At 61.1% G+C, this 55,214-nt stretch carries 58 protein-coding genes (1 of these 58 only partly in view); 19 read left to right on the forward strand and 39 right to left on the reverse strand.

Annotated elements, in window-relative coordinates; genetic code table 11:
• Both HBO19_RS05320 and HBO19_RS05325 read right to left on the reverse strand, forming a co-directional pair.
• Positions 1–352, reverse strand: partial view of a bifunctional diguanylate cyclase/phosphodiesterase gene (locus HBO19_RS05320; protein ID WP_275942216.1) — the 5' end (the start) only. Its footprint begins 1,406 nt before the window's first position; the window shows 352 of its 1,758 coding nt (coding positions 1–352); it begins with the start codon at positions 350–352; the stop codon falls past the left edge of the window.
• 118 nt (positions 353–470) lie between these two features.
• A complete protein-coding gene (locus HBO19_RS05325) occupies positions 471–2,552 on the reverse strand; it encodes a carboxy terminal-processing peptidase (protein ID WP_170042679.1) in 2,082 nt (693 codons plus the stop codon).
• A 138-nt stretch (positions 2,553–2,690) separates the two neighbouring features.
• On the opposite strand from HBO19_RS05325, the gene HBO19_RS05330 reads away from it, so the two are divergent.
• Positions 2,691–3,653 carry a zinc-binding dehydrogenase gene (locus HBO19_RS05330; RefSeq protein ID WP_170057010.1) on the forward strand — a complete coding sequence of 321 codons (963 nt, stop codon included), beginning with the start codon at positions 2,691–2,693 and terminating at the stop codon, positions 3,651–3,653.
• Positions 3,654–3,815: 162 nt separating this feature from the next.
• Here the strand turns inward: HBO19_RS05330 and HBO19_RS05335 are convergent, their stop codons facing one another.
• The 6 genes from HBO19_RS05335 to HBO19_RS05360 all read right to left on the reverse strand — a co-directional run bounded on the left by HBO19_RS05335 (position 3,816) and on the right by HBO19_RS05360 (position 9,141).
• The gene (locus tag HBO19_RS05335; protein ID WP_169952853.1) at positions 3,816–4,469 is read right to left on the reverse strand and encodes an HAD family hydrolase; all 654 of its coding nucleotides are present in this window, start codon (positions 4,467–4,469) and stop codon (positions 3,816–3,818) included.
• A gap of 31 nt (positions 4,470–4,500) precedes the next feature.
• Positions 4,501–5,490 (reverse strand): ABC transporter ATP-binding protein, encoded by a 990-nt coding sequence (locus HBO19_RS05340; RefSeq protein WP_169952851.1) that lies wholly within the window; start codon positions 5,488–5,490, stop codon positions 4,501–4,503.
• Positions 5,487–6,287, reverse strand: coding sequence for an ABC transporter permease (locus HBO19_RS05345; protein WP_029292823.1), 801 nt, complete (start codon positions 6,285–6,287; stop codon positions 5,487–5,489). The genes HBO19_RS05340 and HBO19_RS05345 overlap by 4 nt, the downstream gene beginning before the upstream one ends.
• Complete coding sequence (locus HBO19_RS05350; RefSeq protein ID WP_170057011.1) at positions 6,274–7,119, reverse strand: ABC transporter permease subunit; 846 nt, start codon at positions 7,117–7,119, stop codon at positions 6,274–6,276. The genes HBO19_RS05345 and HBO19_RS05350 overlap by 14 nt, the downstream gene beginning before the upstream one ends.
• The gene (locus tag HBO19_RS05355; RefSeq protein ID WP_169952847.1) at positions 7,116–7,922 is read right to left on the reverse strand and encodes an alkaline phosphatase family protein; all 807 of its coding nucleotides are present in this window, start codon (positions 7,920–7,922) and stop codon (positions 7,116–7,118) included. The genes HBO19_RS05350 and HBO19_RS05355 overlap by 4 nt, the downstream gene beginning before the upstream one ends.
• Positions 7,923–8,073: 151 nt before the next feature.
• A complete protein-coding gene (locus HBO19_RS05360; protein ID WP_170057012.1) occupies positions 8,074–9,141 on the reverse strand; it encodes an ABC transporter substrate-binding protein in 1,068 nt (355 codons plus the stop codon).
• Between the two features lie 349 nt (positions 9,142–9,490).
• Between HBO19_RS05360 and HBO19_RS05365 the strand changes: the two genes are divergently transcribed.
• Positions 9,491–10,204 carry a UTRA domain-containing protein gene (locus HBO19_RS05365; protein WP_169952843.1) on the forward strand — a complete coding sequence of 238 codons (714 nt, stop codon included), beginning with the start codon at positions 9,491–9,493 and terminating at the stop codon, positions 10,202–10,204.
• On the opposite strand, the gene HBO19_RS05370 is transcribed toward HBO19_RS05365, so the two are convergent.
• The 7 genes from HBO19_RS05370 to minC all read right to left on the reverse strand — a co-directional run bounded on the left by HBO19_RS05370 (position 10,180) and on the right by minC (position 17,102).
• Positions 10,180–12,357: a mechanosensitive ion channel family protein gene (locus HBO19_RS05370; protein WP_170057013.1), complete on the reverse strand. Its 2,178-nt coding sequence runs from the start codon at positions 12,355–12,357 to the stop codon at positions 10,180–10,182. The two genes, HBO19_RS05365 and HBO19_RS05370, sit on opposite strands and share 25 nt — an antisense overlap.
• Before the next feature lie 72 nt (positions 12,358–12,429).
• The gene (locus HBO19_RS05375; protein WP_166647837.1) at positions 12,430–12,606 is read right to left on the reverse strand and encodes a hypothetical protein; all 177 of its coding nucleotides are present in this window, start codon (positions 12,604–12,606) and stop codon (positions 12,430–12,432) included.
• Positions 12,607–12,899: 293 nt separating this feature from the next.
• A complete protein-coding gene (locus HBO19_RS05380; protein ID WP_170057014.1) occupies positions 12,900–14,189 on the reverse strand; it encodes a M18 family aminopeptidase in 1,290 nt (429 codons plus the stop codon).
• Positions 14,190–14,360: 171 nt separating this feature from the next.
• Complete coding sequence (locus HBO19_RS05385; RefSeq protein WP_169952839.1) at positions 14,361–14,996, reverse strand: RluA family pseudouridine synthase; 636 nt, start codon at positions 14,994–14,996, stop codon at positions 14,361–14,363.
• Between the two features lie 96 nt (positions 14,997–15,092).
• Positions 15,093–15,347, reverse strand: a complete 255-nt coding sequence (gene minE, locus HBO19_RS05390; protein ID WP_169952837.1) for a cell division topological specificity factor MinE — start codon at positions 15,345–15,347, stop codon at positions 15,093–15,095.
• A gap of 3 nt (positions 15,348–15,350) precedes the next feature.
• Positions 15,351–16,163, reverse strand: a complete 813-nt coding sequence (minD, locus tag HBO19_RS05395; RefSeq protein WP_169952835.1) for a septum site-determining protein MinD — start codon at positions 16,161–16,163, stop codon at positions 15,351–15,353.
• A gap of 201 nt (positions 16,164–16,364) precedes the next feature.
• The gene (minC, locus tag HBO19_RS05400; protein WP_038447253.1) at positions 16,365–17,102 is read right to left on the reverse strand and encodes a septum site-determining protein MinC; all 738 of its coding nucleotides are present in this window, start codon (positions 17,100–17,102) and stop codon (positions 16,365–16,367) included.
• 117 nt (positions 17,103–17,219) lie between these two features.
• Here minC and HBO19_RS05405 point away from each other — a divergent pair, with 117 nt between their 5' ends.
• Both HBO19_RS05405 and HBO19_RS05410 read left to right on the forward strand, forming a co-directional pair.
• The gene (locus HBO19_RS05405) at positions 17,220–18,152 is read left to right on the forward strand and encodes a lipid A biosynthesis lauroyl acyltransferase (protein ID WP_169952832.1); all 933 of its coding nucleotides are present in this window, start codon (positions 17,220–17,222) and stop codon (positions 18,150–18,152) included.
• Between the two features lie 36 nt (positions 18,153–18,188).
• Positions 18,189–19,343 (forward strand): patatin-like phospholipase family protein, encoded by a 1,155-nt coding sequence (locus HBO19_RS05410; protein ID WP_169952830.1) that lies wholly within the window; start codon positions 18,189–18,191, stop codon positions 19,341–19,343.
• 123 nt (positions 19,344–19,466) lie between these two features.
• Here the strand turns inward: HBO19_RS05410 and HBO19_RS05415 are convergent, their stop codons facing one another.
• The 8 genes from HBO19_RS05415 to puuE all read right to left on the reverse strand — a co-directional run bounded on the left by HBO19_RS05415 (position 19,467) and on the right by puuE (position 26,707).
• On the reverse strand, positions 19,467–20,252 hold the full coding sequence (locus HBO19_RS05415) for an outer membrane protein OmpK (protein WP_169952827.1): 786 nt from the start codon (positions 20,250–20,252) through the stop codon (positions 19,467–19,469).
• 23 nt (positions 20,253–20,275) lie between these two features.
• On the reverse strand, positions 20,276–20,644 hold the full coding sequence (locus HBO19_RS05420; RefSeq protein ID WP_169952826.1) for a hypothetical protein: 369 nt from the start codon (positions 20,642–20,644) through the stop codon (positions 20,276–20,278).
• Between the two features lie 31 nt (positions 20,645–20,675).
• Positions 20,676–22,019, reverse strand: coding sequence for a nucleobase:cation symporter-2 family protein (locus HBO19_RS05425; protein ID WP_170057015.1), 1,344 nt, complete (start codon positions 22,017–22,019; stop codon positions 20,676–20,678).
• A gap of 198 nt (positions 22,020–22,217) precedes the next feature.
• Positions 22,218–23,516: a urate hydroxylase PuuD gene (locus tag HBO19_RS05430; RefSeq protein ID WP_170057016.1), complete on the reverse strand. Its 1,299-nt coding sequence runs from the start codon at positions 23,514–23,516 to the stop codon at positions 22,218–22,220.
• Positions 23,517–23,567: 51 nt separating this feature from the next.
• Positions 23,568–24,071, reverse strand: a complete 504-nt coding sequence (locus tag HBO19_RS05435) for an ureidoglycolate lyase (RefSeq protein WP_099168728.1) — start codon at positions 24,069–24,071, stop codon at positions 23,568–23,570.
• Positions 24,072–24,191: 120 nt separating this feature from the next.
• Entirely contained in the window at positions 24,192–25,187 is a 996-nt protein-coding gene (alc, locus tag HBO19_RS05440) for an allantoicase (protein ID WP_170042683.1), read from the reverse strand.
• Positions 25,188–25,268: 81 nt separating this feature from the next.
• Positions 25,269–25,784, reverse strand: a complete 516-nt coding sequence (gene uraD / locus HBO19_RS05445; RefSeq protein ID WP_169952822.1) for a 2-oxo-4-hydroxy-4-carboxy-5-ureidoimidazoline decarboxylase — start codon at positions 25,782–25,784, stop codon at positions 25,269–25,271.
• Positions 25,781–26,707 carry an allantoinase PuuE gene (gene puuE, locus HBO19_RS05450; RefSeq protein ID WP_169952820.1) on the reverse strand — a complete coding sequence of 309 codons (927 nt, stop codon included), beginning with the start codon at positions 26,705–26,707 and terminating at the stop codon, positions 25,781–25,783. The genes uraD and puuE overlap by 4 nt, the downstream gene beginning before the upstream one ends.
• 407 nt (positions 26,708–27,114) lie before the next feature.
• Between puuE and uraH the strand changes: the two genes are divergently transcribed.
• A complete protein-coding gene (uraH, locus tag HBO19_RS05455) occupies positions 27,115–27,468 on the forward strand; it encodes a hydroxyisourate hydrolase (protein ID WP_057440709.1) in 354 nt (117 codons plus the stop codon).
• A 156-nt stretch (positions 27,469–27,624) separates the two neighbouring features.
• On the opposite strand, the gene HBO19_RS05460 is transcribed toward uraH, so the two are convergent.
• The 3 genes from HBO19_RS05460 to HBO19_RS05470 all read right to left on the reverse strand — a co-directional run bounded on the left by HBO19_RS05460 (position 27,625) and on the right by HBO19_RS05470 (position 30,300).
• Positions 27,625–28,251 (reverse strand): LysE family translocator, encoded by a 627-nt coding sequence (locus tag HBO19_RS05460; protein ID WP_169952818.1) that lies wholly within the window; start codon positions 28,249–28,251, stop codon positions 27,625–27,627.
• 63 nt (positions 28,252–28,314) lie between these two features.
• Positions 28,315–29,646: an NCS2 family permease gene (locus HBO19_RS05465; RefSeq protein WP_178121119.1), complete on the reverse strand. Its 1,332-nt coding sequence runs from the start codon at positions 29,644–29,646 to the stop codon at positions 28,315–28,317.
• A gap of 222 nt (positions 29,647–29,868) precedes the next feature.
• Complete coding sequence (locus HBO19_RS05470; protein WP_169952812.1) at positions 29,869–30,300, reverse strand: MarR family transcriptional regulator; 432 nt, start codon at positions 30,298–30,300, stop codon at positions 29,869–29,871.
• Positions 30,301–30,381: 81 nt separating this feature from the next.
• On the opposite strand from HBO19_RS05470, the gene HBO19_RS05475 reads away from it, so the two are divergent.
• Both HBO19_RS05475 and HBO19_RS05480 read left to right on the forward strand, forming a co-directional pair.
• Positions 30,382–31,548 (forward strand): PLP-dependent aminotransferase family protein, encoded by a 1,167-nt coding sequence (locus HBO19_RS05475; RefSeq protein ID WP_170057018.1) that lies wholly within the window; start codon positions 30,382–30,384, stop codon positions 31,546–31,548.
• Between the two features lie 10 nt (positions 31,549–31,558).
• Entirely contained in the window at positions 31,559–32,161 is a 603-nt protein-coding gene (locus HBO19_RS05480) for a glutathione S-transferase family protein (RefSeq protein WP_038447277.1), read from the forward strand.
• A gap of 122 nt (positions 32,162–32,283) precedes the next feature.
• Here the strand turns inward: HBO19_RS05480 and HBO19_RS05485 are convergent, their stop codons facing one another.
• From HBO19_RS05485 to HBO19_RS05505, 5 genes are all read right to left on the reverse strand, one after another.
• Positions 32,284–32,655 carry a glutathione S-transferase N-terminal domain-containing protein gene (locus tag HBO19_RS05485; protein WP_170057019.1) on the reverse strand — a complete coding sequence of 124 codons (372 nt, stop codon included), beginning with the start codon at positions 32,653–32,655 and terminating at the stop codon, positions 32,284–32,286.
• 102 nt (positions 32,656–32,757) lie between these two features.
• Entirely contained in the window at positions 32,758–33,303 is a 546-nt protein-coding gene (folE, locus tag HBO19_RS05490) for a GTP cyclohydrolase I FolE (protein ID WP_057440723.1), read from the reverse strand.
• A gap of 67 nt (positions 33,304–33,370) precedes the next feature.
• The gene (locus HBO19_RS05495; RefSeq protein WP_169952807.1) at positions 33,371–33,928 is read right to left on the reverse strand and encodes a Smr/MutS family protein; all 558 of its coding nucleotides are present in this window, start codon (positions 33,926–33,928) and stop codon (positions 33,371–33,373) included.
• Between the two features lie 76 nt (positions 33,929–34,004).
• Positions 34,005–34,325: a hypothetical protein gene (locus tag HBO19_RS05500; protein ID WP_169952804.1), complete on the reverse strand. Its 321-nt coding sequence runs from the start codon at positions 34,323–34,325 to the stop codon at positions 34,005–34,007.
• Between the two features lie 142 nt (positions 34,326–34,467).
• Positions 34,468–35,058 carry a cysteine hydrolase family protein gene (locus tag HBO19_RS05505; protein WP_169952802.1) on the reverse strand — a complete coding sequence of 197 codons (591 nt, stop codon included), beginning with the start codon at positions 35,056–35,058 and terminating at the stop codon, positions 34,468–34,470.
• A 239-nt stretch (positions 35,059–35,297) separates the two neighbouring features.
• On the opposite strand from HBO19_RS05505, the gene prmB reads away from it, so the two are divergent.
• Positions 35,298–36,206, forward strand: a complete 909-nt coding sequence (gene prmB / locus HBO19_RS05510; protein WP_169952800.1) for a 50S ribosomal protein L3 N(5)-glutamine methyltransferase — start codon at positions 35,298–35,300, stop codon at positions 36,204–36,206.
• A gap of 123 nt (positions 36,207–36,329) precedes the next feature.
• Here the strand turns inward: prmB and HBO19_RS05515 are convergent, their stop codons facing one another.
• A complete protein-coding gene (locus HBO19_RS05515) occupies positions 36,330–37,133 on the reverse strand; it encodes a hypothetical protein (protein ID WP_170057020.1) in 804 nt (267 codons plus the stop codon).
• Positions 37,134–37,233: 100 nt separating this feature from the next.
• Entirely contained in the window at positions 37,234–38,196 is a 963-nt protein-coding gene (locus HBO19_RS05520; protein ID WP_170057021.1) for an alpha/beta fold hydrolase, read from the reverse strand.
• A gap of 142 nt (positions 38,197–38,338) precedes the next feature.
• Between HBO19_RS05520 and aroC the strand changes: the two genes are divergently transcribed.
• The 4 genes from aroC to HBO19_RS05540 all read left to right on the forward strand — a co-directional run bounded on the left by aroC (position 38,339) and on the right by HBO19_RS05540 (position 41,698).
• Complete coding sequence (gene aroC / locus HBO19_RS05525) at positions 38,339–39,430, forward strand: chorismate synthase (RefSeq protein ID WP_170042763.1); 1,092 nt, start codon at positions 38,339–38,341, stop codon at positions 39,428–39,430.
• Between the two features lie 10 nt (positions 39,431–39,440).
• The gene (locus tag HBO19_RS05530; protein ID WP_169952792.1) at positions 39,441–40,589 is read left to right on the forward strand and encodes an MFS transporter; all 1,149 of its coding nucleotides are present in this window, start codon (positions 39,441–39,443) and stop codon (positions 40,587–40,589) included.
• Positions 40,590–40,635: 46 nt separating this feature from the next.
• Positions 40,636–41,181, forward strand: a complete 546-nt coding sequence (locus HBO19_RS05535) for an acireductone dioxygenase (RefSeq protein ID WP_169952790.1) — start codon at positions 40,636–40,638, stop codon at positions 41,179–41,181.
• 214 nt (positions 41,182–41,395) lie between these two features.
• Positions 41,396–41,698, forward strand: coding sequence for a helix-turn-helix transcriptional regulator (locus HBO19_RS05540; protein WP_169952788.1), 303 nt, complete (start codon positions 41,396–41,398; stop codon positions 41,696–41,698).
• Between the two features lie 52 nt (positions 41,699–41,750).
• On the opposite strand, the gene HBO19_RS05545 is transcribed toward HBO19_RS05540, so the two are convergent.
• Positions 41,751–42,029 carry a DUF3509 domain-containing protein gene (locus HBO19_RS05545; protein WP_038447301.1) on the reverse strand — a complete coding sequence of 93 codons (279 nt, stop codon included), beginning with the start codon at positions 42,027–42,029 and terminating at the stop codon, positions 41,751–41,753.
• A 350-nt stretch (positions 42,030–42,379) separates the two neighbouring features.
• On the opposite strand from HBO19_RS05545, the gene HBO19_RS05550 reads away from it, so the two are divergent.
• The 5 genes from HBO19_RS05550 (at position 42,380) to HBO19_RS05570 (ending at position 48,142) form a co-directional block, all read left to right on the forward strand.
• Complete coding sequence (locus tag HBO19_RS05550) at positions 42,380–44,206, forward strand: long-chain-acyl-CoA synthetase (protein WP_170057022.1); 1,827 nt, start codon at positions 42,380–42,382, stop codon at positions 44,204–44,206.
• 109 nt (positions 44,207–44,315) lie between these two features.
• Positions 44,316–44,831: an ankyrin repeat domain-containing protein gene (locus HBO19_RS05555; protein ID WP_170057023.1), complete on the forward strand. Its 516-nt coding sequence runs from the start codon at positions 44,316–44,318 to the stop codon at positions 44,829–44,831.
• A gap of 41 nt (positions 44,832–44,872) precedes the next feature.
• On the forward strand, positions 44,873–45,403 hold the full coding sequence (locus HBO19_RS05560; protein ID WP_170057024.1) for a hypothetical protein: 531 nt from the start codon (positions 44,873–44,875) through the stop codon (positions 45,401–45,403).
• A 67-nt stretch (positions 45,404–45,470) separates the two neighbouring features.
• The gene (locus HBO19_RS05565; RefSeq protein ID WP_003172956.1) at positions 45,471–45,662 is read left to right on the forward strand and encodes a PLDc N-terminal domain-containing protein; all 192 of its coding nucleotides are present in this window, start codon (positions 45,471–45,473) and stop codon (positions 45,660–45,662) included.
• Between the two features lie 392 nt (positions 45,663–46,054).
• Positions 46,055–48,142 (forward strand): LTA synthase family protein, encoded by a 2,088-nt coding sequence (locus HBO19_RS05570; RefSeq protein ID WP_170057025.1) that lies wholly within the window; start codon positions 46,055–46,057, stop codon positions 48,140–48,142.
• A gap of 69 nt (positions 48,143–48,211) precedes the next feature.
• Here HBO19_RS05570 and HBO19_RS05575 read toward each other — a convergent pair whose 3' ends face one another.
• A complete protein-coding gene (locus HBO19_RS05575; protein ID WP_032863216.1) occupies positions 48,212–48,364 on the reverse strand; it encodes a DUF3309 family protein in 153 nt (50 codons plus the stop codon).
• Positions 48,365–48,693: 329 nt separating this feature from the next.
• Here HBO19_RS05575 and HBO19_RS05580 point away from each other — a divergent pair, with 329 nt between their 5' ends.
• Together HBO19_RS05580 and csrA are read left to right on the forward strand one after the other, a co-directional pair.
• Positions 48,694–49,509 (forward strand): SDR family oxidoreductase, encoded by an 816-nt coding sequence (locus HBO19_RS05580; RefSeq protein WP_170057026.1) that lies wholly within the window; start codon positions 48,694–48,696, stop codon positions 49,507–49,509.
• A 175-nt stretch (positions 49,510–49,684) separates the two neighbouring features.
• Positions 49,685–49,879 carry a carbon storage regulator CsrA gene (csrA, locus tag HBO19_RS05585; RefSeq protein ID WP_170057027.1) on the forward strand — a complete coding sequence of 65 codons (195 nt, stop codon included), beginning with the start codon at positions 49,685–49,687 and terminating at the stop codon, positions 49,877–49,879.
• Here csrA and HBO19_RS05590 read toward each other — a convergent pair.
• From HBO19_RS05590 to HBO19_RS05605, 4 genes are all read right to left on the reverse strand, one after another.
• On the reverse strand, positions 49,876–50,103 hold the full coding sequence (locus HBO19_RS05590) for a YheU family protein (RefSeq protein ID WP_003192759.1): 228 nt from the start codon (positions 50,101–50,103) through the stop codon (positions 49,876–49,878). The genes csrA and HBO19_RS05590 overlap by 4 nt on opposite strands.
• Positions 50,104–50,162: 59 nt before the next feature.
• Positions 50,163–51,347, reverse strand: coding sequence for an osmoprotectant NAGGN system M42 family peptidase (locus tag HBO19_RS05595; protein ID WP_115127811.1), 1,185 nt, complete (start codon positions 51,345–51,347; stop codon positions 50,163–50,165).
• A gap of 170 nt (positions 51,348–51,517) precedes the next feature.
• Positions 51,518–53,263 carry an N-acetylglutaminylglutamine synthetase gene (ngg, locus tag HBO19_RS05600; RefSeq protein ID WP_169952774.1) on the reverse strand — a complete coding sequence of 582 codons (1,746 nt, stop codon included), beginning with the start codon at positions 53,261–53,263 and terminating at the stop codon, positions 51,518–51,520.
• A gap of 3 nt (positions 53,264–53,266) precedes the next feature.
• Positions 53,267–55,039, reverse strand: a complete 1,773-nt coding sequence (locus HBO19_RS05605; RefSeq protein ID WP_169952772.1) for an N-acetylglutaminylglutamine amidotransferase — start codon at positions 55,037–55,039, stop codon at positions 53,267–53,269.
• Between the last annotated feature and the right edge of the window lie 175 nt (positions 55,040–55,214).

Below are 55,214 nucleotides of genomic sequence, written 5' to 3' on the forward strand. Positions count from 1 at the left end.
CGATTCCATACTCGCGCAGCATATGCAGGGTGCGCCCCGGTTGGTGGGTGGTTTCCAGCAGGGACTCGGGCGAGACGTTGAGAAACAGCTTGCCCGGCAGCTTCTGCTCGCTGAAGCGCCTACAGGCACTTTGCCGGCAGGCCATCTCCAGCTCATTCAGGCGCCCGGCCTGGCGCGCCACGCCAAACAAGGCAAGTGGCGAGTGCAGCGGGCTGTTGGAGGGGCCGCGGCTCAGGGCTTCATAGCCGAGGATGCGACGTTCGCAGAGGCTGACGATGGGTTGGAACAGGCTGTGCAAACTGCCCTGGGCCAGGATGGAGGCCAAGGCATTCAGCTGTTCGGTCATGGTCATGATGATCTCGGTCGAAAAAAAAGGGCCGGGTGCCTGGGGCGCCCGGTCCTTCATTTCACGACAGAATGATGTCTGTTTGATGACGCTCAGTGGAGCGGCAACATTAAATTGCCATCATTTACTGCTTGGCCACCGTCTTACTGATTTTCAGGTAGTCCAGCAGAATCCGCCCGGTTTCGCTCAGGTAGGCATCATCTTCCGGCTTGGTCTTTTCAGGTTCGGTCGGCAGTGCATCTTCGTCTTCTTTCTTCAGCTCCTTGAGCGGGTCTTCACCCTTGGCCTTGCGGCGGATGTTTTCCAGGGCAAGTTGCTGGTTCTCGATATCGGTGTGCTGCGCGCGGCGGTCCACTTCATTGAGGCTGACGGTCTTCTCGGCCATCAGCTTCTTGGCCAGGGCCAGCTTGTCGCGGATAAACACGAACTCGGCGTCCTTGGCGGAGCGCAGGTCATGTTCGGTCTTGAGCTGGGCCAGGTAGGGCTTGAACGGGTCCGATGCAGGCTTGATGGCCGGGCGGATGGTGTCCCACGGCATGGCTTCTGGCAGGGCGCTTTCGCCGATTTCCTTGGTGTCGATGAGCGACGGGAAATCGATGTCCGGGAGTACGCCTTGGTGCTGGGTGCTCTGCCCGGAAACCCGGTAGAACTTGGCCAGGGTCAGCTTCAGCTCGCCATGGTTGAGTGGCTGGATCGTCTGCACCGTGCCTTTGCCGAAGGTCTGGCCACCGATGATCAACGCGCGGTGGTAGTCCTGCATCGCACCGGCAAAAATCTCCGAGGCCGAAGCCGAGAGACGGTTGACCAGCAATGCCATCGGGCCTTTGTAGAAGGCGCCCGGGTTTTCGTCTTCCAGCACATCCACACGACCGTCAGCGTTGCGGACCAACACGGTCGGGCCCTTGTCGATAAACAGGCTGGTCAGCTCGGTGGCCTCCTGCAACGAGCCGCCACCGTTGTTGCGCAGGTCGATGACCACGCCGTCGACTTTCTCTTTGGTCAGCTCGGTGAGGATTTTCTTCACGTCGCGGGTGGTGCTCTTGTAGTCCGGATCGCCAGCACGGAAGGCCTTGAAGTCCAGGTAGAACGCCGGGATCTCAATGACGCCCAGCTTGTAGTCCTTGCCATCCTGCTTGAGGTTGAGGACTTTCTTCTGTACGGCCTGGTCTTCGAGCTTCACCGCTTCGCGGGTGATCGACACGATCTTGCTGGTCTGGTCGTTCGGCGCGTTGGTGTGCGGAATCACTTCCAGGCGCACCACGCTGCCCTTGGGCCCACGGATCAGCTTGACCACTTCGTCCAGGCGCCAGCCGACCACGTCGACCATCTCTTTGTCGGCCTGGGCCACGCCAATGATCTTGTCGGCCGGAGCGACCTGCTTGGTCTTGTCCGCAGGCCCCGCTGGCACCAGGCGTACGATCTTGACCTGGTCGTTGTCGCTCTGCAGCACGGCACCGATCCCTTCGAGGGACAGACTCATGTTGATATCAAAATTTTCCGCGTTATCTGGCGACAGATAATTGGTGTGCGGATCGTAGGACATCGCGAAGGTGTTGATGTAGGCCTGGAAGATATCTTCGGCGCGGGTCTGTTCCAGGCGGCTCAATTGGTTCTTGTAGCGCTTGGTCAGCAATTCCTGGATCGCCTTGGGCTCTTTGCCGGCGATCTTCAGGCGCAGGACTTCATCCTTGACACGTTTGCGCCACAGGTCATCCAGGGCGGCGGTGCTGGTCAGCCACGGGGCCTCCTTGCGATCCACCAGCAGGGTTTCCTTCTGGGTGAAGTCGAGCTTGTCGACGCCTTTGTTCAACTCACCGAGGGCGAAGTCCAGACGCGCTTTGACGCGGTCCAGGTAACGCTTGTAGATGGTGAAGCCAGGTTGCAGGTCGCCACTCTTGAGGAAGTCGTCGAACTGGGTCTTCCACTTGTCGAACTCAGCGATATCGCTGGCCAGGAAGTAGCTGCGCGAGGGATCCAGCAGCTTGAGATAGCTGTCATAGATGATCACCGAGCGCGCATCGTCCAGCGGCGGCTTGCTGTAATGGTGGCGCTTGAGCAACTCGACGACGTTAAGGCTGGCAATCACCTCATCGCGATCAGGCTGAAGTTTGTCCCAGCTGTTGGCTGCGAACGTATTGGTCGACAGCGGCAACAGGCCGAGACCAATGAAAAGAGCGAGGGCGGTGCTGGGGAACAAATGCTTCATGCTGATTCGACGCGGGGGCAATTGATAACGCATATTAGGCCGTCTTTGAAGTCGCCGGTTCCATTTGGGCCGGTCGCATAATGCAAAAAGCCCGGCGCTACAGCAACGGGCTCAGTCCAGACTCACTATGGAGGCACTGTGAAAGCATTGCAAGGCGTTGAAGGTCATGTGGAGTGGGTTGAGACCCCAAGTCCTACGTGCGATGTAGGGCAAGTTCGCATTCGGGTGGCAGCAGCCGGCCTCAATCGAGCGGATTTATTACAGCGTGCAGGGCTCTATCCTCCACCGCCCGGGGCCAGCGAAGTGCTGGGCCTGGAGTGTTCCGGGGTGATCAGCGAAGTCGGCGCTGGCTCGTCCTGGCAAGTGGGGGATCGGGTCTGTGCGCTGTTGGCGGGCGGTGGCATGGCGCAGGAAGTGGTGGTGGACGCGCGCCACGTGCTGCCGGTACCAGAAGGTTTGTCCCTGGCCGAAGCCGCTGCGTTGCCCGAGGTGTACAGCACTGCCTGGCTCAACCTGTTCCAACTGGCGGCGCTCAAGCCCGGGGAAAAGGTGCTGTTGCATGCGGGCGCCAGTGGCGTCGGTTCGGCAGCGATCCAGCTGTGTAAAGCCTTTGGCAGCCCGTGCTGGGTCAGCGTCGGCTCGGCGGACCGCCTGGCCTACTGCGAAGACCTCGGCGCCCAGGGCGGTGTGGTACGTACCGACGGCATCGAGAGCCTGGGGGATTTTGGCCCGTTCGACGTGATTCTCGACCCGGTGGGCGGCAACTATGCAGCCATTAACCTCAAGCTGCTGGCCCGCGACGGTCGTTGGGTATTGATCGGCTTGATGGGCGGGCGTGAAGCCCAGTTGGACCTGGCGCAGGTGCTGGCCAAGCGTGTGCAAGTGCTGGGCTCGACCTTGCGCAGCCGCGATGACCAGTTCAAGGCAGACCTGTTGAGCGACCTGGGCCAGCAGGTGTGGCCGTTGTTTGGCGAAGGGCGACTGAGCCCGCAGTTGGCCAAGACCTTCCCGATCACGGACGCGGAAGCGGCGTTTGCGCAGCTTTCGACCAACCAGATTTCCGGGAAGCTGGTGCTGGTGATCGACGAAAGCCTGGCCTGAGGCCAATCCAGGGTTGAAATGCAGCCCAAGGTGGGAGCGGGGCTTGCTTGCGATAGCGGTGTGTCAGTAACAGACCTTAACCTGATACTTCGCTATCGCAGGCAAGCCAGCTCCTACATTAGCTCCCCCATTGGATTGGGTTTCAACGCCAAAAGTGGGCCTTCAGGTCCACTGGTGGATCGGCCAGCCGGCCTGTTCGGCATGGGCGCGCAACACCGGATCGGGGTTTACCACCTGCGGGAAATCGACCTTGCTCAGCAGCGGCAGGTCATTACGCGAATCCGAGTAGAAGTACGCCCCTTCCAGGCTTTCACCTTCCTGCTCAAGCCATTGCATCAAGCGGGTGATCTTGCCTTCGCGGTACGTCAGTACACCCACGGTCTTGCCGCTGTACACCCCGTGGGCCACGTCCAGTTCAATCCCCAGTACTTCATCGATGCCAATGCGCGCCGCAATCGGCGTGACCAGGTGCGTGCCCGAGGCCGAGATCACCAGGATCCGGTCACCGTTCTGGCGGTGGCGGGCGATGGTCTTGGTCGCGTCGCTGTAGATCAGCGGCTCGATAACATCTTCCACCCACGGCTCCACCAGGTGCGCGACTTCTTCCGGAGTGCGCCCGATCATCGGTTCCAGGCTGAAGTCCATGAACTCTTCCATGGCCAACTCGCCGCGGCTGTAGGCGGACATCAGTTCGTGGTTCTTGCCCATGAACGATTCGCGGTCCACCCAGCCCAGGCGGCCCATCTGCTCGCTCCACAAGGTGGCGCAATCGCCGTGGATCAGGGTGTCGTCCAGATCAAAAATTACCAAAGCCATCAGTCATGCTTCCTTAATAAACACTGCATCCTCAGGCTACCTCACACAGCGCACTGGGATCGATGGAAAGTGCCAGGCGTTGCCCGTCTGGGTGCAGATCCTGGGCCGAGCGGTTGAGTACGTCCACCACCAATTCGATGCCCCGGGCTTCGACGCGATAGCGAATCACATTGCCCAACAGGCTGTGGCTGCGTACCAGCGCATCAAGCTCGCCGCTGTGGTTCAGTTCGATGGACTCAGGACGGATCGCGATACGGCTGCTGACCGGACGTTGCAACAGCGTGCTGGCCTGCTCGGCGTCCAGCAGGTTGTAGTTGCCGATAAAACCGGCAGCGAAGGCGTCCACGGGGGCGGTGTAGAGGGTTTCGGCGTCGCCGCTCTGCACGATCTTGCCCTGGTTCATCAGGAAGATGCGGTCGGACATGACCAGGGCTTCCTCCTGGTCATGGGTCACAAAAATCGTGGTCAGGCCCAATTCTCGCTGGATCTGGCGGATCTGTTCGCGCAGGTGTTTGCGAATCCGCGCATCCAGTGCCGACAGCGGCTCATCGAGCAGCAGCAGGCGCGGCCGGGTGACCAGGGAGCGGGCGAGGGCTACGCGCTGGCACTGGCCGCCAGACATCTGGTGCGGATAGCGCCCGGCCAGGTCCTTGAGTTCGACCAGTTGCAGCACCTCCTGGACGCGCTTGTGGCTGTCATCGGCGTTGACCTTCTGCATGCGCAGGCCGAAGGCGACGTTCTGTTCCACAGTCATGTTGGGGAACAGCGCGTAGCTCTGGAACACCATGCCGATGTGACGCTTCTGCGGGCTCAGCGGCACGATATCCTGGCCGTCCAGCAGGATCTGCCCGCTGTCCACCGGCGTCAGGCCGGCGATGCAGCGCAGCAGGGTGGACTTGCCGCAACCGGACGGGCCCAGAAGGGTGACGAATTCGCCCTTGGCGATCTGGCAATTGATATCACTGAACACCGGGGTGGCGGCGTAGCTTTTTTGCAGGTGCTGGACGCTGACGAAGCTCATTGGCTTTTGTCCTTGTTCAAGAGGTTGGCGGCCCAGGTGAGCAGCAGCACGAAAAGGAAATAGGAAATGACCACGGCGCTGGTGAAATGCCCGCTGCTGTTGCGCATGTTGTTGAGGTACACCTGCAAGGTCTCGTAGCGCGTACCGACGAGGATATTGGCGAACACAAACTCGCCGAACAGGAACGAGAACGACAGCAGCAACGCGACCATCAGGCCCTTGCGCAGGTTGGGCAGCACCACCAGGATTGCCGCCTGCCAGGTGCTGGCGCCAAGCAACTGGGCGGCGTCCATCAGGTCACGCAGGTTGATCGCCTGCAGGTTGTTGGTGATCGCGCGGTACATGAACGGCAGCGCCACGGTGAAGTAGCAGCCGATCAGGATCCACGGCGTGCCGACCATCGCCAGCGGCCCCGAGCCATACAATTGCAACAGGCCTACCGATGACACCACTGGCGGCACCGCGAAGGGCAGCAGGATCAGGATGTTCATCAGCGCATCGAGCCTGGGGAAGTGGTAATGCACCACGAACAGCAGCGGCAGGATCAGCACCACCGACAGGATCAGCGCGCCGACGCATACCAGCAGCGATTGGCCAAAGGCATGCAAAAAGCGCGGGTCGCTCCACAACTGCACATACCACTTGAAGGTAAAGCCGGCGGGCAGGATGGTGGCCGACCAACTGCTGGCGAGGGAGTACACCAGGGTGCCAATCAGCGGCAGCACGAGGATCGCGAACAGCAGGTACACCACCACGCGATGATAGAGGGCGACGGGGCTGGCTTCAGCGCGAGACATGGTAGCTCCTCTTGAGCAGCAGTTGATGGACCACGGTGACCACGGTCATCAGCGCCACCAGGATCACGGCCAGGGCGCTGGCCATGTTCGGGTCCAGGGAAATATCACCGGAAACCAGCGCCGCGATGCGGATCGGCAGTACGTTGAAGTTGCCGGTAGTCAACGCATACACCGTGGCATAGGCGCCCAGGGCATTGGCCACCAGGATCACGAAGGTGCCCAGCAGCGCCGGCGTCAGCACCGGCAGGCCGATGTGCCGCCAGTACTGCCAGCCATTGGCCCCCAGCAGTGCTGCGGACTCGCGCCAGTCTTCACGCAGGGCATCGAAGGCCGGGTACAGCAGCAACACGCCCAGGGGGATCTGGAAATAGGTGTACAGGATGATCAGGCCGGTCTTGGAGTACAGGTTGAAGTCCTGAATGATCCCGGCCTGCTTGAGCATGATGGTGATGCTGCCGTTGAACCCCAGCAGGATGATGAAGGCAAAGGCCAGGGGCACACCGGAGAAGTTGCTGGTCATGTTGGCGAAGGCGGTGACGAAGTTGCGCAGCGGCGAATCCACCTTGCGCAACGAGTAGCTGCCCAGCACGGCGATGATGATGCCGAAGACGCTGGAATAGAAACTCAGCTCCAGGCTGTACTGGATTGCCTGCAGGTAGAACTTCGAACTGAAGATCTTGCTGAAGTTGGCCAGGCCCCAGCCGAACTCTTCCGATTGCAGGCTGTTGACCATCACCCAGAACAGCGGCGCGATCTGGAACACGATAAAAAACAGGGCGAAAGGCACCAGGCACAAGGCGGCCAGCCATTTACCACGGATCACTGAACTCACTTCAACAGCTCCTGGCAGACAGGTTTGTCGTGGGCAACGCCAAGCAGGGCGCAGACGGTGCCGCAGATATCGGTTTGCCTGGGCTGGGCCTCGGGCTCGAGGCTGAAGGCATCCCCGAAAACGAACAGCGGTACTTCGCGCTCCTCCGGCAGCAGGCCGTTGTGGGAGCGGTCGTTGTTCATGCCGTGGTCGGCGGTGACCAGCACCTGGTAGCCGGTGTCGAGCCAGCCTTGCAGATAGTCGGCGAGGATAATGTCCGCCGAGCGGGCGCTGTTACGGTATTGCGCGGTGTCGAGGCCGTACTTGTGGCCGGCGTCGTCGATATTCATCGGGTGTACCAGCAAAAAGTTCGGCGCGTGCTTGAGGCGCAGGCTTTCGGCATCGGCAAACAGGTGGGCGTCGGGGTAATGATCGCTCCAGTAGAAGTGCCCGTGCTGGATCGCCAGTGCCGGGTCGTCGGTATGCCGGTCGCGGGCGGCGATGAACGGCGAGCGGTTGTACAGCTCGCTGACCCAATGGTAGGCCGCCGCCGCAGTGGTCAAGCCCGCGTCGGTGGCGTAATGGAAAATGCTGCGCTGGTTGGACAGGCGCGAGACGTGGTTGTGGACGATACCGCTGTCGATCGGCGGCACTCCAGTGAGGATGCATTCGTACAGCGGGCGCGAGAGGGCGGGCAATTCGCATTCCAGCTTGTACAGCGCTGCACGCTCGGCGCCGACGTAGGCCTGCAGGTGCCCCATGGCATGCCGGGCAACCTCGTAGTTGAGGCCGTCGAGCACCACAAGGATGACGTTGTGCTTCATAGGGACAGGGGCTCCTCGGTGGTTCTGCTGGAACCAGATCAACTGTGGGAGCTGGCTTGCCTGCGATAACGGTGTATCAGCCGATGCAAGTGCTGAATGTCATACCGCTATCGCAGGCAAGCCAGCTCCCACCCTGGTCGTATTCCAGGGCTTATTGCATGTTGATGATGACTTCTTCCTGCCACTTCTGCGGCAAGCCCTTGGAGGTCTTCTCCCAGGCATCGGCGTCTTTGATCGGGGTCACGCCTTTGTACTGTTCGTTAGGCAGCAGCTTGGCCTGTACTTCGGCGGGCAGGGTCAGGTGCTCGGCACGAATCGGCCGTGCATTGCCCTTGGCCAGGTTGATCTGCCCGGCATCGCTGAAGATGTACTCGCGGGTCAGCTTGGCGGCGTTGGGGTGCTTGGCGTATTTGTTGATGATGGTGGTGTAGCCGGAAATCACCGAGCCATCCGATGGGATCAGCACCACGTAGTCATCCGGGTTGGCCATCTTGGCCTTGTAGCTCAGGCCGTTGAAGTCCCAGACCACGCCCACTTCCACTTCGCCTTTTTCCATGGTGGCAATGGTCGGGTTGGCCAGGGAGATACGCCCCTGCTTGGCGATCTCGGCAAACATCAGCAACGCCGGCTGGATGTTCTTCTCGTCGCCACCATTGGCCAGGGCTGCCGCCAGCACGCCATTGGCGGCCTGGGCGGCGGTGCTCACGTCACCAATCGAGACCTTGTACTTGCCGGTTTTCAGGTCAGACCACTTGGTCGGGACTTCGGAGCCGTGCAGCAGCTTTTTGTTGACGATAAACGCGATGGTGCCGGTGTAGGCCAGTGCCCAGTTGCCATCCTTGTCCTTGGCCCAATCCGGGATCTGCTCCCAGGTGCTGGGCTTGTAGGGTTGGGTCACACCCTGCTTGACCGCAATCGGCCCAAAGGCGGCGCCCACGTCACCGATATCGGCGCTGGCGTTGTCTTTTTCTGCGGCGAACTTGGCGATTTCCTGGGCCGAGCTCATGTCGGTGTCGATGTGCTTGAGGCCGTACTTGGCCGCCAGGTCTTCCCAGGTGCCTCTCCAGTTGGCCCAGTCATCGGGCATGCCGACGCTGTTCACAGCGCCTTCTGCCTTGGCGGCAGCTTCCAGGGTTTTCAAATCGGTGTCAGCGGCCATGGCGGCGGTGCACATGGCAATGGTCGAGCCTAACAGTGATGCCAGGAAAAGCTGTTTCATCCGAAGCTCCTTTGGGCGTTTTCAACGCTGCGATTTTTTGATGGCGCGGTTGGTTTGGTCTAGGTCAGCAATACACGAGCCAATTTAGGCGCGCTGGATGACAGTTTCATGTCGATGTCGTTTTCAAGGCACCTGGGCAGGCGCCTGCCGGGTAAGCGTAGACTAACGCGTGGCCCCCGTAATACCTGGACTTGGCCGGCGTATTGCAGGGTGTGTGAGGCAGCGGCGCAAGGCGCTGTCATCTGTCGGTCATGTGTGATGCCTAGGCTTGCACGCTATAGCCGCCGCCCATTCCAGGGGCATTTGGCGCACCCAAACAGTGCTGGCCTAGTCCAGATAGGTAACGTTGATGCGTGATGAGGCAACCAAAGCGGTGACAGCCATCGGCCTGGCGCTGCAAGAGCAGATCAGCCACGGTTTACTCAGCCCGGCGAGCAAACTGCCGGCCGAGCGCAAACTCAGTGAGTTGTTTGGTACCACCCGCATTACCGTGCGCGAAGCCTTGCTGCAACTGGAGGCCCAGGGCCAGATCTACCGCGAGGAACGCCGTGGCTGGTTCGTCTCGCCGCCCCGGCTGGCCTACAACCTGATGCAGCGCAGCCACTTCCACGCCATGGTCAGCGCCCAGGGGCGGGTGCCTTCTACCGAGGTGATTTCCGCGCGCCTGCAACCGGCTTCGGCCGCTGTTTGCGCATGGCTACAACTGCCGGCGCTGTCCAGTGTGATCCAGATCTGCCGCCGGCGGCGTATTGATGGGCGGTTGGTGTTGTATGTCGAGCACTACCTCAACCCCCAGTATTTTCCAGGGATCCTGGCGTGTGACCTGAACGAGTCGATGACCGAGTTGTACGCCCGTAAATACGACCTGCATTACGGGCGCGTACGCTTCGAAATTGTGCCGACCTCATTGCAGGTGGAAGCGGCAGCGGCCCTGAAGGTCTCGGCAGGCAGCCCCGGGCTGCGGATCGCCCGGGTCAATTACGATCAGCATCAGCGCCTGATCGATTGCGACCTGGAGTTCTGGCGCCATGATGCGATTCACGTCGGGGTCGATGTGACCTGAGCGTCCTGCGGCCCACTCGCCGCCGTCACCACCTGCACACTCAAGCGCGGCATCGCCAGGTCCATTCCGGCCTCATCCAGGTGGCGCTTGAGCGACAGGTTGAACGCCCGTGACACTTCCCACTGTTTGATCGGCGCAGTCTTGAAGCGCGCGCGCAGGATGGCGTTGCCAGATTCGAAGCTCTCCACACCCTGGAACTCCAGGGGCGACCAGATATTGCGGCGTTGCAGCGGGTCGGCGCGCATCTTTTGACCGACGTCGCGCATCAGCTTGATCGCGGTGTCGATGTCCATGCTGGCGGGCACCGCGACGCGGAAAATCGCATAGCCGAATTCCCGCGAGTAGTTCTTGATGCTCTTGATCTCGCTGAACGGGATGGTGTGCACGATGCCGTCGATATCGCGCAGGCGCACGGTGCGGATGGTCAGGCCTTCGACGGTACCGAGGTGGCCGCCGACGTCCACGTAGTCATCGATGGCCAGGGAGTCTTCGATGATGATGAACAGGCCGGTGATCAAGTCCGCCACCAGCGACTGCGCGCCAAAACCGATAGCCAGGCCGATCACACCGGCACCGGCCAGCAGCGGCGTGACGTTCATGCCCATGTTCGCCAGGGCGACGATGGCGGCGATGATAAAGATCGTCACGAACAGCACGTTGCGGATCAACGGCATCATGGTTTGCGCCCGCGCATTGGCCAGGCCTTTGCGCGAGCGGGTGAGGGCGTGGTGGATCGCGGTATCGCTAAGGATCCAGATCAGCCAGGCGAACAGCAGGGTGCCCGCGAGGCCGAACAGCTTGACGCTGATTTCATGCCCGTCGCCTTCGGTAAAGCGGATCAGCGACCAGCCCCAGACCCGCAGGCCCAGTTCGATGAACACCAGCCACACCACCAGGTGGGCGAGGGTATAGACGAAGCTTTTCAGGCGTTCGGAATACAGCGCATGGCGCTTGTGCCCGCGTTGGGGCTTGAGGGCATGGCGGCGTACCAGGCCGTTGATCACCATGCACAGCACCAGCAACACCGTGCACAGCAGTGACTGGCGCAAGGCGGTACTGGTATCGCCGGCCGACACGAAGGTGGCAAACAGCGAGATACCCACGAGCAGCAGCGCAGGCAGGTACCAGAAGGTGCCGATGATCTCGATGGTGTCGCTCAACGCGCGGCGGGTCAGGCGCCGGGACAGCGGCTGGTTGCGGATCAGATGTGCGATGGGCCGGCGAAAGCGCAGGATAAACACGCCGGTAGACAGCGCAGCCAGCACATTGGCGATGGTCGCGGCGCTGTGCGCCAGGTGGGTGCCCAGGGCTTCGGTCAGGCGCGGATCGCTCAAGGCCTCGCCGAAGGCGGCGAAGCTGCCGATCAGCCACAGCGGCCGAAATGCCTGGTGGCGCAGGATATATAGCGCCCGATGGCGGTGGGGGCCGTCGAGCACGGAAAAGGCAATGACGCAGATCGCCGAAAAGCACGTGCCGACCACCAGCGCGTACGCCAGCACCATCGCCAGGGACTTGCCCAGGGACGAGGGCAGGGCGTAACTGAGGTAGACGGTGATCACCAGGGCGATCAGCCAGGGCCCAAGTTTGCGCAGGGCAAAACGCAGCATGTCCCAGGTCTTGGGGTGTTGCGGCAATTCTTCACTGAGGCCAAAGCGCAGGCGCACCCGGTGGCTGAGCCAGATCAGCGCGGCGGCCAACAGGCTCCAGAGCATCAGCACTACGGCAAAGCCAAAGATGATCGGCAGCCATTCGCTGGCGGGCAGCATCAGTGCGCCCAGCTCGGCCTTGGCCTGGTCGAACTCGATAGACCAGCGGTTGAGCGGGCTGTCGGCGCCGGACAGTTGTTGTTCGAGGCTGGCCAGGGTGCCACCGATCAAGCCCAGCACCCCTTGCTCGGCCGCCGGCTGGGCTTTTTTCGTGGCTTCGCGCAGTTTTTTCAGGTCGGCCAGCAGCTTGGCGCGCTGCTGGTCGTTTTCCAGGTTCTTGATCACCTCGTCCAGGGACTGCCCCAGCGGTACGTCGGCTTGTGGCTGGGCTTTGCTGGTACTGCCCAGGATGCCTGGCAGGCCGACCGCCTGGGCAGGGGCGATGGGCAACAGGATCAGCAGGCAAAGGAGCAGGCAGTGTGGCAGGGCAAACAGACGGGCAAGCACGAGGCGGTCAACCTTGGAAACGACAGATCGACCGAGTGTACGAGGGCGCTATGCCCAATGCGAGTGCATTTGTTATTCGGCCAGTTTCGCGAGGATCCGGTAGACGATGGTGCCGAGGATCAGCAGCATGCCGACCCACATGCCAAACACACCAAGGTTCTTGTCGCGGAAGTTGAAGCCAACGGCCAGCAGGATCATGCCCGTGAGGATGGGGATAAGCATGGCGTGGAAGGCGGACATCGGGATCATGGTGGGGACGGCCTTGTCGTTGAGGGATGATGGTCAGTCTAGGCTGGATTGGCGCGGGGTGCCTTGATGTGTGTCAGATAGCGCCGCAGTGCGCTGGGAATCGCCATCGCGGGCAAGCCCTAATGCCGTTCAGTTAAGCGCAGATCCCCGGTGGGAGCGGGCTTGCTCGCGAAAGCGGTGGGTCAGTCAACATCAATGTTTGCTGGGCGGACGTCTTCGCGAGCAAGCCCGCTCCCACATTTGATCTTCGCTGCTTTGAGAACTGATCGGCATTAGGGCAAGCGCCGCCCCTCTCAGGGCAGGTCGCGGCTCGCATAAAACGCACTCAGCACCTTCACCAGATGCGCCAAATCGTGGCTGCCGCACAGTTCACGAATCGAATGCATGGCGAATGTCGGCAGGCCGATATCTACGGTGCGCACGCCCAGGTGGCTGGCGGTGATCGGGCCGATGGTCGAGCCACAGCCCATGTCACTGCGCACCACGAAGCTCTGTACCGGCACTTCTTCGGCCATGCACAGGTGGCGGAAGAATCCGGCGGTTTCGCTGTTGGTGGCGTAGCGCTGGTTGCTGTTGACCTTGATCACCGGGCCGGCATTGAGTTTCGGGCCATGGTTGGCGTCGTGCTTGTCGGCGTAGTTGGGGTGGATGCCGTGGGCATTGTCGGCAGACACCAGCAGCGACTTCTGAATGGCCCGTACGAACTCGTCACCTTCAGGCAGCAGACGACGCAGGGTCTGCTCCAGCATCGGCCCGTCGGCACCACAGGCCGAGCAGGAGCCGACTTCTTCGTGGTCGGTACACACCAGCACGCAGGTTTCGTCGGTTTCACTGGTGAGCAGGGCTTGCAGGCCGGCGTAGCACGACAGCAGGTTGTCCAGGCGGGCGCCGGCGATAAAGTCGCCATGCAGGCCAATCACCGCTGCGCCTTGGGTGTCGTAGAAACTCAGCTCGTAGTCGAGCACCACATCAGCATTCAACCCATGTTCGCGGGCCAGTTGGTCGGTGAGTACGGCGCGGAAGTCCACGCGCTCATCACCGGCAAACTGCGCAAGGATCGGCGGCAGCTCGGTCTGGGCATTGATCGCCCAGCCCTGATTGGCTTCACGGTTCAGGTGGATGGCCAGGTTGGGGATGATGGCAATCGGCAGCTTGAAATCGATCAACTGGCTTTCGACCTTGCCGTCACGCCGGAACGTCACGCGGCCGGCCAGGGACAGGTCACGGTCGAACCACGGTGCCAGCAGCGCGCCGCCGTAGACTTCCACGCCCAGTTGCCAGAAGCCCTGGCGTTGCAGCTCAGGTTGCGGCTTGACCCGCAGGCACGGGCTGTCGGTATGGGCGCCGACCAGGCGGATGCCGTCGTGCAAGGGCGACTGGCGGCCCATCTTGAAGGCGATGATCGAGGAGTCGTTGCGGGTCACGTAGTAGCGACCGTTGGTCTCGGTGGTCCAGGTCTCACGTTCGTCGAGGCGCTGGAAACCGGCGGCTTCCAGGCGTTGGGCCAGGGCCGCAGTGGCATGAAAGGGGGTGGGAGAGGCCTTGAGGAAGTCGATCAGGCCTTGGTTCAACGCTTCGCGCATAAGTAGCTCCAGACAGCAATGGCGCGAGTTTACCGTCCGATGTGATAAGTGCACAGAACAAATGTGGGAGCGGGCTTGCTCGCGAATGCGGTGTGTCAGTCGCGCAATAAGCTAACTGATCCACCCCATTCGCGAGCAAGCCCGCTCCCACATTTTAATTGCGTTTACCGATTAGAACGGCGCAGGGCACTCGAACCGCAAGCGCTCGCCGCTTTGCGGGTGGGTGAAGCTCAGCATGCTCGCGTGCAGGCACAGCCGTGGCCAGGCGGCCAGGGCCTGTTCGTGGGCATACAGGCCATCACCGAGCAACGGGTGGCCGATGGACAGCATATGCACCCGCAGTTGGTGCGAGCGCCCGGTAATCGGCGTCAGTTCCACCCGGCACCAATCCCCGCAACGCTCCAAGACTTTCCAGAAAGTCAGCGCATGCTTGCCGAACTCGTGGTCCACCACATGCCGCGGCTTGGTCGGTGGGTCATAGCGCAGCGGCAGGTCGATGCTGCCGCTGTCCAGTTCCGGCTGGCCCCAGCACAAGGCGGTGTAGGCCTTTTCGGTTTCGCGGTCGTGAAACTGGCGCGACAGTTCGCGGTGGCTGTCGGCATCCCTGGCCAGCAGGATGATTCCCGACGTTTCCCAGTCCAGGCGATGAACGATACGCGCCTCTGGGTAACCGTTTTCCTGCAGGCGGGTGATCAGGCAGTCCTTGTTGTCGTCGGCGCGACCTGGCACCGACAGCAACAGGGTAGGCTTGTTCACCACCAGGACAGCGTCATCCTGGTGAAGGATATGGATATTGGACAACGGCATTAAACAGCCTCGTAACAAACGCCAACGGCGGCTCGGCCACCCGGTTCCCCAAAGGGGATCAGGGTGACGGAGCCGCCGTGGCGACCGCCTGTTCGATCAACGATCAGGCAGGGTGATATTGAGTTCCAGAATCGAGCAGCTGCCGTCGTTTTCCAGGGCGACATGCACGTCATCGTTGCCGATATTGACGTACTTGCGGATCACCTCCACCAGTTCCTTCTGCAAGGCTGGCAGGTAGTCCGGGGTGCTGCGTTGGCCGCGTTCGTGCGCCACGATGATCTGTAGACGCTCTTTCGCTACCGACGCCGTGCTAGGTTTTTTGGTTGAGCGAAAGAAGTCAAAAATACTCATTGTTCAATTGCCTCCAAACAGGCGTGCCAAGAATCCTTTCTTCTCGACAGCAAGGAACCGATGGGCAACTTCTTTGCCCAGCAAGCGATCGACTGCATCGCTATAGGCTTGGCCGGCATCACTTTGGTCATCAAGAATGACCGGTACGCCTTGGTTTGAAGCTTTCAGTACCGCTTGAGACTCAGGAATCACCCCCAGCAAGCGAATGGCGAGGATTTCCTCGACGTCCTCAACGCCAAGCATTTCGCCGCTCTGGACGCGCTCGGGGTTGTAGCGGGTCAGGAGCAGGTGTTCCTTGATTGCGTCTTCGCCTTTTTCGGCGCGGCGAGACTTGCTCGACAGCAGGCCGATCATGCGGTCGGAGTCGCGTACCGACGACACCTCGGGGTTGGTCACCACAATCGCTTCATCGGCGAAGTGCATGGCCAGTTGGGCGCCTTTCTCGATACCTGCTGGAGAGTCGCAGATAACAAACTCAAATTGCTCTTTGAGGTCCATCAGGACTTTTTCAACGCCTTCCAGGGTCAAGGCGTCCTTGTCCCGGGTTTGGCTAGCGGCGAGAACATAAAGGTTCTCCAGGCGCTTGTCCTTGATCAGTGCTTGTTGCAGGGTTGCTTCGCCGTTGACCACGTTGACGAAGTCGTACACCACGCGGCGTTCGCAGCCCATGATCAGGTCGAGGTTACGCAAACCGACGTCGAAGTCGACGATGACTGTCTTGTGGCCGCGCAGAGCGAGGCCGGTACCGATAGCGGCGCTGGTGGTGGTCTTACCCACACCACCCTTGCCGGATGTAACCACGAGAATCTTGGCCAAGGTGTTTCACCCCTAAGGAAAAAGGACCTCTCAGTCCCTGAAAAACATCTCTTGAAACTCGCTGCAGGCGGACAGCCTTCGTAGGAAAAAGATGTGCTTCCCGTAGGGGAAACGCCAACTTTCAATTATTCCTACGCAAGTCTTGCCGGTTTCGCTGTGCTATCAGAGTCCAGAGATGCTTGGAAAATGCGGCAGTATCCGTTAAAGACGGATGATGTTCAACACATCGCCCGACAGGCTGACTTGTACCCCGGCCCCCCATAGCGGATCACGGCGCAAATCTTCCGAAACCTTGTACTGGCCGGCGATGGATACCAGCTCAGCGCTCAATTGCTGGCAGAAAATCCTTGCCTTGGTATCGCCCTTGACCCCAGCCAGTGCCCGACCGCGCATGGGGCCGTATACATGGATGTTGCCATCGGCGAGAAGTTCCGCGCCGGGACTGACCGGGGCGACCACTACCAGGTCGCCGCCCTGGGCGTAAATCTGCTGCCCGCCGCGTACGGGGGAGGTGATGATCCTTGTAGGCTTGATCGTCGGCTCTGGCGGTTTTTCCGGTTTTTTCTTCACTTCGCCTTCCACCGGGTCGAGCACACGCTCGCGGGCGCCGGACGGTGGCAGTACTGGCAGTTCAATGGCGATGGCTGCCGCAATGTCTTCGATACGGCTGGCGCGAATGGCCAGGGTGCGCAGGCCATGCTGGCGGCAAACACGCATCAGCCCGGGCAGGTCAACCGCGCCCTGGCCGGCCGGCAATTTGTCCAGGGCCAGCACCAGCGGCGCGTTGTTGAAGAAATTCGGGGCCAGGGCAACCTTGGCAGCGAGCTGGCGGTCCAGGGCATCAAGGTCGTTACGGGCCAGTTCCAGCACAGTAATGGCGAGCATGCTGCCTTTGAGCTGGAAGACGGGATCTTGGTCTAGCGATTCGGTTTGGCTCATGGTCGGCAAAGCGGCTTGTCACGAAAAGTGTCGAGACTTATAACGAGAACAACCGCTAGCCGCAAGCCGGGTCGAACCGTTGTAGAATGCGCGGCCCTGTCTTTACCGGAATCTGTAATGGATCGCCCGCGTTTTCGAGCTGTATTTTTTCACCCGCGTTTCTGGCTCCTGTGGCTGGGGCTCGGCCTGCTATGGCTGATCACTCAGTTGCCATACCGGGTGCTGCTGGGAATTGGTCGTGTGCTGGGTGCGTTTATGTACCGGGTGGCCGGTGAGCGCCGGCGCATTGCTGCGCGAAACCTGGAGCTGTGCTTCCCGCACCTGTCTGCCCAGGAGCGTAAACATTTGCTCAAGGAAAACTTTGCGTCCACTGGCATCGCCTTCTTTGAGATGGCCATGAGCTGGTGGTGGTCCAAACAGCGCCTGGCACGCCTGGCCCACGTCGAAGGTCTGGAGCACCTCAAGCAGGCGCAACTGGAAGGCAAGGGCGTGATCCTCATGGCCCTGCATTTCACCACCCTGGAGATCGGCGCGGCCTTGCTGGGCCAAAAGCACACCATCGATGGCATGTACCGTGAGCACGGCAACCCGTTGTTCGACTTTATCCAGCGCCGGGGCCGCGAGCGCCACAACCTTGATTCCCTGGCGGTCGAGCGCGAAGACGTGCGCGGCATGCTCAAGCTGCTGCGCGCCGGCCGGGCGATCTGGTACGCGCCGGACCAGGACTATGGCGCCAAGCAGAGCATTTTCGTGCCGTTGTTCGGCATCCAGGCCGCTACCGTTACCGCCACCAGCAAGTTCGCGCGCCTGGGCAAGGCGTTGGTGGTGCCATTTACCCAGCAGCGCCTGGCCGATGGCAGCGGCTACCGCATGGTGATTCATCCGCCGTTGCGCGACTTCCCCGGCGAATCCGACGAAGTCGATTGCCTGCGCATCAACCAATGGGTGGAAACCGCGGTACGCGAGTGCCCCGAGCAATACCTGTGGGCCCATCGCCGCTTCAAGAGCCGGCCACCGGGCGAACCCAAGTTGTACGAAAAACGCCGCTGAACAAACGGATTTCCCCGCAGCCCATGGAGTTATGCAATGCGCCCAACTGAACCGGTCACAGGCTTGATTCTTTCCGGCGGTGGGGCGCGTGCGGCGTATCAGGTGGGGGTACTGGCGGCGATTGCCGAATTGTTGCCGCCGGGGGCTGCCAATCCTTTTCCGGTGATTGTCGGCACCTCGGCCGGGGCGATCAATGCGGTGAGCCTGGCCAGTGGCGCCATGGATTTTGGCGCCGCCATCGCCCGCCTTACGGCGTTCTGGCAGGGCTTTCGCAGCCACTTGGTGTTGCGCAGCGATTGGCCGGGGGTGATTCACCAGGCCACTCGCTTCCTGGCCCGCAGCCTGCTGGGGCTGGGGGCACCGGTGCCGGTGGCGCTGCTCGACAGTTCGCCTTTGCGCGAATTGCTGCAAGAGAAGCTGCACTTCGAAGGCATCAACGAGGCCATCCGCAACAAACACCTGCATGCCGTCGCGGTAACGGCGTTTGGCTATGAGTCGGGGCAAGCGGTGACGTTCTATCAGGGCGGCGGCACCATCGACGCCTGGCTGCGCCACCGGCGCATTGGCCTGCCCACGCAGTTGACCGTGGAGCACCTGCTGGCCAGCTCGGCGATCCCGTTGCTGTTCGCACCGGTCAAACTCGACCAGGAATATTTTGGCGATGGCGCCGTCCGGCAATCGGCACCCATCAGCCCGGCGTTGCACCTGGGGGCCAGCCGGGTGCTGGTGGTGGGGGTCAGTGGCAACCCGCGCTCCATCGACCCTTCGGCGCCGCAGCAACGCACCTATACCGGCCAGGAGCCGACCCTGGCGCAGATCGGTGGGCATATGCTCAACAGCACGTTCATTGACAGCCTTGAGAGTGATATCGAGTTGCTGGAGCGCCTCAACCAGTTCGCCCATCTGCAACCGGCCGACAGCGCCGCGCGCGGGCTTTCGCCGGTCGAAGTGTTGGTGATTGCACCGAGCCAGCCCATCGACGAGATCGCCGCCCGCCATCGCCAGGAGCTGCCGGCGGCACTGCGTTTGTTTTTGCGTGGGCCAGGGGCGACCAAGACCAGCGGGGCGGGGGTGCTCAGCTATCTGTTGTTCGAGGCGGGGTATTGCAGCGAGTTGATCGAGTTGGGGCGGCGGGATGCGTTGGCCAAGCGCGAGGAGTTGCAACGGTTCCTGGGCCTGACCCCGAACTGAATCTGGGAGCAGGCTTGTGTGGGAGCGGGCTTGCCCGCGATGGCGGTGATTGAGCCGATAATTAGGCTGGCTGACACTCCGCTATCGCGGGCAAGCCCGCTCCCACAGGGGGCGTGTTGGGCCTTAGAAGTGGTACTTGACCAACAGGCTGGCCGTATCCTGGTTGGTCTCGAACGCGCCGCTGTCCTGGATCCCGTACTTGTTCTTCCAGTAGTCGTATTCAAAACCGACATACAACTGCTTGGCGCCCCAGTTCATGGCCTTGCCCAAGTCATATTTGACCTGCGGGTTGAAGTGCAAGTTGGCGTGATAAGTGCCACGGGCGTTTTTGTCGTTATCCACCACCCAGTCCATGAAGCCGTCGATCAGCACGTCGGAGTTGCCCACGGGAATGGTGTACGACCATACCGGCGTGATCTGCCATACACCGTCACCGGGGCGATTGCCTTCGGTCTGGCGCTGGTAGAAGTTCAACTGGAAGTAGTCGAAGCCCGGGATGTTCAGGTCGAATGCCGGGCCTACCAGGTAGGACTCGTTGTCGCCTTCGCCGAACTCGTAGGTGAACGCCAGTAATACATCTTTGATCGGTCCGAAGGACAAGTCTTTATCGAAGATCTTGCCAAACGACAGCCGTGGGCTGAACTCGCCGTAGTAAGTATTAGGGCCGACATTGCCGTCTTCCTTGCCGTTGTAAAAGATACGGTCGAGGAAGAAGAAGTTGTCGCCGTACTTCCACGCATCGGCATGTTCAAAGGTGACGGTTTGCTGGATCTCTGGGTTGACTTTGAAGTTCTTGCCCCACAGGTAAGTCAGGCTGTTGTTCTGCCACTGCAGCAGGTCACCCGCCATTGCCTGGCCCCCGGCCAGCAGGGATCCGGCCAACATCAGGCTGTTCACGGTACGTTTCATTCGGTTGCTCCCGAGCTAAAGTTTTATGGTTTTTCTTCTACGCAGGCGCTCTGGTGTGGCGCCTTTTGGTTCGCTGCAAAAATCGTCTGTTCGGTCAGCTTTAATGCTTTTAGCAAGAGCTGCGCCAAAGTGTTTGAAAAGCCAAAAAATCCCCGTCGGCTACATGGTATGCAGTCGGGTTCAGAGGACTTTTGCGCACTTTGGCAGCAGACATAAGGCCGGGATAAGTTGGCCTTTAAGTCAGCTTTTACATTCGCTGTTTTTTTTTGAGTCGATTCGAGCGGGCGCGGAGAATACTGGCTCCAGAGCCTGTGCTCAAGTGCGCTGTAAAAGAGCGCAGGGGGCGAGAATGGGGCACAGCGTGTGGCCGGCCCCAAGTCTGTGGTGTGCATGTTGATATTCCCTGTTCGAGTAACGAAGGAATCAATGCGTATGGGCGACTGCGGGGCGTTCTGAGCCGCCCAGAATGTTGAACAACACATTCAGCGACAACGCACTAAGCGTGGCCATGGCGATGCCGCTATGGGTAATCGGGCTCATCCACAGGGGCAACTGGGCGAAGAACTCCGGGCGTACCACCGGGATCAGGCCCATGCCGATGCTGACCGCCACCAGCAACTGGTTACGACGGTCGGCAATGTCGGCTTCCTGCAGGATCTTGATCCCGGTCGCTGCCACCATGCCGAACATCGCGATGGCCGCGCCGCCCAGCACCGCAGGAGGAATCGATGCCACCAGAAACGCCGCCTTGGGCAGCAAGCTCAGGACAACCAAAAAGGCCCCGGCCATGATCGTCACCGAACGGCAGCGCACACCGGTCATTTGCACCAGGCCGATGTTCTGGGCGAACGAGGAGTGGGTGAAGGTATTGAAGAACCCGGCAAAGAACGACGCGCCGGCATCGCACAGCAGGCCGCGACGCAGCATCTTCGGGGTGACTTCCTGGCCGGTGATCTTGCCCAGCGCGAGGAACATGCCGGTGGACTCGACAAAGATAATCACCACCACCAGGCACATCGACAGGATTGGCGCCAATTCGAACGTGGGCATGCCGAAGTGCAAAGGCGTGACCACTTGCAGCCACGGCGCCTGTTCCAGGCCGCCGAGGTCGACCATGCCGAGCAATCCACACAAGGCGTAGCCCAGGGCCATGCCGATCAATACCGAGATATTGACCCAGAAGCCGCGCATGAACCGGTTGATCAGCAAGATGGTGGCGAGTACCAGGCCGGCGATGGCCAGGTAGATCGGCGAGCCGAACTGCACGGCAGTGGCGCCGCCGCCTGCCCAGTTCACGGCTACTGGAAACAACGAAAGACCGATGGCCGTGATCACGGTACCGGTCACCAACGGTGGGAAGAAGCGCACCACCTTGGACATGAAGGGCGCGATGAGCATGCCAAAGAACCCGGCGGCGATGGTCGCGCCGAAGATCCCTTGCAGGCCGATACCCGGCATGCCCGCCATGGCGACCATGCTGCCGACGGCGGCAAAACTGGCGCCCATCATCACCGGCATGCGGATGCCCAGCGGGCCGATGCCAAAGGACTGGACCATGGTGGCGATCCCCGCCACCAGCAGGTCGGCGTTGATCAGAAAGGCGATTTCTTCACGGCTCAAGCCTGCGGCTTGCCCGATGATCAGAGGCACGGCCACGGCGCCGCCGTACATCAGTAGTACATGTTGCAGGCCTACCAGGATCAGTTGCAAAAGGGGCAGCCGCACCATGGCGGGTACGGCAGGAGTCTGCGGTTCTAACTGGGACATGCAACACCTCGGATCTTTTTTATTTTTGTGTTGTTTGGCAGTCAATTGCCAGGTGAAACCCAATCTTCAAAACACTGCACATTGCAAATGTGGGAGCTGGCTTGCCTGCGATAGCGGTGGTTCATTCACCCCTTCCGGTGCGTGATACACCGCTATCGCAGGCAAGCCAGCTCCTACAGTTTGATCTGCGCTAATCAGTTAATTGGTACGGGCTCCTTGATTGATCCAACTACCAATCAACTCCCGCTCCTGCTGGGTCATCTGGGTGATGTTGCCCAGCGGCATGATCTGGCTGGCAACCGCCTGCGCCTGGATGCGCGCCGCCTGCTGCTGGATCTGCGCCGGGGTATCGAACATCACCCCGGCCGGCGCGGCACTGAACAGCGGGCTGGTGGGCTTGGCCGAATGGCATACGGTGCAACGTTGTTCAATCACGCTGTGGACCTTGCCGAAATCCGTCGAGGCCTGGGCCGGCGCCGCTTCTGCCGCCGGTGCTGGCGCGGCGGGGGCTGCTGGCTTGAGGCCGCCACCCAGCGCCGTTTCCGGCAATGGCTGGTACTCGATGGCCGCTGGCGCCTTGGCCACGTCCGGTGCGGTAGCCACGGGTTTTGGACCTGTGACATAGGCCAGGCAGATCATCGCCAGGGCGCCGACCGGCAGGGTCCACGCGTATTTCTGGCTGTCGTGACGGGTGTTGAAGTAGTGCCGCACCAACACCGCCGCCACCGCGATCCCGGCCAGGATCAACCAGTTGTACTGGCTGCCGTAGGTGCTGGGGAAGTGGTTGCTGATCATGATGAACAGCACGGGCAGGGTGAAGTAGTTGTTGTGTCGTGAACGCAGCAGGCCCTTGGCCGGCAGTGCCGGGTCTGGCGTGCGGTTTTCTGCAATCGCTGCCACCAGCGCGCGCTGGGCCGGCATGATGATGCGGAACACGTTACCGACCATGATGGTGCCGATGATCGCCCCCACATGCAGGTACGCACCGCGCCCGCTGAACACCTTGCTGAAGCCGTAGGCCGCGCCGATCAACAGGATGAACAGGATAAAACCGAGCAGGGCAGGGCGTTTGCCCAGGGCCGAGTCGCAGAGAAAGGAGTAGATGAACCAGCCAGCGAACAGTGAGCCAATGCCCAGCAACACGCCTTCGGTGCCGCTCAGGCTGCTGCCGGGAGCCAGCAGGTAGAGCGTCGGGTTGAGATAGAACACCACGCAGAGCAGCGCGACGCCTGACATCCAGGTGAAATAGGCTTCCCATTTGAACCAGTGCAGGTTGTCCGGCATGGTCGGCGGGGCCAGTTTGTATTTTTCCAGGTGGTAGATACCGCCACCGTGGATCGCCCATAAATCGCCAGCCAGGCCGTTTTTGGGGTTGACGCGGTTGAGGTTGTTTTCCAGCCAGACAAAATAGAAAGACGCACCGATCCAGGCCACGCCAGTGATCATATGAACCCAGCGCACGCTAAGGTTCAGCCATTCCAACAGATGTGCTTCCACAGTCTTTACCTCTCGCCCGTCACCCTTGTTGTCGGGTGATCGGACCTTCTCTTATTGGTGGGGGGCGAGGATCAACCGCTCATCCTCTTTGAAAAAATGCTCATCGCAGTTATTGCCTGTGCCACTGCGATCAACCACCAGGAAGTCATCCCGCTTTTCGATCGTCAGCACCGGGTGGTGCCAGACGCCGCGATGGTAATTAATGCCCTGCCTGCCGTTGGTGACGAAGGCGCGGACCAAGCCTGATACAGGTGCATCGCCAACGGGCGCGACCACGATCAGAAAGGGGTTGCCGAGCAGCGGGATAAAGGCCTGGCTGCCCAGCGGGTGTCTCTCCAGCATGCACACGGTCAGCGGCATGTCCTGCGCGTCGGCGCGGAAGATGCTGATGATGGCGTGGTCTTCTGGCGTGGCGGTTTCTACCGTCGCCAGTTTATGAAAGCGCATGGTCGAGCCGTTGTTGATCATGAAGTGATCGCTGCCATCGGTTTCGATAACGTCTCCGAAGGGGGCGAAGGCTTCTTTGGTCAAGGGTTCGATCATCAGTGTGCGCATGGCTGTCTTCTTATCCGAGTTCTGTGTTGTCTGGTCTATTGCTATCGCGGGCGAGCCCGCTCCCACAGGGGAATGCATTGCAAATGTGGGAGCGGGTTTGCCCGCGATTGGGTTCACCGCTTACTTAGCGACCTTGCCGAACACCCGCAGGCGGCTCACACCACCATCAGGGAATACGTTGAGGCGGATGTGGGTGATCGGGCCCAGTGCCTTGATCTGCTCGGCAAAGGTGTGTTCGGCGTGCATTTCCAGCTTCTGTGCTGGCAGCAATTCACGCCAGAACAGCGACTGGGTCTCGATCTGGCTGTCGGTACCGCCCTTGACGAACGCGCCCTGGATCGAGCAGGTGTCCGGGTAGTTGCCTTTGAAGTGCAGGGTGTCGACCACCACTTTGTCGATCTCGCCGGCATGCCCCAGCGCGACGATCACCCAATCGTTGCCTGGCGTGCGACGACGGGCAGTTTCCCAGCCATCGCCCATGTTGATGCCACGGCCCGGGTTGAGGATGTTGCCCATGCGCCCGAAGTGTTCGTCGGAACAGGCCAGCGCACGCCCGCCATTGAGGGAGGAGGCCAGGTCCACTTGTTCGTTGTCGCCCACGGCCGACCAGTCGCGGAACGGAATGCCGTACACGCGCAGACGGGCCACGCCACCATCCGGGTAGATGTTGAAGCGCAGGTGGCTGAACGCCTGGTCGTTATTGATCTCGTGGAAGTGATGGCTATTGCCCTGCAACTCAACGGCAGACAGCACTTCAACCCACTGAGTGTTGGCATCGGGTTCGCCCGCAGCCAAGAAGCAGCCTTCCAGGGACGCCGATGGCGGGAAGTTGCCGGTGAAGAATGAAGTGTCGATGTCCACGCCCTTGATCGAGCCCGGTACGCCCAGGCGGATCACCGCGCTGTCGAAGCCTTCGAAGCGCTTGCGGCGTGACTCCCAGCCGTCCATCCACTTGCCGTTATCATCGAAAACGCCCTCCTTCCATACGGCCGGGGTCGGCTGGAACAGTCGGTTGGCGTCGGCGAACCAGTCATCGGTCACCGAGATGATCTTGGTGCCCAGGCGGGCGTCGGCCAGGTTGACGAACTTTTCGAAAGGTACGGCGTAAGCTTTCATTCTTCTTGTCTGCCTTAGATAGAGTGGCTTGGGATGCTTGCCAGGCCCTGGGCGTTGATCGATACGCTCGGGCCAGGTTTGCTAAAGGGTCAGTAATCGGAACAACGCGATCTTGTTGATCTCTGCCAGCGCGCACTTGAACTCGGTGTCGACCGGGTGGTGGATGCGCGTTTCAAACGCTTTGAGGATCTGATGCCGGTTGCTGCCTTTTACCGCCATGATGAAGGGAAACTTGAACTTGGCCTTGTAGGCATCGTTCAGCTCGGTGAAGCGTGAGAACTCTTCGGCCGTGCATTGGTGAATCCCCGCGCCAGCTTGCTCATCGGTGCTGGCTTGGGTGAGTTGGCCCTGGACGGCCGCACGGCCTGCCAGGTCCGGGTGAGCGTTGATCAGGGCCAGTTGGCTTGGATGATCAGCACTCAACAGGATGTCGCTCATGCGCTGGTGCAGGGTTTCGATCTGGTCGATCGAGGCATCCTGGCCCAGGTCGAAGGCCTTTTCGGCCACCCATGGCGAATGTTCGTAGATGTCGGCGAAGGCTGCGACGAATTCGTCGCGGCTCAGGGTCGACGGTTTCAAGGTCTGGAAAGCAGTCATTTGGCGGCTCCCTGGAAAGGGTGGACGTCGTGCCAGTGGCGGGCAATGTCGACACGGCGGGCGAACCACACCTGGTCATGGCCCTTGGCGTATTCGATAAAGCGCTTGAGGGCAGCCAGGCGCGCCGGGCGGCCGATCAAGCGGCAATGCAGGCCGATGGAGAGCATCTTCGGCGCCTCGGCCCCTTCGGCATACAACACGTCGAACGCGTCTTTGAGGTACTGGAAAAAGTCGTCGCCCTTGTTGAAACCCTGGACCTGGGTGAAGCGCATGTCGTTGGTGTCCAGGGTGTAGGGGATCACCAGGTGCGGCTTGCCGGTCGGGTTGTTCGGTTCCCAGTAGGGCAGGTCGTCGTCATAGGTGTCGCAGTCATACAGAAAGCCACCTTCCTCCATCACCAGCCGCCGCGTATTGGGGCCGGTGCGCCCGGTGTACCAGCCCAGTGGGCGCTCGCCGGTCAGCTCGGTGAGGATGCGGATGGCTTCGAGCATATGCTCGCGCTCCTGGGCCTCGTCCATGTATTGGTAGTCGATCCAGCGGTAGCCGTGGCTGCAGATCTCGTGGCCGGCGGCGACCATCGCACGGATCACGTCGGGGTGGCGCTGGGCGGCCATGGCCACGGCGAAGATGGTCAGCGGAATGTCGAATTCCTTGAACAGCTTGAGGATGCGCCACACGCCCGCACGGCTGCCGTATTCGTACAGCGACTCCATGCTCATGTTGCGTGCGCCTTGCAGCGGCTGGGCCGAGACCATTTCCGAGAGGAAGGCTTCCGACTCTTTGTCGCCGTGCAGGATATTGCGCTCACCGCCTTCTTCGTAATTGAGTACGAACGACAGGGCGATACGCGCCTTGCCTGGCCAGTGTGGATGCACAGGGTTACTGCCGTAACCGATCAGGTCGCGTGGGTAGTCAGCGCTCACTGCAGTCTTCCTTCTTGTTCGTGATCGATGGTGTGGCGGCTGTTGCGTCACAGCGATGGGCTGATTGTATACAACTTAATGGGCACTTTGTAAGCCTGTATTTCTGCATTTTTTCCAGACGGTCGCACCGGCCTATCCTTGCAAGAAACTTGCCCGACTGGTCAACTAAAATATGCGAACTCACCTGTAGGATGCGTCTTACCAGCGATTGCATTCTTGCTGCTGCCCTATCTGCGGCTGATATACCGTCATCGTCGGCAAGCCGGCTCCGGCAGGGGGAGAGGGTGGTTGTTGAATTTATTGTGTACAATTTTTTTGGAAAGTGTCTTAATCAGCCATCGCCGGCTTTTTCAGTGCCCCACAAAGGTGCGGCCTCTTATTAATCGATGACACGGGAGCTCCGATCCATGGGACGACTGACCACACACGTACTGGACGCCGCGCACGGCTGCCCAGGCAGCGCCATCAAGGTTGAACTGTACCGCGTCGAAGGCGCGCAGTTGGAACTGGTTGCCAGCACCTTGACCAACAGCGATGGCCGTTGCGATGCGCCGCTGCTGCAAGGTGATGACTACCGCAGTGGTGTCTATCAGCTGCAATTCAGCGCCGGGGATTACTACCGCGCCCGTGGCGTGCAATTGCCCCAGCCGGCGTTCCTGGATGTGGTGGTGCTGCGTTTTGGCATCAGCGCCGAACAGGATCACTACCACGTGCCCTTGCTGATTTCGCCCTACAGCTACTCCACCTATCGCGGTAGCTGAGTCGTCACCTGGCTTCACACCCCCAAATGCTCTTCGTTGGTTTCGCCCGCTCACACTGCGGGCTTTTTTTTGCCCGCAAAAAGGCGGGTCATGAGCCAATGCCAGCGAACAAGAGGAGCCATTGTGGGAGCTCGACAGCTCCCACAGGGTTGTGTGTTAGCCCTTGAGCAGCGACGCTGCCCCGGCGCTGCCAAACAGCCCGGCACTGAAGCGATTGAACCAGCTCTGGCCCTTACCGGTGCGCAGGTAGCGCGCGGCACCATGGGCACCCAGGCCATAGGCCAGCTTGCACAGCAGGTCCAGCACGGTCCAGGTGGCGATCATGATCAGCAGTTGTGGCAGGAACGGCTGCTGGCTGCTGAGAAACTGCGGCAGGAAGGCCGCAAAAAACAGAATGTCCTTGGGATTGCTGGCGCCCAGCACAAAAGCCCGGCCAAACAGTGCACGAAAACGTGGCACGGGCGCTGCCTCCGGCACCACGGCGCCCTGGGACGGCAGGCGCGATTGCTGCCAGCTCTGCCAGGCAAGGTAGAACAGGTACAGCGCACCGACGATCTTCAGCGCGCTGAACAACTGCTCCGACGCCAGCAACAGTGCGCCCAGGCCCAGGGCCGAGGCGCTCAACAGGCAGATCGAGGCAAACACCCCACCCAGAAACGCCGGATACGAACGGCGCAGGCCGTAGTTCAGGCTGTTGCTGATCATCAGCAGCGACAGCGGCCCCGGAATCAGGATCACGATCAAAGCAGCGCCGCTGAACAGCAGCCAGGTTTCCACGCTCATTACATTCCTCCATACATGCAAAAGCCCCACCCGCAGGTGAGGCGGTTTTCGCCAGCTTGCGCGTTACAGGAACACAAACTTGGCGATAAAAATCGCGCACAGCACCCACAGGCTGATAGAAATCTGCTGATACTTGCCCGTGCCGGCCTTGAGCGCCACGTAGGTGATAAAGCCCAGGGCGATGCCGTCGGCAACCGAGAAGGTCAGAGGCATCATGATTGCCGTGACAATCGCCGGAATGCTGTCGGTGGCGTCGTCCCACTCGATATGGGCCATGCCGCTCATCATCAGCATCGCCACATAAATCAACGCACCGGCCGTGGCATACGCAGGAATCATGCCCGCCAGCGGGGCGAAAAACATCGCCGCCACAAACAGCACGCCCACGGTCACGGCCGTCAACCCGGTGCGCCCGCCGGCCGCTACGCCGGCGGCGCTTTCCACATAACTGGTGACGGGGGGCACACCGACCACTGCGCCAAACACACTGGAGGCGCTGTCGGCTTTCAAGGCCCGGGAGAGGTTTTCGATCTTGCCGTCGGCATTCACCAGGCCTGCGCGCTGGGCGACGCCCATCAGGGTGCCGGCGGTGTCGAACATGTGCACAAACAGGAAGGCGAACACCACGCTGATCATGCTGACGTTGAACACACCCATCACGTCCATCGCCATCCAGGTCGGCGCCAGGCTCGGCGGGGCGGCAACGATGCCCTGGTAATGCACCAGGCCCAGGCCCCAGCCGGCCAGGGTGACGGCGATGATGCTGATCAGGATGGCGCCGAACACCCGGTGATAGCTGAGGATCGCGATCAGCAGGAAGCACACGGCCGCCAACAGCGGGGCCGGTTCATGCAGGGAGCCGAGCTTGATCAGGGTTGCGGGGCTGGCAACGATGATGCCGGCGGTTTTCAGGCCGATCACCCCCAGGAACAGGCCTACCCCCGCGCCCATGGCGTGGCGCAGGCTCACCGGAATGCTATTGAGCAGCCATTCGCGGATGCGCGACAGCGTCAGGATCATGAACAGTACGCCGGAGATAAATACCGCACCCAGCGCGGTCTCCCAGGTGTAGCCCATGGTGCCGACCACGGTGTAGGTAAAGAACGCATTCAAACCCATGCCCGGCGCCAGGCCTACAGGCCAGTTGGCATACAGGCCCATCAACAGGCAACCGAGGGCTGCGGCGATACAGGTCGCGACAAAGGCAGCGCCGTGGTCGATGCCGGCGTCGGCCATGATGTTGGGGTTGACGAAGATGATGTAGGCCATGGTGATGAATGTGGTGAGGCCGGCGATCAATTCGGTCTTCACTGTGGTGCCATGCAAGCTGAGTTTGAACAGGCGCTCCAGCCAGCCCTGTTTGGTGTTTGAAAGGTCGGGCGGACTGAGGTCCAGGGTCGGGGCGTCGGATTTATGGCTTTCCACAGCAAGTACTCCTCAAGAGTTTTATTGTTATTTCCAGCGCCGGACACATGAGTGGGCAGCGGCGCTTTGAGGTACCAGCGGGCTTTGTTGACCAGTAGGTCAGGAACTCGCACGAAGCGAATTATGCTTTTGTATACAAAGAAAGCAAATAATGTTTGCGATTATGTGTGCAAAAAAGATGAAAGGCCAATTTCAGGGCAGGGTCAGGGCCTTGTTCACCGCCAGCCAGCCATTCACGGCGTCCTCGCCGGCCTCGGCAAAGGCGCGCTGCAGCAGCTTGACTTGCTCACGACGCAGGGCGTGTTCGAAGCGCTGGCCTTCTTCGGTCAAGTGCAGCAGGCGCTTACGTTTGTCGGTGGTCGAGGCCGTGCTGTCGACCAGGTGCATTTCCTGCAATTGGCGCAGAGGCATATTCAGCGCTTGCTTGCTTACCCCCAGCAACTCCAACAGTTGCTTGACGCTCAAGGCGGGGTAGCGGGCGATAAAAAACACGATGCGCTGATGCACCCGGCTCAAGCCCCGGCGTTCGAGCATTTCGTCGGCCTTGGCGGTAAAGGCCTGGTAGCCGAAGAAGAACGCTTCCATGGCGGCTTGCTGCGAGGTCTGGTTTTTAAGGTCAAGCATATTGACGTATCTACCTGGGGCGTCGTAATTTCGGTCAACCAGTTTGACGTATTTTCCCCAGCCTTTGCTACCGGTGACCTTATGGCTTTCTCTGAACGTGTTTCGCGCCTTAAAAGCTCCTTGATCCGTGAGATCCTCGCGGCGGCCCAACGCCCGCAGGTGATGTCATTTGCCGGTGGCCTGCCAGCCGAAGCCATGCTGCCGGCGCTGGATTGGCAAGGCATGCCGCCTGCCATGGGCCAGTACGGCATGAGCGAAGGCGAGCCGCAATTGCGCGAATTGCTGGCGGCCGAGGCGCGGGCGCTGGGGGTGGCCTGTGATGCCAGCCAGGTCCTGGTGGTCAGCGGTTCGCAGCAAACCCTGGACCTGGCGGCCAAGCTGTATATCGACCGAGGTACGCAGATCCTGCTGGAAGGCCCGACCTACCTGGCCGCCTTGCAGATCTTCCAACTGTTCGGTGCCCATTGCCTGAGCGTGGAGCTGGAAGCCGACGGCCCGAACCTGGCGGCGCTGCGCAGCAGCCTGGAACGTCATCGCCCGGCGTTCATCTACCTGATCCCGACCTTCCAGAACCCCTCGGCCGTGCGCTATAGCCAAGCCAAGCGCGATGCGGTGGCGGCGCTGCTCGATGAGTTCGGCGTGACCCTGATCGAAGACGAGCCCTATCGCGAGCTGACCTTCGACGGTGGCAGTGCGCGGCCGATTGTCAGCCAGTTGCGCAAGGCCAGCTGGATCTACACCGGCACCGTGTCCAAAACCCTGCTCCCGGGATTGCGGGTCGGCTATCTGATCGCCAGCCCCGACCTGTTCCCCCCTCTGCTCAAGCTCAAGCAGTCGGCGGACCTGCACACCAACCGCGTTGGCCAGTGGCAGGCCATGCAGTGGATCGGCACCGAGCGCTACCAGCAGCACCTGGGGCAACTGCGCAGTTTTTATCGTGAGCGCCGCGATGGGTTCCAACTGGCGCTGACCCGGCATTTCCAGGACTTGGCCGACTGGCAAGTGCCCCAGGGTGGATTATTCTTCTGGCTGACCTTGAAACAGCCCCTGGATACCCGCACCTTGTTGGCACAAGCGCTGGACCAGGACGTGGCGTTCATGCCCGGTGAACCGTTCTTTGCCGAGCCGGACCAGCACCACGGGCACCTGCGGCTCAATTTCAGCCATATCGACCCGGCGCGCCTGGACGAAGGTCTCAAGCGTCTCGCGGCGGTGATCCGTCAAGCACAGCGCGCGCAAGCGGCATAAGGGGAGCTTCATGTACAAGGTTTATGGCGATTACCGCTCGGGCAACTGCTACAAGGTCAAGTTGATGCTCAACCTGCTCGGCATCGCGTATGAGTGGGTGAATGTCGATATCTTGAACGGCGACACACAGACCGCCGAGTTCCTGGCGAAGAACCCCAACGGCAAGATCCCGGTCCTGGAGCTCGAAGACGGCACCTGCCTGTGGGAATCCAACGCGATCCTCAACTTCCTCGCCGACGGCAGCGAATTCCTGCCCAGCGAACCGCGCCTGCGTACCCAAGTGTTGCAGTGGCAGTTTTTCGAGCAGTACAGCCATGAGCCGTACATCGCGGTGGCACGGTTTATCCAGTTTTACCTGGGGCTGCCGGAAGATCGGCTGGAGGAATACAAGACCACCCACAAAGGCGGCTACAAGGCCCTGCGGGTCATGGAAAAACAGCTGCAGGCCACGCCATACCTGGTGGGCGACCAGTATTCGATCGCCGATATTGCGCTATATGCCTACACCCACGTGGCCCATGAGGGTGGTTTTGACCTGAGCCCTTATCCGGCCGTACAAGCCTGGCTTGCCCGCGTGGCCAGCCATCCGCGGCATGTGCCGATGCTCGACTGATAGGCGCGATCTAAATGTAGGAGCGGGCTTGCCCGCGATAGCGCAGGCTCAGTTGATGAATAACTGGCTGATACACCGCTTTCGCGAGCAAGCCCGTTCCCACATTTGGACTGTGTTTGCTGTCAGATCGCGGCGAAGCGCTTGTCCAGGTAATCGATGATCACCTTGGAGTCATACATCCAGGTGGTCTGGCCGTTTTCTTCGATACGCAGGCACGGCACCTTGATCTTGCCGCCTTGGGTAAGCAGCGTCTGGCGGTCTTGCTCGTTGTTCTTCGCATCCTTGAGCGCCACCGGCACATTGAGGCGGTGCAGGGTGCGGCGGGTCTTCACGCAGAACGGACAGGCGTGGAATTGATACAGGGTCAGGCCCTTGGCCGCTTCATTGACCTGCGCCTGTTGCTCGGTGGGGCGCTGTTTTTTCCGCGGGCGGGTAAGGAAGTCGCCCGCGATGATGACGTGGCCGAGGCCCACTCGAAGTGCTTTGACGAACATGGCTGAAACCTCTTGCCCATGACAGAAGGGGCCGCAGCTTACCTGATTTCTACAGGCGAAAAAAAACCGGCGATGAATGCCGGTTTTTTCTGACGCAGCCTGTTACTTGATCAGGCTGAGGAACTCGCTGCGGGTCGCCGCGTTTTCGCGGAACTCGCCCAGCATCACCGAGGTGATCATCGACGAATTCTGTTTCTCCACACCGCGCATCATCATGCACATGTGCTTGGCCTCGATCACCACCGCAACGCCCAGGGCACCGGTCACCTGCTGGACCGCTTCGGCGATCTGGCGGCTGAGGTTTTCCTGGATCTGCAGGCGACGGGCATACATATCGACGATCCGCGCGACCTTCGACAGGCCCAGGACCTTGCCGCTGGGGATATAGGCGACATGGGCCTTGCCGATGAACGGCAGCAGGTGGTGTTCGCACAGCGAGTACAACTCGATGTCCTTGACCAGCACCATTTCACTGTTGTCGGAGCTGAACAGGGCACCGTTGGTGACCTCTTCCAGTGTCTGCTCATAGCCGCGGCAAAGGTACTGCATGGCCTTGGCGGCACGTTTTGGCGTGTCGAGCAGGCCCTCGCGGGAAACGTCCTCGCCGATTTGGCCGAGGATCGCTGTGTAATTCTGTTCCAGGGACATGAAACTACCTGTGGGATTTTCGCAAAGTGCAAGGGTACGGTGGCCGGCAGATCGCTGCAAGCTTGGGTTACTCGTCACGCCCTTCGAGCATCGTGCGCTTGAGCATCACATACACCGCCCCGGCACCGCCGTGGCGTGGTTGGCAGGAGGTGAAGCCGAGCACCTGGGGATGCTGGCGCAACCAGGTATTGACGTGGCTCTTGATCATCGGGCGCTTGCCGTCCAGGCGCACGGCTTTGCCGTGGGTCACGCGCACGCAGCGGATTTCGAATTTGGTGGCTTCGGCCAGGAAGGCCCACAGGGTTTCCCGGGCCTTTTCCACGGTCATGCCGTGCAGGTCGAGGCTGCCCTCGAAGGGGATCTGCCCGGCCTTGAGCTTGCGCACCTGGCTTTCCTGGACCCCATCGCGGGACCACATCAAATCGTCTTCGGGGCCTACGTCAATCACGAACTGGTCCGACAGACCGTCCACCGTGGTGGCGTCAGTGCGCACCGTGGCCGCCTGGCGCAGCTTGGCGATCTGCGCGCGGTCGGCCTTGGGTTTGCCGGTGTCGGCGCGGTCGTGCTTGATCGGCTTGACGCCGCGCAGCTCGTTCTTGAACAGGGAAAAATCGTCGTCTTGCATGTCAGCCTCCGCGCAGGGCGGGCAGTTTACCCAAATCGAGGCGGTTGATGCGGGACAAAACGCTATCAGTGTTCCCTCAATCGTGCTTTTTCATCAGGTGCGAAGCAATGTTCAGTGCCAGGGGCTGGCGCATACGGCGTCGGCAACGGCGCCACAACCAGACACCCAGCCACAGGATCAACAGCCCGCTGCCCAGCAGCACGGCGGCACCGCCCGGGCTGGCATTCAGTTCGCCCAGCGCGGGCGAGTGGCCCAACAGGCCGGCACCACCGGCCAACGCAAGCAGTAAGCCAAACAACGCGAGCAACGCGGCAAATGCCACGCCCAGGCGCAGACGCCAGTTGCTCGGGCCCTTGGGGCGCAAGCGACGAGCGTCAAAACCATCGGATATCTTCATTCCGACCTTTCCTCCAGGGTATCGGCCCTTCGACCGGAAGATAAACAACTTGTTCCGGGCTGGGAGGCAATTGCGGTAAATGACAGGCTTTAGCGGATGAGCGGGGCCGTTGCGGTGGCCGCGCCGCTCATCGACAGGGCGATCAGATCAGATCTTGGGTCAGGGCGAGGGTGGCGAAGTTGTCGGCCATGATGGCCATTTCGGTCTGCTGGACATGTTCGGCGCTGAGGATGCCGCCTTTGTAAGGCAGGTCACGGGTGGCGCAGGCGTCTTCGACCAGGGTGCAGCGAAAGCCCAGGTTCTTCGCCGCGCGCACGGTGGTGCTGACGCTGGAGTGGCTCATGAAGCCGCAGACGATCAGGTCCAGGGAGCCCAGGTCCTGCAGGGTTTTTTCCAGGAGCGTGCCGTGGAAAGCGCTGGGCAGCAGCTTGCCGATGATGGTTTCGTCAGCTTGCGGCTCCAGGCCGGGGATGAACTCGCCGCGCTCGCCCTGGGGGTCGAACAGGCCACCAACGGTGCCCAAGTGGCGGACATGCACGATGGGCCGCCCGGCCCTGCGTGCGGCAGCGCTCAGTTGCTGGATATTTTCTACGGCGGCGTCCATGCCTGACAGGGCGAGCGGGCCGCTCAAATATTCTTTCTGGGCATCGATGATCACAAGGGTCGCGTGGCTCAAATTGGCCGGTGCGTAACCGCGACCGCTGAGTTGAAACATCGTCTTTGGAACGGACATTCTGGGGCTCCTGTGAGTGGGGCTTTTGCGACATTGTCCTCTGGCTGAGCGGTTCTGTGAATCGCTACTAACGTAAGGTGCGCCGTTGTTGGCCTACAGCCATGTCAAGAGGGACTGCGGTGTAACAGAAAAACCTTGAATCAGGTTAAATCCGACGTGTCGCAAAGGTTTTTCATACATCGTCCGTACAGCTTAAGGCTGTTAGAATTGCCAGTCGTTTTTTCCTGGAGCTTGCCCCCGTGATCACTTCCCGCCTGCGCACCTTGCGCGACCATATCCGTTGGGCTGTCAGCCGTTTCCATGGGGAAGACCTGTTTTTTGGCCATGGTACCGACAATGCCTGGGACGAAGCCCGGCAATTGGTGTTGGGTGCGCTGCACCTGCCTTGGGAAATTGCCGACAGCTATTTGGACTGTAACCTCGAAGAAGAAGAGATTTCCCACGTACAGCGCCTGCTGCATCGGCGTATCCACGAGCGCGTGCCCACCGCCTACCTGTTGAAAGAGGCCTGGTTCTGCGGCATGTCGTTTATTGTCGATGAGCGCGTGCTGATCCCGCGCTCCCCGATTGGCGAGTTGATCGAAAACCGTTTCGAACCCTGGCTGGCCCAGCCACCGGCGCGCATCCTCGACTTGTGCACCGGTTCCGGTTGCATCGGTATCGCCTGTGCCTACGAGTTCCAGGAAGCCGAAGTGGTGCTGGGGGACTTGTCCTTCGAAGCGCTGGAAGTGGCCAACCAGAACATCGAGCGCCATGGCGTCGACGAGCGCGTGTACACCGTGCAGGGTGACGGCTTCGACGGTTTGCCCGGCCAGCGCTTCGACCTGATTGTGTCCAACCCGCCGTATGTCGATGCCGAAGACTTTGCCGACATGCCCGACGAATACCAGCACGAGCCCGAGTTGGGCCTGGCCTGCGGTGACGACGGCTTGAACCTGGTGCGCCGGATGTTGGCCGAGGCGGCCGACCATCTGAGCGAGAAGGGTTTGCTGATTGTCGAGGTGGGCAACAGCCAGGTGCACGTTGAAGCGCTTTACCCGGAAGTGGATTTTGCCTGGCTGGAATTCCAGAACGGTGGTCATGGCGTGTTCATGCTGACGGCGCAGCAGTGCCGGGAGCATCAGGCGGTGTTTGCCTCCAGGGTCTAACCCGGTCCATGTAGGAGCTGGCTTGCCAGCGATGGCATCAACTCGGTGTAGCTGATACACCGAGTCGTCCGCATCGCAGGCAAGCCAGCTCCTACATTTGGTTTGATCAGTTAAAGCGTGTTGTCAGCGGTGCGTCGCAATCCAGATCAACAGCCCCGCCTGGAACACGGTGAACGCCACCAGGCAGGTGATGGTGAAACGCAGGCCGCTGTCCTCGCGCTTGAACTTGATGACCTTTTCTTCTTCGTGGCGCAGCTTCACTTCCTGCTCCGCCAGGTTCTGCTCAGCCTGTTGCAGCATCTGCGCGGCTTCGAGGATTTCCACGAACTGCACCTTCTCGGTGTTCCAGCTGTCCAGCACTTCGCTGACCTTGCCCGGCTGCACATGCCCCTTCAGATGCTGGACATCGGCATAGGCCACATCAAATCCCTGGATCCGCAAAAAGTGGTCGCGGCGCAGGCGGGTGGCTTCGTTCAATGCATCCTTGTTCGCCAGGTCCACGCCGTCGACGCGATAGTGCGACCACTTCTTTTTCGCCCATGCGGCACCCTGGGCCACCAGGAAGCGGCCCAGGCCTCGGTTGGCCGGCTCGATTTCCAGGCTGTTGCCCGGGCCAAAATGCACGCGGTGGGTGGCGTGGTCGACCCACACGTCCAGGTGATTCTGTTCGCGTCGCACCCGTTGGGCGGGTAATTGGATGACCATGCGCAGCAGGCTGTGGTCCTTGTTGTTGCGCTCGGCATAGCCAAATTGCACAAAGCGCAACGGTCGGGCGCCGGTGGCGCGGTCGGTGGCCAAGGGTGCCAGGCGCAGCATCTTGAAGTGTTCGGCCTCAACCTCTGCCCACGGCAGCGCAGCCGCAGCCGCCGCTTCGGTGTCGGCGGTGGTGTCGGCGGGAGGTTGTGGTACTGCTTCGGTGTTCGTCATTCGGCGCGATCCTGTCCAAGCCCAGCAAGTCGACAGTCTTTTTGCTGTCGACCCTGTGCTTATCGGCCGTTTTCTCCAGTACTGGAGGGGCAATAGTCGCTTATCGGGGGCGAAGTCCGTCGATAAAGCCAACCAGGCGCCTGCCCAGCGCATCGGCGAGGGGCAACTGCGGGTCGTTGTAGGAGCTCAATTGCTGTTTCACATCGTTGGGTACGATGCGCATCACGTGGTTCATGCCGGGGATCACCGCCAGTTCTGCGTCGGGTTTGGCCTGCTTGAGCCTTTCGGCATCGGCCACTCCCACTTGCAGGTCGGTGGTGCCCTGGACGATCAGGGCCGGCATCGTCAAGCGGGCGAACGCCGCTGCGGGGTCGGCACGAAACAGGCTGATCAGGTATGGCTGCACGCTGGGACGGAAAATCCCTTGCAGCGGGCCTGGCACATCGGCATCCACCTGGCCGGCCTTGAGTCGATCAAGGATTTGGTTGCTGCGCAGCAGCAGCGCCGGCGGCATGTGATCTGCCAGTTGCTGGCGAATCACCTGGTCTACCGGGCGGGCACTGCCGGACAGGGAGATCACCCCGGCAGGCTCGAGTTCAGGGGCGGCGAGGGCAGCCACCAAGGCGCCCTCACTGTGGCCCAGTACCACCAGGGGGCCGAAACGTGGATCGGCCTTGAGCAATTGGCCCCAGGCCACCGCGTCGGCCACATAGGCGTCCAGGGTCAGGTTGCGCTCGTCGGGTGTGGCCTTGAGGCTGGCGGCCACGCCGCGTTTGTCGTAGCGCACGCTGGCAATGTTATGCCGGGCCAGGACCCAGGCCAGGCGCTTGAGGCTGTCGTTGCGTGCGCCTTCGGCGCTGTTGCCGTTGCGGTCGGTGGGGCCGGAGCCGGCGATGATCAGCACCACGGGCACCGGTTTGTCAGATTGGGGTAGCAACAGAGAGCCAAACAACTCGCCGCTGCCGGTGTCCAGGCTGATGGGGCGTTGCAGCACCACAGGGCTGGCGGCGTGGGCGACGGTACAGAACAGGGTGAGGGTGAACAGCAAAACTCGCAGCATCATCGCGCCATCATGAGGAAGGTGCCGGTTGGACCAACGTCTACCGGGAAGGTTTCGAGGATGAACTACTGGGTGAGCCTGCGTATACTGGCGCGCTTAGTTATCACGGTTGAGTTGATTCAACTGATTTCACGGAGCGCTCTGCATGTCCGGCAATACCTACGGCAAGCTGTTCACTGTCACCACCGCGGGCGAAAGCCATGGCCCGGCGTTGGTCGCCATTGTCGACGGCTGCCCGCCCGGCCTTGAGCTGTCCCTGGACGACCTGCAGCGCGACCTCGACCGCCGCAAGCCTGGCACCAGCCGCCACACCACCCAGCGCCAGGAGCCCGACGAAGTCGAAATCCTCTCCGGCGTGTTCGAAGGCCGCACCACCGGCTGCGCCATTGGCCTGCTGATCCGCAACACCGACCAGAAGTCCAAGGACTACTCGGCAATCAAGGATCTGTTCCGCCCGGCCCACGCCGACTACACCTACCACCATAAATACGGCGAGCGCGACTACCGTGGCGGTGGCCGCAGTTCGGCGCGGGAAACCGCAATGCGCGTGGCCGCCGGGGCCATTGCCAAGAAGTACCTGGCAACCCAGGGCATTGTGATCCGTGGCTACATGAGCCAGTTGGGCCCGATCGAAATCCCGTTCAAGAGCTGGGACAGTGTGCAAGACAACGCCTTCTTCAGCCCCGACCCGGACAAGGTGCCGGAGCTGGAGGCCTATATGGACCAGCTGCGCCGTGACCAGGATTCGGTGGGCGCAAAGATCACCGTGGTCGCCGAAGGGGTGATGCCGGGCCTGGGCGAGCCGATTTTCGACCGCCTGGACGCCGAACTGGCCCACGCGCTGATGAGCATCAACGCGGTCAAGGGCGTGGAAATCGGCGCCGGTTTCGCCTGCGTGGCCCAGCGCGGCACCGAGCACCGCGATGAGCTGACCCCAGAAGGTTTTGTCAGCAACAATGCGGGCGGCATTCTTGGCGGCATCTCGTCCGGCCAGCCGATTGTGGCGCACCTGGCGCTCAAGCCGACGTCGAGCATCACCACGCCGGGGCGCTCCATTGATGTGCATGGCAACCCGGTGGACGTGATCACCAAGGGCCGCCATGACCCGTGCGTTGGCATCCGCGCCACGCCGATTGCCGAGGCAATGATGGCCATTGTGCTGATGGATCACCTGCTGCGGCACCGTGGGCAGAATGCCGATGTGCGTGTAAGTACCCCGGTACTGGGCCAGCTGTGACGGTCTGACCGTGACCGCACTCCCGTACTGGCGACTTTCCAGCTTCTATCTGTTCTATTTCGCCCTGCTGGGGGCGACGGCGCCGTTCCTGGCGCTGTACTTCCATCATCTGGGGTTCTCCAGCGCGCGTATTGGCGAGTTGGTTGCAATCCCGATGCTGATGCGCTGCGTGGCCCCCAATATCTGGGGCTGGCTGGGGGACTACACCGGTCGGCGCCTGGCCATCGTGCGTTTTGGCGCGGTGTGTACGCTGCTCAGTTTTTCGCTGATCTTTGTCAGCCAGAGCTACGCCTGGCTGGCGCTGGTGATGGCCCTGCATGCGTTCTTCTGGCACGCGGTATTGCCGCAGTTCGAGGTCATCACCCTGGCGCACCTGCAAGGCCAGACCTCGCGCTATAGCCAGGTCCGCCTGTGGGGTTCGGTGGGGTTCATCCTCGCCGTCGTCGCCCTGGGGCGGCTGTTCGAGGCCCTGAGCCTGGATATCTACCCGGTGGCGATCGTATTGATCATGGCCGGTATCATCGGTGCCAGCTGGTGGGTGCCCAATGCCCAGCCGGCTGCCACGGGCGAGCGCGGTGCCGGCGACGGCTTCCTGCGGCAACTGCGCAGCCCAGGTGTGCTGGCGTTTTATGCTTGTGTCGCCTTGATGCAAATGAGCCACGGCCCGTACTACACCTTCCTCACCCTGCACCTGGAAAGCCTCGGTTACAGCCGTGGCGTGATTGGTCTGTTGTGGGCCCTGGGCGTCGTGGCGGAAGTGCTGATGTTCATGGCCATGAGCCGGATCCTCTCGCGCTTCTCGGTGCGCCGGGTGCTGGTGGCCAGTTTCCTGTTGGCGGCGTTGCGCTGGTTGCTGCTGGGCGCGTTCGCCGAGTTCCTGTGGGTGCTGCTATTTGCCCAATTGCTGCATGCTGCAACCTTTGGCAGCTTTCATGCAGCGGCCATCCAATTTGTGCAGCGCAGCTTCGGTGCGCGCCAACAAGGCCAGGGCCAGGCCCTTTACGCCGCGCTGGCCGGTACCGGCGGCGCGCTGGGCGCCTTGTATTCCGGGTATAGCTGGAACCAGTTGGGGCCGACCCTGACTTTCAGTATCGCCAGCCTCGCAGCCCTGGCCGCTGCGTTGATCATGGCGCAGCGCTTGCCCGAGGAGCGGCCGTGAGCCCGGCCCATCATCTGCAGACTCTTACCGCCCGAGGACCCTTTTTATGAGCATTCTTTGCGTTTATCACGTTTCTACCCCGGACACCCCGAACAAGGTCCTGACCCACGCTGACGACATTGCCTCGACCCTGGCCGAGCAGGGCGTGGGTTTCGAGCGCTGGCAGGCGAGTACCCGTGTCGAGGCCGGCGCCAGTGCGGCCGAGGTGAGCGCAGCGTACCAGGCGCAAATTGACACCTGCATGACGGCACACGGTTATGCGCAGGTGCAGGTGTTGAGCGTGAGTCGCGAGCATCCGCAAAAGGATGCCGTGGCTGCAGGTTTGCGCGACGAGTATCGCCATGATGCCGACGAAATCCGCCTGTTTGCCGCCGGGCGTGGGTTGCTCGGCTTGCACATCGACGATTACGTGTACACGGTGCTCTGCGAAAAACACGACCTGCTGCGCATCCCTGCCGGCATGCCGCGCTGGTTCGACTTGGGGGAAGAGCCGCGCGTGGTCGCGATCAGCCTGTTCCAGACGGCGTCCGGGGCCGTTGCGCAAGTAAGCGGCAGTGACATCGCCCAACATTTCCCTGGGTTGGATGATTGACGTTAGTTCACTCTCCGAAAACTTATTCAATACACCTAAGTTGGAAAAGTTTGTGGGAATGGGCTCTATAGTTTGTAAGTTCCAGCTATTTGTCTGTGGGTCGATGTGTTAATCCCAGGCTTTATGTAACTCTCCCGTCGCTGTGTATTTCGTCTGTCAATAGGAGGAATCCGATTATTGGCAGTGCAAATCAATAAGAGACGGAGAGGTATGTATGAGCAGCCCAGAGGAGCCAACCCCATCCGTGGAGCCTGCGGCAGACGAAGCCTGTGTACAGGCATGCGACGGCCAGGCCGGCGGCGCGCAACTGGCGTTGCCGGATAAACCGTTGACCGCCAAGGAGTTGGAAATACTGCGCTGGGCCACGGAGGGCAAGACAGTGTGGGAAATCAGCCGGATCCGCTGTGTCTCACAGGCCACGGTGAAGTTTCATTTGCGCAATATCTACAGCAAGTTGCACGTCAATAACCGGGTCCAGGCGGCAAGCGAAGCGATCCGGCGCGGTTTATGCGGGTAAAAAAGGGCCGTGAAGCGCAACGGCTTCACGGCCCTGGGAAACAAGCTGGTACTCAGGCCGAGTGGTAGGTCGGCAGGGCAAAGCGGTGCTGGCTTTGCAGCATCGAAATCTGTGGCAACTCGCTGGCCTGTTCTGCCAGGTCACGGCGGATTGCGCTAATGACCCAGGTCAGTTGGTCGGCGGTATGCAGTTGCTGGTACGAGATCGAGCGCTTGATCTGCTTGCCCTCGGTGTTGCGCAGAGTCAGCAGGATGCCACCGTCGGGACGTGGCTGGGTGGTGACGTCGTAGTTGGAGAATACAGAAGCGAATTTGTCTTGGATCAGGCTCATGTCTATCGGCTCCATTGGCTCGTGTTGTGCGGCATGGAGTGATAGGTGCAGTGATTGTGCCAGTATCGCTATTTATAAAAACATCATATAAATCAGCATCTTATAAAAATTCGAAATTTTCAGATTCGTGCAATATGCATGAATGGCCATCGTGCATCCTGCATTTTGCGCTATTGGCCGCTGACGAGCGGTGCTGGCGTTCACCTTTGGGCGGGATACAAAACATTGCAAATCCTGCGTGTACAGCCAAGGAACGGCTGGCGTATTTTCCTGCAAGGCATTCAGGAACGGTCCTACGCCGCATGAAGGCCCGCGCACCCTACCAACAATAAGAAAAAGGACTTCTGTGCATGAGCAATCCGAACAGCGAGATGATCACCCTCGGCATGATGTTGCGTAAGGTGCCGACCATTGTCCGGGCCCTGCCACGGTTGGTGCGCGGGATCCGCGTCGCCAACATCACTGACCCCGACCAGCCCTGCGGGCTGGGCTGGACCTTCGAGCAGGCTACCCAGCGCAACCCCGAGGGCGCCGCGCTGCTATATGGCGACCAGGTGCTCAGTTACCGCCAGGCCAACCAGCACGCCAATCGCATCGCCCATCACTTGCAGGCCCAAGGTATTGGCAAGGGCGATGTGGTCGCCCTATTTATCGAAAACCGCCCCGAGCTGTTGCTGACTGTACTGGCGGTGGCCAAGATCGGCGGTATCTGCGCCATGCTCAACACCGCGCAAACCCAGGCGGTGCTGGTGCATAGCCTGACCCTGGTCAACCCCGTGGCGATTGTAGTCGGCGCCGAACTGGTCGAGGCCTTCGACGCGGTGCGGGGGCAGGTGGCGATTGATCCGCTGCGTACCTGGTATGTCGCCGATCAGCAGGCGGCGCCGGTGCCCCAGGGCTATATCGACCTGATGGCCGCCAGCGCGGACTGCCCGACGGATAACCCGGCCAGCAGCCAACAGATCTACTTCAACGACCCTTGCTTCTATATCTACACCTCCGGCACCACGGGCTTGCCCAAGGCCGGCATCTTCAAGCATGGCCGCTGGATGAAGTCCTCGGCCAGCTTCGGCACCATTGCCCTGGACATGGGGCCTGAAGACGTCGTCTATTGCACCCTGCCGCTGTACCACGCCACCGGGCTGTGTGTGTGCTGGGGCTCGGCGATTGCCGGCGCGTCGGGGTTTGCCATCCGGCGCAAGTTCAGCGCCAGCCAGTTCTGGGACGATGTGCGCAGATTCAACGCAACCACCCTGGGTTACGTCGGCGAGTTGTGCCGCTACCTGATCGACCAGCCGCCCAGCGAGCGCGACCGCGACAACCGCGTGGTGAAGATGATCGGCAACGGCTTGCGTCCTGGTGTGTGGGGGCCGTTCAAGGAGCGCTTTGGCGTCGATCATATCTGCGAGCTGTACGCGGCCAGCGACGGCAATATCGGCTTCACCAACGTGCTGAATTTCGACAACACCATCGGCTTTTCCCTGATGCACTGGGCGCTGGTGGACTACGCCCACGACACCTGCGAGCCGATCCGTGGCAGCAATGGGTTTATGCGTGAAGTGCAGAAGGGCGGCCAGGGCCTGCTGCTGGCCAGGATCGACGACAAAGCGCCGTTCGATGGCTACACCGACCCGGAAAAGAACCGCAAGGTGGTGTTGAGCGATGTGTTCGAGAAGGGCGATCGCTATTTCAACACCGGCGATCTGTTGCGCAGTATCGGCTTTGGCCATGCGCAGTTCGTCGACCGCCTGGGCGACACTTATCGCTGGAAGGGCGAGAACGTCTCCACCACCGAAGTGGAGAACATCTTTATGCAGCACCCGCAGATCACTGAGGCGGTGGCCTACGGGGTGGAAATCGCCAACACCAACGGTCGTGCCGGGATGGCCGCGATTACCCCGTCCGAATCCCTGGCCACCCTGGATATGCAGGCGTTGCTGCAATTCGCCCAGAGCCAGATGCCAGCCTATGCGGTGCCGCTGTTCCTGCGGATCAAGGTGAAGATGGAAACCACCGGCACTTTCAAGTACCAGAAGGTGCGGCTCAAGGAAGAAGCGTTCGACCCGGCCCGGGTTGGCGACGATCCACTGTATGCCTGGCTGCCGGGTACGGATGCCTACGTACCGGTAACCGGCCAGGTGCTGGCGGATATCCAGGGCGGAAAGTATCGCTACTAAGGCACTTGATAGAGTCTGGCTATCGAAGCTTTCGATAGAAAAGGGGTGACAGGCGTGGCGCTGCTCGGGAAACTGACGGCCTTACGCCACACCCTCCAGGGAGCCGCAGATGTCAGATCAAGCCAAACAAATGACCGAAGAAGAAGCCGCCGAATTTGCCGAGCAGGTCTTCGACGTCGCCCGTCGAGGCGATGCCGCCATGCTGGCCGCGCTGCTGGCCAAGGGCTTGCCGGTCAATCTGCGTAACCACAATGGCGACACCTTGTTGATGTTGTCCGCCTACCACGGGCACGCCGAGGCGGTGAAGGTGCTGCTGGAGTTCAAGGCCGACCCGCAGATCGCCAACGATAAGAACCAACTGCCGATTGCCGGCGCGGCATTCAAGGGCAACCTGGCGGTGGTCAAGGCGTTGATCGAGGGCGGCAGCCCGGTTGACGGCGCTTCTGCCGATGGCCGCACGGCGCTGATGATGGCGGCGATGTTCAACCGTACCGAGATGGTCGAGTACCTGCTCAGCGTCGGGGCCAACCCCAAGGCCACGGATGCCCAGGGTGTGACCGCGCTGGGTGCGGCCCAGGCCATGGGAGCAGCGGATACGACGGCGCAGTTGCAAAAACTGGTGTAGGCTTTGCGCCCTCAAAATCAGCCTCGCCACAGGATTCGCCCATGAACACCGCGCTCGTCGAACTCATCACTAAAATCAGTTCCGGTTGCCTGGGCGACGCCGAGATCGTGCGGATCGCCGATGAGGCCAGTCAGGCCTACGCCGATGCCGATGGATTCCTGGCGGCCAACCCCGATATCAACTACGACGACAGCTTCCCCATCCCCCTGGGCGAGTGGATTGTGGTGGGCAGCCTGCCGGAGACGGTGCTGTTCCAGGCCGATACCTACCAGGACCTGTTCGCCCAGATCGTCGCCTCCTTTGGCCCCGACGTAGCGTTCAACCTCAAGCCCAAGCAACTGGCCAAGACCGAAGCCCTGACGGCGCTCAATCGCATCCAGATCCAGCTCGACGCCATGAACCCGGAAAACGGCGGCTATACCCTGATGAACTTCAGCCAGTTGCTCGATGACGAGATCCAGGCGGTGTTGGTATATGGCAACGACGTGTCACGGGTGCTGGCGTTGTGTGCCGAACTCGGGATCAAGGGCGAACCGTCCCTGGAAGCCCTGCGCATCGCAGTGCATGTCTGAAATAAAACGGAACCCTCGTCAGGGCTGGCTATCCTAAACAGGCAAACCCTCACTTAGGAGCGACACCATGGGTTCCACATTTAATGGTCTGATCGGGTTGATCATCCTGGCGCTGGATATCTGGGCGATCATCAACGTGTTCAAAAGCGGCGCCAGCACCGGGGCCAAAGTGTTGTGGATCCTGTTGATCCTGCTGTTGCCGGTACTTGGCCTGATTATCTGGGCCATCGCCGGGCCACGGGGCAATGTGCGGATCTGACCCTCTGCGCGCACAAGCAGATAAATAATGTGGGAGCGGGCTTGCTCGCGATAACGGTGTGTCAGCCAATCAATCTGGTACTGATACACCGCTATCGCGAGCAAGCCCGCTCCCACCTTTAATTACGCTGTGTTCTGTAGATTTGTGTTTCGAGATATTCGCTGCACAAAATTTTCACACTTCATCCAAGACAATTCCCCCGCTTTATTTTCCTGCCACGGTCCGTCTGTGCCGCCAGGAGCCCTGCGCAATGAGTAATCAATAGCGTTGCCGACGTTGATCGGGCACCATCTGCCCACCGCGTAATACCCTGGACCCTGCGCCTTTATTGGCGGGGCAGGACGCCGCTGCATTATTTCGCAACTTAAACTTCCAATGGGTCCTCAAACAACATGGCAAACCCGGACGCCCTGAATCAGCAGCGAGCTGCTAGTCGCCTGCTGCAACCGACCGTCAAATCCCACCTGGCCTACACGCTGCTCTGCGCCCTGGTCATGATGGTGATGCTTTCCCTGCTGCGCCTGGGACTGTTGGTGTACAACCGCGACATGATGCTCGACACCCCGGCCGCGACCTTCCTGGAAGCGTTCGCCAATGGCCTGCGCCTGGACTTGCGCCTGGTGGTGTACCTGAGCATCCCGCTGATCCTGGCCCTGTTCAGCGTGCGCGCCATGGCCGCCCGCGGGTTCTTCCGGCTGTGGCTGACCGTGGTCTCCAGTATTGCGCTGTTCCTCGGCCTGATGGAGATGGACTTCTACCGCGAGTTCCACCAGCGCCTCAACGGCCTGGTTTTCCAGTACGTCAAGGAAGATCCGAAAACCGTGATGAGCATGCTCTGGTACGGTTTCCCGGTGGTGCGCTACCTGCTGGGCTGGGCCGTGGGTACGTTTATCCTGAGCATCGCCTTCAAGGGCGCCGACCGCGCAACGCGCCCCCGTGGCCCGTTCAGCGGTGGCACCGTCGGCACCCGCCAGGTCGCGCCGTGGTACAGCCGCATCGCGGTGTTCGTGGTGTGCCTGCTGATTGCCGTGGTCGCCGCGCGCGGCACCCTGCGCCAGGGCCCGCCGCTGCGTTGGGGTGACGTGTACACCACCGACTCGAACTTCGCCAACCACCTGGGCCTCAACGGCACGTTGTCGCTGATCGGGGCGGCCAAGGCGCGGTTCTCCGAGCACCGCGAGAACGTCTGGAAAGCCACCCTGGAGCAGCCGCTGGCCACCCAGACCGTGCGCGACATGCTGGTGCTGCCTGACGAAAAACTGGTGGATACCGACACCGCCGCCGTGCGCCGTGACTTTACGCCACCGGCCGAGAAGACCCTGCCGATCAAGAACGTCGTGGTGATCCTGATGGAAAGCTTCGCCGGTCACTCGGTGGGCGCCCTGGGCAGTGGCGGCAAGATCACGCCGTACTTCGACGAGTTGACCAAGGAAGGCCTGCTGTTCGACCGCTTCTTCTCCAATGGCACCCATACCCACCAGGGCATGTTCGCCACCATGGCCTGCTTCCCGAACCTGCCAGGCTTCGAATACCTGATGCAGACCCCCGAAGGCAGCCACAAGCTGTCGGGCCTGCCGCAATTGCTCAGTGCCCGTGATTTCGACGACGTGTATGTCTACAACGGCGACTTCGCCTGGGACAACCAGTCGGGCTTCTTCAGCAACCAGGGCATGACCAACTTCATTGGCCGCAATGACTTCGTCGACCCGGTGTTCTCCGATCCGACCTGGGGCGTGTCCGACCAGGACATGTTCAATCGTGGCCTGCAGGAACTGAAGGCACGCGAAGGCGGCAAGCCGTTCTACGCCCTGCTGCAAACCCTGTCCAACCATACGCCGTACGCCTTGCCGACGCCGTTGCCGGTCGAGGCGGTGACTGACCGTGGCCGCCTCAACGAGCATTTGACGGCCATGCGCTACTCCGACTGGGCCCTGGGCCAGTTCTTCGAGAAGGCCCGCAAGGAGCCGTACTTCAAGGACACTCTGTTTGTGATCGTCGGCGACCATGGTTTTGGTAACGAGCAACAGATCACCGAAATGGACCTGGGCCGCTTCAACGTGCCGCTGCTGCTGATCGCACCGGGCGTGCAGGACAAGTTCGGTGTGCGTGACCACACCGTGGGCACGCAGATCGATATCGTGCCGACCATCATGGGCCGCCTGGGCGGGGAAACCCGCCACCAGTGCTGGGGCCGTGACCTGCTCAACCTGCCGGAAGGCGACAAGGGCTTTGGCGTGATCAAGCCCTCGGGCAGCGACCAGACCGTGGCCTTGCTCACCGCTGACCGCGTGTTGGTACTGCCCAAGGAAATGCCACCCAAGCTGTGGCAATACGAACTGGGCGCCAACCCAAGTGGCAAGGTGATCCCTGAGTCGGCGGATGAGGCGCAACTCAAGCAGAAACTTGAGTCGTTCCTGCAAACCGCCACCAAGAGCCTGCTGGATAACACCGCAGGCGTAGTGGACGGCAAGCCGGACTAATCGCCCGGCAATAAAAAAGAGGCCTTTTACAAGGCCTCTTTTTTTTGCATTTTTTTTAACGCTGGGGGGTTATATCTTGCCCAGCAGCAACAGAATCAACAGCACCACCAGCACCGTGCCGAGAATACCCGATGGCCCATAACCCCAGTTGCGCGAGTGCGGGAACACCGGCAGACCGCCGACCAGCAGGAGGATCAGAACAATGATAAGAATGAGGCTCATAGTGTGTTTTCCTTATTCGTCTTCTGAAAAGACCTGATTGTTAATACCAGAGCCGAACATCTAAAACGGCTGCCTTAACTGATCCGACTCCTGCACTTTGCAGAAAATTCCCTGTTTTTTTAATGCGATTTGGCCGCTGGCTTATTTCCTTTTTAATTGTTGTGCTGTGTCGCACTTAGTTTAAAAAGATTGAACTTACCCCAGGCCCCGGCATCCGACCGGGCTTTTGGTTTGCCCCGGGCATTCAGCAACTTGATGGTGCATGGGCCGGTGAATAACCTTCGCTACACTGGCGCTTACTTCCTCCCTGAACCACAAGGCTACTTCCTATGCAAAATCGCATGATGATCACCGGCGCCGGATCCGGCCTGGGTCGCGAAATCGCTCTGCGCTGGGCCCGCGAAGGCTGGCAACTGGCCTTGTCGGATGTCAGCGAGCCGGGCTTGCAGGAAACCCTCGCGCTGGTGCGCCAGGCCGGTGGCGACGGGTTTATCCAGCGCTGTGACGTGCGTGACTACAGCCAGCTCACGGCCTTTGCCCAGGCCTGTGAGGTCAAGCTGGGCGGCATTGATGTGATCGTCAACAACGCCGGGGTCGCCTCCGGTGGGTTCTTCAGCGAACTGTCCCTGGAGGATTGGGATTGGCAGATCGCAATCAACCTGATGGGCGTGGTCAAGGGCTGCAAGGCCTTCCTGCCGCTGCTGGAAAAGAGCAAGGGCCGGATCATCAACATCGCCTCCATGGCGGCCCTGATGCAAGGCCCGGCCATGAGCAACTACAACGTGGCCAAGGCCGGTGTGGTGGCGCTCTCGGAAAGCCTGCTGGTGGAACTCAAGCAGCAGGAAGTCGGGGTGCATGTGGTGTGCCCGTCGTTCTTCCAGACCAACCTGCTGGACTCATTCCGCGGCCCGACCCCGGCGATGAAGGCCCAGGTCGGCAAACTGCTGGAAAGTTCGCCCATCACTGCAGCAGACATTGCCGATTACATCTACCAGCGTGTGGCCGTCGGTGACTTCATGATCCTGCCTCACGAACAGGGGCGGATGGCCTGGGCACTGAAGCAGAAAAATCCGCAGTTGCTGTATGACGAAATGACCAACATGTCGGAAAAAATGCGCGCCAAGGCGCAGTCGGCCAAAGGCTGAAAGATATAAACAATGGGTTTATGTTTTTGCGGACTTATTGGGCTGTTTGATATTCGTCTGTCAGTTAAGGCAACCATGGTTTGTAGGGTGGATCTGTTTATCTAGCAGGTTATTGATGGCTCGTAGGGGAGGGCGCATGGTCGCGGTCCGGTAACTTTCCAAAGGACAAAACGCCATGCTGGTACTTAGCCGCGCGGTAGGCGAAATCATTTCCATCGGCGATCACATCACCCTGCGGATCCTGGAGGTCAACAACCTCCAGGTGAAACTCGGCGTGGAAGCGCCGGCAGGGGTCAATGTGCATCGGGCTGAGGTCTACGAAAAGATCCGCAGCCTACAGGGGCACCCGGTGCCCGTGGCCAACCCTTAGTCGAACAGGTGCTTGGGCACATCGTGCTTGAGCATCAACTGGCACTGTTCACTCTCCGGATCGAAAACGATCAGCGCCTGGCCCTTGGTCAACGCCTGGCGTACGCGCAGCACTCGGGTTTCCAGGGGCGTGTCGTCGCCGTTGTCGGTGCCGTCGCGGGTCACGAAGTCTTCGATGAGGCGGGTCAGGGTGTCGACTTCAAGTGCATCGTAGGGAATCAGCATACAAGCCTCAAATGGTGGATCCCGGCGATCCTACTGTGCCGGGATCATAGTTGCCAGCCTCAGGATTTCTGTCCGACCAGGCTGTCCACCGAGGGCACACGGGTGTCGCTCTCCATTTGTGTTTCATGTTCCAGTTGATGACTGAAGCGGTCCAGGGAGCCCTGGGCCGGTTGCGCATCGCTGGCAAATACCGGCGGGCTGAGGATGTAGGCGCCCAGCAGGCGGCTCAAGGCGGCGAGGCTGTCGATATGGGTGCGCTCGTAGCCGTGGGTCGCATCGCAGCCAAAGGCCAGCAACGCGGTGCGGATATCGTGGCCGGCGGTGACCGCCGAGTGCGCGTCGCTGAAGTAGTAGCGAAACAGGTCACGGCGTACCGGCAGGTCGTTTTCCGCCGCCAGGTGCAGCAAGTGGCGGGACAGGTGATAGTCGTAGGGGCCGCCAGAGTCCTGCATCGCCACGCTTACTGCATGCTCGCTGGAATGCTGGCCGGGGGCGACCGGGGCAATGTCGATGCCGACGAATTCGCTGACATCCCAGGGTAATGCGGCGGCCGCGCCACTGCCGGTTTCTTCGGTGATGGTGAACAGCGGGTGACAGTCGATCAGCAACGGTTCGCCACTGTCGACGATGGCCTTGAGGGCCGCGAGCAAGGCTGCGACGCCGGCTTTGTCATCCAGGTGGCGGGCGCTGATATGGCCGCTTTCGGTAAACTCCGGCAGCGGGTCGAAGGCCACGAAATCACCGACGCTGATCCCCAGGGAATCGCAATCGGCGCGGGTGGCGCAGTAGGCGTCCAGGCGCAGTTCGATATGGTCCCAACTGATTGGCATTTCATCCACCGCGGTATTGAACGCGTGCCCGGAGGCCATCAGTGGCAGGACGCTGCCACGGATCACGCCATTGTCGGTGAACAGGCTGACGCGGCTACCCTCGGCAAAACGGCTGGACCAGCAGCCCACCGGGGCCAGGGTCAGGCGGCCATTGTCCTTGATCGCCCGCACGGCGGCGCCGATGGTGTCCAGGTGCGCGGAAACCGCGCGGTCCGGGCTGTTTTTCTGGCCCTTGAGGGTGGCGCGGATGGTGCCGCGCCGGGTCATCTCAAAGGGGATGCCCAGCTCTTCCAGGCGCTCGGCGACGTAGCGCACGATGGTGTCGGTAAACCCGGTGGGGCTGGGGATGGCGAGCATTTCCAGCAGCACTTTCTGCAGGTAGTTGAGATCCGGTTCGGGGATGGTTCGGGTCATGGAAACTCCTGATGAATTGAGGGCATCGATGGTTTCGATGAGGGGCTGGGTATGTGTTGCCTCGGCCGGCCCCATCGCAGGCAAGCCAGCTCCCACCTTTAAATGTGTTCACACATCAACCTGTGGGAGCGGGCTTGCCCGCGATGAGGCCCGTCCAGACAGCTCATGTCTCAAGCCGTGGTTTGGCTGTGGGGAAACAACAAATCCACAAACCGTTCTGCCGTGGGCTGTGGTTCATGGTTGGCCAATCCTGCGCGTTCGTTGGCTTCGATAAATACGTACTCCGGCTGGTCAGCGGCCGGCACCATAAGGTCCAGGCCGACCACCGCAATATCCAGGGCGCGCGCCGCACGCACCGCTGCATCCACCAGCGTCGGATGCAGCGTCGCCGTGACATCTTCCAGGCAACCCCCGGTGTGCAGGTTGGCGGTACGCCGCACCGCCAGCACTTCGCCCGAAGGCAGGATGCTGTCGTAGTCGTAACCCGCTGCCTTTAAGGTGCGCAGGGTTTCGTCGTCCAGGGGGATCCGGCTTTCGCCATCGGTGGCCGCCTGGCGTCGGCGGCTTTGCGCCTCGATCAAGGCGCCGACGCTATGCTTGCCGTCACCGATCACCTGGGCCGGGCGGCGGATCGCGGCGGCCACCACTTCAAAGCCGATCACCAGGATGCGCAGGTCCAGGCCTTCGTGGAAACTCTCGAGCAATACCCGCGAGTCGAACTGGCGCGCCGCCTCGATGGCGCCTTGCACTTCTTCGATGGTCTGCAAGTCCACGGCCACGCCTTGGCCCTGTTCACCGTCCAGGGGCTTGACGACGATGCGCTGGTGCTCGTCGAGAAACTCCAGGTTATCGTCGGCGCTGGCCGCCAGTTGTTGCGCTGGCAATTTCAAGCCGGCGGCGCTCAATACTTTATGGGTCAGGCTTTTGTCCTGGCACAGGGTCATGCTGATCGCACTGGTCAGGTCGCTCAACGACTCACGGCAGCGCACCCGGCGCCCGCCATGACTGAGGGTGAACAACCCGGCTGCGGCATCGTCCACCTGCACATCAATCCCGCGTCGGTGCGCTTCTTCGACAATGATGCGCGCATAGGGGTTGAACCCCGCCTGCGGCCCCGGCCCGAGGAACAGCGGCTGGTTGATACCGTTCTTGCGCTTGATGGCAAACGTGGTGAGCGCACGAAAGCCGAGCTTGGCGTACAGGCTTTTTGCCTGGCGATTGTCGTGTAATACCGACAGGTCCAGGTAACTCAGGCCGCGGCTCATAAAGTGCTCGATCAGGTGGCGCACCAGCACTTCGCCGACGCCAGGCCGCGAGCATTGCGGATCCACGGCCAGGCACCAGAGGCTGCTGCCGCTTTCCGGATCATGGAAGGCCTTTTGATGATTGAGGCCCATGACGCTGCCGATCACTGCGCCGCTGTCTTCATCCTCGGCCAGCCAGTACACCGGGCCACCCTGGTGGCGCGGGGTCAGCAGGTTGGCATCCACCGGCAACATACCGCGCCCCTGGTACAGCCGATTGACCGCCTGCCAGTCGGCTTCGCTCTGGACGCGGCGAATGCGAAAGCCGCGAAACACCCGGGTGGCCGGGCGGTAGTCGGTGAACCACAGGCGCAAGGTGTCGGAGGGGTCGAGGAACAACTGTTGCGGATCGATCCCCAGGATCTGCTGGGGCGCAGCCACATACAGGGCGATATCCCGTTCTCCCGGCTGCTCGTTGAGCAGCTCCAGGGCCAGGCTCGCCGGGTCGGGGAAGGTATGGCCGATCAACAGCCGGCCCCACCCGCAATGCACGGCAATCGGTTGCGCGCTCGGTTCGCTGCCGTCTTCGGCCAGGCGCGCTTGCAGGCGTTCGTAGGACGGCGCCTGGCCGCGCAGCAGGCGTTGGCTGTAGGCCGTGGCGTGAGGTTTCATCAATCAGATTCCTTGTTCGCTGAGCCACAGGTTCAGCGCTGCCAATTGCCACAGCTTGGAGCCGCGCAGCGGCGTCAGTTGCCCTTGGGGGTCGGTGAGCAGGCGGTCGAGCATCGCCGGGTTGAACAGGCCGCGGTCCTGGCTCGGATCCAGCAGCAGGTCACGTACCCAGTTCAAGGTATCGCCCTGCAAGTGCTTGAGGCCGGGCACCGGGAAGTAGCCCTTCTTGCGGTCGATCACCGCGCTGGGGATGACCCGGCGCGCGGCTTCCTTGAGCACTTGCTTGCCGCCGTCCGGCAGCTTGAATCGGCCCGGCACCCGCGCCGACAACTCCACCAGGCGGTAGTCGAGAAACGGCGTGCGCGCTTCCAGGCCCCAGGCCATGGTCATGTTATCCACACGCTTGACCGGGTCATCCACCAGCATCACCGTGCTGTCCAGGCGCAGGGCCTTATCCACAGGCGCCTCGGCGCCAGGTTGGGCGAAATGCTCGCGCACGAAGTCGCCGGCGGCGTCATTGGCGGTCAGCCATTGCGGGGCCACGGTGGCCGCGTAGTCGTCGTAGCTGCGGTCGAAGAAGGCCTCGCGGTAAGCCGCGTAAGGGTCGCTGGCGCCGTCCACCTGCGGGTACCAGTGGTAACCGGCGAACAGTTCATCGGCGCCCTGGCCGCTTTGCACCACCTTGCAATGCTTGGCCACTTCCCGCGACAGAAGGTAGAAGGCAATGCAGTCATGGCTGACCATCGGCTCGCTCATGGCACGGAACGCGGCCGGCAACTGCTCGATGATCTCGCTTTCGGCGATGCGCAGTTGGTGGTGTCGGGTGCCGTAATGCTTGGCGATCAGGTCGGAGTACTGGAACTCATCGCCACGCTCGCCGCCGGCATCTTCAAAACCGATGGAGAAGGTCGACAGGTCCTGCACCCCGACTTCACGCAGCAGGCCCACCAGCAGGCTCGAATCCACACCGCCTGAAAGCAACACGCCCACATCCACCGCCGCCCGTTGGCGAATGGCCACGGCTTCGCGGGTGCTGTCGAGCACGCGGTCGGTCCAGTCTTCCAGGGTCAGGTGTTTTTCATCGTCATGGGGGCCGTAGGGCAGGGTCCACCAGGTTTTCTGCTCGGTGGCACCGTTGGCCTCGATACGCATCCAGGTGGCCGGCGGCAGTTTTTCGATGCCCGCCAGCAAGGTGCGCGGTGCCGGCACCACGGCGTGGAAATTCAGGTAGTGATTGAGCGCCACCGGGTCGAGGATCGGGTTGATATCACCGCCCTTGAGCAACGCCGGCAATGCCGAGGCAAAGCGCAGGCGCTGGCCGGTGCGTGACAGGTACAACGGCTTGACGCCCAGGCGGTCGCGGGCGATGAACAGGCGCTGGCTGTCGCGCTCCCAGATGGCAAAGGCAAACATGCCATTGAGCTTGGGCAGCAAGGCTTCGCCCCAGGCGTGATAGCCCTTGAGCAGCACTTCGGTGTCACCGCCCGAATAGAAGGCGTAGCCCAGGGCTTCAAGCTCGGTGCGCAACTCCGGGAAGTTGTAGATCGCGCCATTGAACGCCAGGGACAGGCCCAGTTGGGCGTCGACCATCGGTTGGGCCGAGCCGTCCGACAGGTCCATGATTTTCAGGCGACGATGGCCCAGGGCAATTGGCCCTTGGGCATGGAAGCCCCACGCGTCAGGTCCGCGTGGCGCCAAGTGATGGGTGATTCGTTCCACCGCTGCCAGGTCGGCAGGTTGATGATCGAAACGCAGTTCTCCAGCTAATCCGCACATAAAGTCCTTACCGGTTTTTCCGTTGGGGAGGGGCAAACATGCACGCGCCAAAACGGCGGGTACCCAAGGACTGACCCGTGGCTATAGGTGGAGTTTTAGATCAATAAGTTATATGGCAAACGGCCTGCTTGTGTCGCGGGCCCCGCCGCGGTCTGCGGGGCGTGGGTGAAACGGG

Source organism: Pseudomonas sp. WS 5021 (genome assembly GCF_012985535.1).
In the GTDB taxonomy this organism is placed as follows: Bacteria; Pseudomonadota; Gammaproteobacteria; order Pseudomonadales; family Pseudomonadaceae; genus Aquipseudomonas.

Excerpts from the sequence above, each read along its gene's own strand:
- HBO19_RS05325 (WP_170042679.1), bottom strand. The coding sequence starts at position 2,552 with ATGAAGCATTTGTTCCCCAGCACCGCCCTCGCTCTTTTCATTGGTCTC.
- HBO19_RS05335 (WP_169952853.1), bottom strand. The coding sequence starts at position 4,469 with ATGGCTTTGGTAATTTTTGATCTGGACGACACCCTGATCCACGGCGAT.
- HBO19_RS05340 (WP_169952851.1), bottom strand. The coding sequence starts at position 5,490 with ATGAGCTTCGTCAGCGTCCAGCACCTGCAAAAAAGCTACGCCGCCACC.
- HBO19_RS05345 (WP_029292823.1), bottom strand. The coding sequence starts at position 6,287 with ATGTCTCGCGCTGAAGCCAGCCCCGTCGCCCTCTATCATCGCGTGGTG.
- HBO19_RS05355 (WP_169952847.1), bottom strand. The coding sequence starts at position 7,922 with ATGAAGCACAACGTCATCCTTGTGGTGCTCGACGGCCTCAACTACGAG.
- HBO19_RS05360 (WP_170057012.1), bottom strand. The coding sequence starts at position 9,141 with ATGAAACAGCTTTTCCTGGCATCACTGTTAGGCTCGACCATTGCCATG.
- HBO19_RS05365 (WP_169952843.1), top strand. The coding sequence starts at position 9,491 with ATGCGTGATGAGGCAACCAAAGCGGTGACAGCCATCGGCCTGGCGCTG.
- HBO19_RS05375 (WP_166647837.1), bottom strand. The coding sequence starts at position 12,606 with ATGATCCCGATGTCCGCCTTCCACGCCATGCTTATCCCCATCCTCACG.
- HBO19_RS05380 (WP_170057014.1), bottom strand. The coding sequence starts at position 14,189 with ATGCGCGAAGCGTTGAACCAAGGCCTGATCGACTTCCTCAAGGCCTCT.
- HBO19_RS05385 (WP_169952839.1), bottom strand. The coding sequence starts at position 14,996 with ATGCCGTTGTCCAATATCCATATCCTTCACCAGGATGACGCTGTCCTG.
- minE (WP_169952837.1), bottom strand. The coding sequence starts at position 15,347 with ATGAGTATTTTTGACTTCTTTCGCTCAACCAAAAAACCTAGCACGGCG.
- minC (WP_038447253.1), bottom strand. The coding sequence starts at position 17,102 with ATGAGCCAAACCGAATCGCTAGACCAAGATCCCGTCTTCCAGCTCAAA.
- HBO19_RS05405 (WP_169952832.1), top strand. The coding sequence starts at position 17,220 with ATGGATCGCCCGCGTTTTCGAGCTGTATTTTTTCACCCGCGTTTCTGG.
- HBO19_RS05410 (WP_169952830.1), top strand. The coding sequence starts at position 18,189 with ATGCGCCCAACTGAACCGGTCACAGGCTTGATTCTTTCCGGCGGTGGG.
- HBO19_RS05415 (WP_169952827.1), bottom strand. The coding sequence starts at position 20,252 with ATGAAACGTACCGTGAACAGCCTGATGTTGGCCGGATCCCTGCTGGCC.
- HBO19_RS05420 (WP_169952826.1), bottom strand. The coding sequence starts at position 20,644 with ATGCACACCACAGACTTGGGGCCGGCCACACGCTGTGCCCCATTCTCG.
- HBO19_RS05425 (WP_170057015.1), bottom strand. The coding sequence starts at position 22,019 with ATGTCCCAGTTAGAACCGCAGACTCCTGCCGTACCCGCCATGGTGCGG.
- HBO19_RS05435 (WP_099168728.1), bottom strand. The coding sequence starts at position 24,071 with ATGCGCACACTGATGATCGAACCCTTGACCAAAGAAGCCTTCGCCCCC.
- alc (WP_170042683.1), bottom strand. The coding sequence starts at position 25,187 with ATGAAAGCTTACGCCGTACCTTTCGAAAAGTTCGTCAACCTGGCCGAC.
- uraD (WP_169952822.1), bottom strand. The coding sequence starts at position 25,784 with ATGACTGCTTTCCAGACCTTGAAACCGTCGACCCTGAGCCGCGACGAA.
- uraH (WP_057440709.1), top strand. The coding sequence starts at position 27,115 with ATGGGACGACTGACCACACACGTACTGGACGCCGCGCACGGCTGCCCA.
- HBO19_RS05460 (WP_169952818.1), bottom strand. The coding sequence starts at position 28,251 with ATGAGCGTGGAAACCTGGCTGCTGTTCAGCGGCGCTGCTTTGATCGTG.
- HBO19_RS05470 (WP_169952812.1), bottom strand. The coding sequence starts at position 30,300 with ATGCTTGACCTTAAAAACCAGACCTCGCAGCAAGCCGCCATGGAAGCG.
- HBO19_RS05475 (WP_170057018.1), top strand. The coding sequence starts at position 30,382 with ATGGCTTTCTCTGAACGTGTTTCGCGCCTTAAAAGCTCCTTGATCCGT.
- HBO19_RS05480 (WP_038447277.1), top strand. The coding sequence starts at position 31,559 with ATGTACAAGGTTTATGGCGATTACCGCTCGGGCAACTGCTACAAGGTC.
- HBO19_RS05485 (WP_170057019.1), bottom strand. The coding sequence starts at position 32,655 with ATGTTCGTCAAAGCACTTCGAGTGGGCCTCGGCCACGTCATCATCGCG.
- folE (WP_057440723.1), bottom strand. The coding sequence starts at position 33,303 with ATGTCCCTGGAACAGAATTACACAGCGATCCTCGGCCAAATCGGCGAG.
- HBO19_RS05495 (WP_169952807.1), bottom strand. The coding sequence starts at position 33,928 with ATGCAAGACGACGATTTTTCCCTGTTCAAGAACGAGCTGCGCGGCGTC.
- HBO19_RS05500 (WP_169952804.1), bottom strand. The coding sequence starts at position 34,325 with ATGAAGATATCCGATGGTTTTGACGCTCGTCGCTTGCGCCCCAAGGGC.
- HBO19_RS05505 (WP_169952802.1), bottom strand. The coding sequence starts at position 35,058 with ATGTCCGTTCCAAAGACGATGTTTCAACTCAGCGGTCGCGGTTACGCA.
- HBO19_RS05515 (WP_170057020.1), bottom strand. The coding sequence starts at position 37,133 with ATGACGAACACCGAAGCAGTACCACAACCTCCCGCCGACACCACCGCC.
- HBO19_RS05520 (WP_170057021.1), bottom strand. The coding sequence starts at position 38,196 with ATGATGCTGCGAGTTTTGCTGTTCACCCTCACCCTGTTCTGTACCGTC.
- aroC (WP_170042763.1), top strand. The coding sequence starts at position 38,339 with ATGTCCGGCAATACCTACGGCAAGCTGTTCACTGTCACCACCGCGGGC.
- HBO19_RS05535 (WP_169952790.1), top strand. The coding sequence starts at position 40,636 with ATGAGCATTCTTTGCGTTTATCACGTTTCTACCCCGGACACCCCGAAC.
- HBO19_RS05540 (WP_169952788.1), top strand. The coding sequence starts at position 41,396 with ATGAGCAGCCCAGAGGAGCCAACCCCATCCGTGGAGCCTGCGGCAGAC.
- HBO19_RS05545 (WP_038447301.1), bottom strand. The coding sequence starts at position 42,029 with ATGAGCCTGATCCAAGACAAATTCGCTTCTGTATTCTCCAACTACGAC.
- HBO19_RS05550 (WP_170057022.1), top strand. The coding sequence starts at position 42,380 with ATGAGCAATCCGAACAGCGAGATGATCACCCTCGGCATGATGTTGCGT.
- HBO19_RS05555 (WP_170057023.1), top strand. The coding sequence starts at position 44,316 with ATGTCAGATCAAGCCAAACAAATGACCGAAGAAGAAGCCGCCGAATTT.
- HBO19_RS05560 (WP_170057024.1), top strand. The coding sequence starts at position 44,873 with ATGAACACCGCGCTCGTCGAACTCATCACTAAAATCAGTTCCGGTTGC.
- HBO19_RS05565 (WP_003172956.1), top strand. The coding sequence starts at position 45,471 with ATGGGTTCCACATTTAATGGTCTGATCGGGTTGATCATCCTGGCGCTG.
- HBO19_RS05570 (WP_170057025.1), top strand. The coding sequence starts at position 46,055 with ATGGCAAACCCGGACGCCCTGAATCAGCAGCGAGCTGCTAGTCGCCTG.
- HBO19_RS05575 (WP_032863216.1), bottom strand. The coding sequence starts at position 48,364 with ATGAGCCTCATTCTTATCATTGTTCTGATCCTCCTGCTGGTCGGCGGT.
- HBO19_RS05580 (WP_170057026.1), top strand. The coding sequence starts at position 48,694 with ATGCAAAATCGCATGATGATCACCGGCGCCGGATCCGGCCTGGGTCGC.
- csrA (WP_170057027.1), top strand. The coding sequence starts at position 49,685 with ATGCTGGTACTTAGCCGCGCGGTAGGCGAAATCATTTCCATCGGCGAT.
- HBO19_RS05590 (WP_003192759.1), bottom strand. The coding sequence starts at position 50,103 with ATGCTGATTCCCTACGATGCACTTGAAGTCGACACCCTGACCCGCCTC.
- HBO19_RS05595 (WP_115127811.1), bottom strand. The coding sequence starts at position 51,347 with ATGACCCGAACCATCCCCGAACCGGATCTCAACTACCTGCAGAAAGTG.
- ngg (WP_169952774.1), bottom strand. The coding sequence starts at position 53,263 with ATGAAACCTCACGCCACGGCCTACAGCCAACGCCTGCTGCGCGGCCAG.
- HBO19_RS05605 (WP_169952772.1), bottom strand. The coding sequence starts at position 55,039 with ATGTGCGGATTAGCTGGAGAACTGCGTTTCGATCATCAACCTGCCGAC.